Origin of the sequence: Cellvibrio sp. UBA7671, from assembly GCA_002483145.1 — a bacterium.
GTDB lineage: Bacteria > Pseudomonadota > Gammaproteobacteria > Pseudomonadales > Cellvibrionaceae > Cellvibrio > Cellvibrio fibrivorans.
Genome location: DLHJ01000001.1, coordinates 57,672 through 115,342, shown reverse-complemented (window position 1 = coordinate 115,342; position 57,671 = coordinate 57,672). Strand labels below are relative to the sequence as shown.

Genomic DNA, 57,671 nt, shown 5'->3' with positions numbered 1-57,671 from the left:
TCAGCTATGAAATTGATGGCAAAACTGCTTCGGGTGAAATCAGTGTCGCACCCACTGGTGGATGGCAAACCTGGGTGAGCCTAAACAATCCTATCGGTCGGCTTGAAGCAGGTAACTACGCACTCTGCGTACAAATGAAGAGCGGGCCATTCAACCTCAACTGGATGAAAATCACCTCAACCAATGGCGGCGCCATGAGCCTAAGCCAGACACCGAAGGGAGATGCCAGCAGTTGTATCCACCCTGTTGAGCCACCCAAGGTGACGGTGCCAGAGCGGATCAAGCTGAACCAAGTGGGCTTCACCCCCAACGCCGAGAAGCTCGCGGTGGTTCCAGCCGTGGAGGCGACCAGTTTCACTGTGCTTAAGGCCGGAACTACCGAGGAAGTGATGTCCGGAACCCTGAGTGCCGCTGCGGTTTGGCAACCGTCTTTTGAGTCGGTCAAACTGGCTGATTTCTCCAGCCTTACCGCGCCGGGGAGTTACGAATTGAAAGTCGCCGGTGTCACCCAGACGGCTCCTTTTACCGTCTCGGCTGACGCCTACAAAGCCGTCAACGCCGCCGCACTGAAATCTTTCTATTTCAATCGCGCTAGTACCGCACTGCTGGAAACCCACGCGGGCATCTACCAACGCGCGGCAGGTCATGCAGATACTAACGTGTTCATCCACGCCTCCGCCGCCGATGCCAAACGCCCCGAGGGCACTATCGTCAGCGCCCCCAAAGGCTGGTATGACGCGGGCGATTACAACAAATACATCGTCAACTCGGGTATCACCACCTACACACTGCTGGCGGCATTCAAGCGTTTTCCCGCCTATTTCACCGCTCAATCACTGAATATTCCTGAATCGGGTGATGCTGTGCCAGATATCCTGAACGAGGTTATGTGGAACCTGGAATGGATGCTGGCGATGCAGGATCCCAATGACGGTGGCGTTTACCACAAGCTGACCAGCAAGGGATTCAGCGGTTTTGTGATGCCCGATGCCGATACGTCCGAGCGTTACATGGTGCAAAAATCCACCGCCGCCACCCTCGATTTCGCTGCCGTGATGGCCGCTGCCAGCCGGGTCTACGCGGACTATGAAAGCCAGTATCCGGGTCTGTCCGCCAAAATGCTCGCGGCAGCCAAATCCGCTTGGGCGTGGGCAAAAGCCAACCCGGCCGTTTACTACGCGCAGCCGGCGGATATCCAAACCGGCGGCTATGGCGACAATAATGTCAGCGATGAATTCTTCTGGGCGGCAGCGGAGCTTTATATCGTCACCAAAGACGATAACTACTACAGCGTAATGAATGCGGCCGAGACCAGCGCTGATGTACCCGGCTGGGGCGGTGTAAAAAGCCTGGGTTGGATGTCACTCGCTCAGCATCTGGATTCGCTCACTGCTGCAGCCGATAAGGCGCTGATCAAGGACCGCTTAACCCAATTAGCAGTAGGTATTAGCACCAAGAAAAGCCAGTCCGCTTACGGCGTATCAATGGAGACAGGGGATTTTTTCTGGGGTAGCAATTCCGGCGCACTCAATCAGGCGATGATGGCGCTGGAGGCCTACCAGTTGGATACCAGTAAAACCGCCTATCGCCAAGCCGCCCAAGCCTTGTTCGACTACGTGATGGGGCGCAATGCGACTGACTATTCCTTTGTGACCGGTTTTGGCAGTAAATCGCCCATGAACATCCACCATCGCCCCTCCGGCGCTGATAGGATAGCGGCGCCGATTCCCGGATTTATCGCCGGTGGCCCGCACCCGGATCACTACAGCGATTGCAGCAGTTATCCATCGCCCTTGCCTGCCAAGTCATTTGTCGATCTGGAATGCAGCTACTCCACCAATGAGATAGCCATTAACTGGAACGCGCCGCTGGTGTATGTATCGGCGGCTCTGCAAGTGCTTAACCCCTAACCCTTCAATAACCAGGCCGGTTGCCTGCGATAACAGCAACCGGCTACTTTTTTTCGCTGTAGATCGCTTATGATGCGGGTTCGCAATTTCCCAGACCCGTCACAGGAGCATCCGATGGCAAACGTTAAAACCCAACTGGTTGTACTCGGCAGCGGCCCCGGTGGCTACTCCGCCGCCTTCCGCGCCGCCGATCTAGGCTTGGACGTCACTTTGGTCGAGCGCTACTCAAGCCTCGGCGGTGTCTGCCTCAACGTGGGTTGCATTCCCTCCAAAGCCCTTTTGCACGTCGCCGAAGTCATCAACGAATCCCATCATGCGGGCAATCTCGGCCTCAGTTTCGGCCCCGTTCAGCACGACCTCGATAAAGTGCGCAGCTACAAAGATTCCGTCGTCAGCAAGCTGGTCTCCGGCGTTCACGCCATGGCGAAAGCACGCAAGGTGCGAGTAGTTGAGGGTTATGGCAAATTTGTAAGCGATCACCAACTTGCTGTAGTGCAAGGCAGTGACACCACTCTGATCGATTTCGACAACGCCATTATCGCCGCCGGTTCACGCAGTGTGAAACTGCCTTTTATCCCCGAAGACCCGCGTATTTTTGATTCAACCGGCGCGCTCGAATTGCGTTCCGTAACATCGCGCCTGTTAGTGATTGGGGGTGGGATTATCGGCCTGGAAATGGCGACTGTGTACGAAGCGCTCGGCAGCAAAGTCACCGTGGTGGAATTCGCCGACCAACTGGTACCCGCAGCGGACAAAGACCTGGTCGCCATCTACAGCAAGTACAACAAAGACAAGTTTGAAGTGCTGCTCTCCACCAAAGTGGAAGCGGTTACGGCCAAACCCGAGGCCATTGAAGTCGCCTTTAGCGGTGCCAATGCGCCCGCCGAACCACGCCAGTTCGACGCCGTTCTTGTCGCGGTTGGGCGCGTGCCTAACGGCAAGCTGATCGATGCCGAAAAAGCCGGTGTGAATGTGGACGAGCGCGGCTTTATCGCCGTCAACCAATACCTGCAAACCAATGTGCCGCATATTTACGCGATTGGCGACATCATCGGCCAGCCCATGCTCGCCCATAAAGCCAGCCATGAAGGCCATGCCGCCGCCGAAGGTGTCGCAGGCCATCCGCATGCGTTTGACCCAATGGCGATCCCTTCCATCGCCTATACCAACCCGGAAATTGCCTGGGTCGGCCTGACCGAAAAAGAAGCCAAGCAGCAGGGCCTGGATTACAAAACTGCCGTCTTCCCTTGGGCCGCCAGTGGCCGCGCCATTGCCGCGGACCGCAGTGAAGGCAAAACCAAACTCATTTACGATGCAAAAACCGATCGTTTATTGGGTGCGGGATTAGTCGGGGTCCATGCAGGCGAATTGCTCGGGGAATTGACCTTGGCACTGGAGTTTGGTGCGAGCGTGGAAGATATCGCCCTCACTATTCACGCACACCCAACCCTTCATGAATCGGTTGGTCTGGCGGCGGAAGTGGGTGCGGGCACGATTACGGATTTGCCGAATCCCAAGGCGACACTGAAAAAGTAAATCGATTTTCAGAAAAACGAAAAGGCCGATCAGAGCAATCTGATCGGCCTTTTCTATTTTTGATCAATTCAGCATTAATTAACCGCTACAGGCTTATCTGTTTTAATCGGTAAACACTTATTCAAAAACGCATCCATCGCGCGGAAAGTATCGATGCGATTTTTTTCGTTTAATAAAAAGTGATCTTCGCTCGGCAGCTCTACAAAGGTCACATCTTTTTTGGCTTTTTGCAGGGCATCGCGCATTTGATAACTGTGTTTAATTTCCACTTGGCGGTCATCAGTACCGTGCACTAATAACACGGGCGCTTTGATTTTATCAGCGAAGTTGACGGGTGAAATAGCCTTAAGCGTTGCATTGTCATTGCCGATCTGCTCGTCAATCGCGTTGTAGCTCAACCAAAAAGCACGCCGATCTTTAACCAAGTCATATACATTACTCACACCATTTACGCTAATCGCACAACGGTAAAAATCCGGCGTTTTCACCACACCCATCAAGGCAGCATAACCGCCATAACTTCCACCCACTATTCCAATCGCATTAGGATCGGCAATGCCATCGGCAATTAATTTACGTGCGCCATCTTCAACATCATCCTGCATTTCCTTACCCCAGTTTTTCATCCCGGCATTTCTATGATCTATGCCTTGGCCATCAGAACCGCGGAAATTCATTTGCAACACAGCGTAACCCTTGTTAGCGAAAAATTGCGCCCAATAGTCGAAAACGCCACTATCCCGAGCATGGGGGCCGCCGTGTGGGAACATCAACGTTGGGAGATTTTTTGCTGGCTTACCCTTGGGAATTGTCAGGTAGGCCTCTATTTTTAAGCCGTCCCGAGCGGTGTATTCAATTCGCTGGGTTTTACTCATGAACTCAGGCAAAAGTTTTTTATAACTATACGCCACCGCATCCAGCCTCAACGGGTTCATGGTGCCGAGATAAAAAGTGCCAGAGTTTGTGGCATTGGAAGAAAAAACCAAAAACATGTTCAAGTCGTTGGTAATGGAATAAATATAATTGCGATGCTCAGGAATAGCCTTGTCTATTTTTGCCTGCAGGCTCTGCATGCCCTTGTCAAAAAAATGTGTACCCCCTTCTGCTGATGCGCTCACACCAATGACTTCCCCAGTCACTGGCGAATACACCAAACTTCCTTGCACATCGTAGTTAGCATCAGCAACCATAAGCTCACGTTTCAAGGTTGGATCTTTCAGATTCACTTTGAAAATGGCCTGGCGAGATTGATGGTAGGCACGGATATAAAATTCATTAGGGTCTTTACCAAAACCCAAGGGATCTACTTGATCCTCAGAAAATATTTTATACGTCCATAGAGATTGCCATTTTTTCGAATCCAGATCGTATACCAAGATAGAAACTTGATCATCTTCGATCTGAGTGCCCACTCGGACACGATGCTGCTGATCAGTCATCCAATTACCAGCATTCGTTTTACTGGAGTGATAGGTAGTTGCTCGCTGTGTTTTGATATTGATTTTGTAAACCATCAAGCCACTCATAAAGCCAGCATCCGCACCGGGAAATGCCATCAAAATATGCTCGGGGTCATCGTACAAACTATCAACAACCCAGTCGCGTACCGATGGAGTAATTTTGTAACGCTTTAAAAATTTACTCGTGATTGGCTGAGTAATTTTTTCTGACTCAGTATCGATTAACATCAAATCATGATCGCGGGCTTTAAAACGTACCGACCCCATACCAACCCAGGTATCACGCTCGGCAGGAGTAAAAGTGGAGACCATTAATGTCGTATCATCTTTCCAACCAATCCATTTAAAAAAGAATTTGGAATTATCGGTAAAAAGCACCATTTTATTTTTCTTCGTTGCCAAATCCATCACTTGCACTGCAACGCCTTGGGTGTCGCCAACGCTCACACGTACAGTGGATGCTAACTTTTTTCCTGAGGGTGATAACACCAGATTGCTCACATCCGGCAGTTGGGAAAAGCTTTCAGTGCTAAGATCGGATGCTGCAAAAGTTCCAGCAGAGAAGAAGGTAGAAAAATAGATTACAAGCAGTAGTTTTGAAAAAAAAGTCATAGCCAATCCTTTTTACCCTGGCGATTATTATGGTGATTTTCCATCAGTAAAAATCACATTATTGCGCAACAACATACTTAGTGTTAGGCATCACAAAAATAATACAGCGAGGATATTTCAACAAGAGCAGGAGGCTAATTCGTAAAGTTAAATTAAAAAAGCCCGGAAAAACCGGGCTTTTTTTACATGTAAAAACTGTAACACTATTTTTACAGCACCATCACCCCATCCGCCTCAATCAGCGAGGCGCGGGGCAATTGGTTGATGCCCACAGCAGCACGCGCCGGGTAAGGTTGTTGAAAATATTGACCCATCACTTCATTCACAACCGGGAAATTAGCCAAATCAGTAAGGTAGATATTGAGCTTGACGATATCTTTCAGACCGCCGCCAGCAGCTTCACATACAGCTGCGAGATTTTTGAATACTTGATGCGCTTGCGCAGCAAAATCGCCATCGACCATTTGCATGGTTTTAGGGTCGAGCGGGATTTGGCCGGAGAGATAAACCGTGTGGTTAACCTTCACCGCTTGGGAATAGGTGCCTATTGCGGCTGGGGCGTTGTCGCTGTGAATAATAGCTTTATTGGTCATGAGAGAACCTTTATTGGTTTTTTTCAAAAGAGGGAAGAGCAAGAGTATAGAGGATTATGGCTAGTTTTTACTGCGATTCACCCGAATCACAAAACTCAGGTTGCGGATGCGGCGCATGATATTGGCGAGATGGATGCGGTTGTGCACGCCGATACACAGATGGATCACGCTGTTGTGCGCGTCGCGCTCATGAACATTGATGTGCTCGATACTCGCACCCTGCTCAGTAATGCGCGTGGCAAGTGTCGCGATAATGCCACGGTCACTTTCCACTTCGACGCGCACATCCACCAAAAACTCGCCGCTGACGGTGGCAGCCCAGTTCACCTGGCTGATTTTATCGGGATAGTTGCGGATTTCGGCGATGTTGCGGCAGGTGTCCTGATGGATCACCAAGCCTTTACCGGAGCTGACATGGCCGATAATCGGGTCACCCGGAATCGGGCGGCAGCAGCGCGCGAAGCTGATCATCATGCCTTCTGCGGAATCGATGGTAATCGCTGAATTGAGCGAACCCGAGCGACCTTTCATTTCGGCATCGGGCTGCAATAACTTCACCAGCGAGTAAACCACCTTGTTGCCCAAGCCAATCTCTTCGTAGAGTTTGTCCATGGAATCTACCTGCGCACTCATCAGCAGCTTGTGCTGTTGCTCCTCACCCAGATGCTCAAGATCGATATGGTTTTCTGCCAACGCGCGGCTGAGCATGCGTTTACCGAGTGTAACGGACTGGTGATGACGTTGGTGCTTGAGGTAGTGGCGGATCGCCGAACGCGCCTTGGCCGATACCGCAAAATTGAGCCAGTTGGGATTGGGCTGGGCGCCCTGCGCGGTGATGATCGCCACTTTTTGGCCACTCAGCAGCGGCTGCGATAGGGGTGCCATCCGCTCGTTGATGCGGCAGGCGACGCAGGTATTACCCACATCGGTGTGCACAGCATAGGCAAAATCGACCGGCGTCGCACCGGTGGGCAGCTCGACAATCTTGCCCTTGGGGGTAAATACATAGACCTCATCGGGGAAGAGGTCGATTTTGACGTTTTCGATAAATTCGAGCGAGTTTCCAGCATTCTTCTGCATTTCCAGCAGCCCTTGTACCCATTGGCGCGCGCGGCTGTGGCTGGCGTTGATGGGCTCACCGCTGTTGGATTTATAAAGGAAGTGGGCAGCAATTCCGCTGTTGGCCATTTCATCCATTTCTTTGGTGCGAATCTGCACCTCAATCGGTACCCCGTGCATGCCCACCAATACGGTATGCAGTGACTGGTAGCCGTTAGTTTTGGGAATGGCGATGTAATCTTTAAACTCGCTGGTCACCGGCTTGTAAAGGTTGTGCACCACACCGAGTACGCGGTAACAGGTATCGACCGTATCCACCACGATGCGGAATGCATATACATCCATAATCTCTTTGAAGAACTTTTTCTTCTGGCGCATCTTTTCATAGATGCTGAACAAGTGCTTCTCGCGGCCAATCACAATCGAGTTGATATTTTCTTTTGCGAGACGCTTTTCGAAGGAGGTTTGAATCTGCTCGACCAGTTCTTTGCGATTGCCGCGCGCGGTTTTGAGCGCAGCTTGCAAGCGGGTCGCGCGCAGCGGATACATACAGTAAAAGCTGCGGTCTTCCAATTCCAAACGTACTTCATTCATACCAAGGCGATGGGCAATGGGGGCGTAGATTTCCAGAGTCTCTTTGGCGATACGGCGCTTTTTCTCCGGCGGCATGGCGCCGAGGGTTCGCATGTTGTGCAAGCGGTCAGCCAGTTTGACCAGGATTACACGCAGGTCATTGGCCATAGCCAAGGCCATCTTCTGGAAGTTTTCCGCCTGCTTTTCGGCGTGTGATTCAAACTCAATCTGGGTGAGTTTACTCACGCCATCAACGAGGTCGGCGACCGAATCGCCAAACTGACCGGCGATGGCTTTTTTGCTGATGCCGGTATCTTCAATCACATCGTGCAACATGGCCGCCATCAAACTTTGATGGTCCATGTGCATACCAGCGAGGATATCTGCAACGGCGAGGGGATGAGTGATATAAGCTTCGCCGCTGCGACGTTTTTGGCCGTCGTGGGCTTGTTCCGCGTAGAAGTAGGCGCGCTTCACCAAATTGATTTGGGAAGGTTCCAGATAAGACGATAGCCGGTGGCTCAAAGCCTCTATGGTTTGCACGCCCCTCTCCAAACATCATGCCAAACAACACGCCAGACAACACACCCGCCTTGGAGCATAGCGGGTACTGGCATCTTAAAAATCGATTTAGATATCGTTTTCGTACACGCGCTCGGGTTTTGGTTGCGGCAATGTATCCTTTTCCAACAGGATGCTCGCATCGATAAAACCTTCTTCGATCTCGCGCAGGGCGATAACGGTAGGTTTGTCATTTTCTGGCGCAACGTGTGGTTCTTTACCACCAATTGCCAATTGACGCGCGCGTTTGCTGCCAACCATCACCAATTCGAAACGGTTATCAACGTGATCCAAACAATCTTCAACGGTAATACGTGCCATAACTTTTGCTCTACTTTCTATAAGTGATTTACGGACGCTGGGGGAAATGCGGTCGGGCTGCGTTCAGCCGGGCTGCGGTCCGGTCGGCTATTATGCGTCAGCAGCAGCAACTATGCCAACCGCGCATGACTAAATTTAAGCCAATAAGTCTTTTAGTAACTGACTGTGGCGCTCGGCCTGGCGTGCAAGGCGGATGTGCTGACTGGTAATTAGCGCCTGGAATTGCGCGAGGGCCACAGTGAAATCGTCGTTGATAATCAAATAATCCGCCTCGACATAATGTGACATCTCGTTAATTGCCTCACTCATCCGCGCTTCAATCACAGCGACATCATCTTGCCCACGCCCGGTTAACCGCTGGCGCAAACACGCGAGTGAAGGCGGAAGGATAAACAGGCTCACCGTATCCGGCATTAATTTGCGCACTTGCTCGGCGCCCTGCCAATCAATCTCCAAAATCACATCGATACCCTGTTTTAAGGTATCAACCACCCATTGCTGGGAAGTGCCATACAGATTGCTAAACACTCGTGCATGTTCGAGGAATGCACCCTGCTCCAGCATGGATTCAAAGGTCGCATGATCGACAAAATGATAATTCACCCCATCAATTTCACCGGGGCGCATAGGGCGGGTGGTGTGGGAGATAGAAACACAAACTTCCGGGTTGGATTTCACCAGTGCGCTGACCAGACTGGTTTTGCCTGCACCTGAAGGCGCAGAAACGGTATAGAGGGTGCCAAGATTAGCCATGGAAGAACCTTATCAGCAGAAAAATTGGGGTCAGCAGAAATGTTATGAGGGAAATTATGGCACAGCTTGCCGCAACGCACAGCCAAAGCTGCCAGATTGCACGAATAAGTAGGGGCGCCGCTTGCTGCGCCCAGCCCAGTACTAACCTGCGCCCTGTCCGTGATTAAAATGATGGGCGCAGAAAGCAGTGCCCCTAAGGGTGCCCCAAACGGCGTCTAAATATGTCATAGTAAGCCACTTAATCGATCAGTTCGTGAGCACTCCATGTTGCGTCAACTCCTTTCAATCACTCAAACCGCCGAACGTCTGCGTGTGCGCCCTGAATATGTGCGCGAGCTAGTAGCAAAGAAACGTTTGAGCTTCACCCACGGCGAACAATTGGATGCAGCGCAAGTAGAACAGCTGGCGCGCTTAATGGAAAAACTGCGCAAGAATGGGATTGCAACTCTGGTGGAAATTACTGCGCAGGGCGACCTTGAGAGATAATTTCATCTATCGTAAAAATATGCATTTCAGCATACAGCCCCACTGTTTGTTAGCATCCACGTTAACGCCACTCTAAATTGCCCGCCTGACTAAGCATCAGTGACGCAATCGTTTTTCTCTTTTTACATCCTATGGCATTATTCCGTTTTGGTGGTTTTGGAAGTTCTTTATAAGAATGTCGCAGTAACTATTTATTAAAAAATTAAGGCTACGTGGGAAACTATTTTTTGGAGAAAAAGTGACAAATCTACATCGTGATTACCGATTGACACAAACTATAGCAATTGTAAATTCACTTGCCGTAATTTGGCTGGGCATTCAAATAAACAGACCGGCAGAACAATTTCACTATGCAAACTTTGGTACCCAAGCGCAACTTGTTAGTGCCACTCCTGCAGCTACAAGAATTAAACCCGGACAGCCAATAAAGTTCACTGTCAAGTGGTGGCTCTCTGCTCCACTGCCACAAAATCACAACATTTCTTATTATGTTAGAAATCATAAGCATGAGTTGGGGCGTTTAGACACCAACTCCATAAAGTCTACTTCTATAAAATTCACAGACATTCCTGCTGATGGAATTCTATTTACAGATGAGTTGGAAATTCCTACCAGAAGAAATATACCGCCAGGTATTTATGAAGTCGTGGCTTTTATTTTTCCGCCAGACGATTTCAAAATAAATCCTGCAAGAGGTTCTGCTATCTACGAAGTGCAACGGACAATTTTCAATATTGAAGCGCGTCTTTAAGGGAATTTAAGGAACAATTTAATGCCATATGCAGTAATCAAATTAAAGGCCTTTTACTCAGCGTTAGCAATTGTGTTCGTGTTCATACAGTTGCTAATCCAGTCTGGGGCTCAAAATTCAGGCATCTCAATAATTTTCATCAATGTTTTGAATATTTGCTCAAGCGGTCTTGTGCTACTACTGCTCGGAGCACATCTTGGAAAACTTTTTCGAACCTATCAAGTTGCAAAAATATTTTATTCGGCATTACTGATTCATATTCTTCTGCAATATTTTTACTATTCTATAGCTCAGTATTTTCAACCATCCATGGTAACTGAATGGTTTATACCTGTTGGGCCAACACATTTCACCGCCGCTTGTTTAATTGGTTTGATACTTGTTCAGATTGACCGAGTGCTGCATCAGAAAAAAATTGTGATGCTATTGATAATGCTAGGCATTTTAGGGCTTATATATACCTATATTAATTTTCACCTTTCTTTATGTGTTCTATCTGTTGCGTTAGGATACTATCTGGAAAAACGACAGACATCAAAACCAGCCAAAGATACATTCTGTCATTTACTGATATCGCAACAGATAGAGTTGTGGTTTTTATCTGCACTAATACTGTCATTTTTTTCCGCTATTTTATTTGCTGTAATTGGCGCTTCGCCGACGATGACCTATGCAGGGTGCTTTGGATTTGCAGTGGCGACACTGGTGATCGCAGTGCTCCCGATAACGGTCCATTTTTTAAGTTGGTGGATTGACTGGGTTAGCTGGGCTAGCCGGACAAAAATTTCTCCTGCCCAACAAGTGGGGTCGATAGATAAGCGCTTTTCAAGCAGTTATGAACTCCTGGCCTATTTCCAAAAATCTGTTCTTTGGGTGCTAACCCTAATATTTCTTGCAATTGTAATGGTGGAAGTACCGGTTCGAGGTTGGGAGATAAATGAACTAATTCGTTGGGTGGAAAATTCATTTTATTTTTTTTCCATCAGCGCTTTTACTATCTGTTTGATCTATTTTGTCGTACGCTTTTTTTTGGCCAGAATCGCTGCGGCCTTATTTACGATTGCACTTATTTTATTAGTGTCAGTTATCAATTATCTTAAAGTTCAATTTCTTGGAGTCCCTTTAATGCCAACTGATTTTCATATGGTGAATCAGGCATTCGACTCTTTAATTTTTATTGCGGGGAAGCAATTCGCCGTATTAATTTATGGTGCAATTTTTTCATCATTCATTGGTTTCATTTATTTGTTGTGGAAATTTCCATCGTTTTTGGTTAACAGAAAAATATGGGCGGCACTGCGAGGTTTGATTGCTTTTGGGCTAATATTAGGTTTCTTGCATTATCCTAATAAAGTATTTGATGAGTCCCGCATTCCCAATGCTTGGGATATGCCAGGTGCGGCACAGCTATATACCTATTCCGGATTTTTCCCTAGCTTTATATATAAACATATCGCTGGATTTACCCTTGAAAAACCAGAAAACTATAGTAGTAATTCAGTGAATTTATTGGCGCAAGCAAGCAATATAAAAGTAGACGTATCAACCGAAAAATCTGCACAGATACAACCTCACGTCATTGTTATTCAGTCAGAAGCTTTTTGGGATCCAGGACAACTTGCCGACGGATTGTTTCCCGAAGGTTCTCCCGGTGATTTGGATAACTTATGTAGCACTTTGTCCACGCTAGAATCAAATTGTGCATCAGGCTATGTTGAGGTTCCCTCGTTCGGGGGGATGACTGCAAATACTGAGTTTGAATTTTTAACCGGAATAGCCCTAAAGTTATTTCCTGGTGTAAGCGTGCCATTTGTACATTTTATTGAAAAACCAATGCCCAGTATTGTCTGGCGTTTTCACCAAGCTGGATATAAAACTCTCGGCATACACGCCAGTGAGGGTTGGTTCTGGGGTCGGGACAAATCATATCCCCTGCTTGGTTTTTCTGAATTTAAAGATGTTGACTACTTCAAGGAGGCCGAGCGCAATAAACTCTACGTTACTGATCGCGCAATTAACGGACTGATTCTGCAGCAGCTTCAGCAAGCTCAAGAACCGCAGTTTATTTTTACGGTAACTATGGCAAACCATGGGCCATTTGAAGATGATCGTTATCAGGGATTGCCCCCAATTTCTATTAATTGGTCAGCAGCTCCGCAACTTCCAGAATCTGAACATCAGATACTAACCACTTACTCAATAGGTGTTCGTGAGTCACGTGACGCCTTGGCGGAATTAATTAGTGAATTTCAACAACAAAACTCCCCGCCGGTTACCATCTTGTTTTATGGTGATCATCTACCTATTCTGGGTGCAAACTTTAAAATTTATCATGAGACCGGATTTAAGCCTGAAAGTATTGGGATGGCATTTCAGGAGTTCTACTCAACACCCTATCTGGTTTGGAGTAACCAACCGTTTGATAAAAGTTGGCCGAGGCACATGCCCATCACTTTTTTCGGTCAACGATTAACACAAATGGCAGGTTTAGGAGAGTCCGGGCTGGAAAAAACAATTGATAAACTTCGCGAGACTAATTTTTTTAACAAACCAACTCGTGCGGATTTGCTCAATGGGAATCCCGTGCGTCTTCTTTCAGATGAGGAAAAGCAACTGCGGCTACTATATAAGCATGCGTTTTTTGATGCCTTTTTTAATCAGGGAGGGTTAGGTTTCTTTGGTATTACAGATCCTTTCCCAATAGTGAAACCAGAATAATTCACTCTGATGCAGGCTAGTTCCACCCTATCAGTCACAATTTGGTATTGAGTTAATCACGTTGCTGTTCGCGCACTTCGTAATAGGTCTGTTCGGAAATTTTTTGGTAGGCGGCCGAGTCCTTCATAAACGCAGAATAGGAATCGTATACCTTCTTAAATCGCGGATCTTTTGCAGCTTGCTCCGCATATACCTGCTGCGAAATTTCGTAGAAATGCTTCAGTACTTCATCCGGCAAACGGCGAATTTGCACACCTTGATTGTCAACCAGTTCTTTTAACGCGCGACTGTTGTGCGCAGTGTAACTGTCAAACATATCCTGGCTCATCGCGCGCGCAGCGTAGGTCACAATCGCCTGCAAATCCTTGGGCAAATTTTCAAACGCGGTTTTGTTGATGATCAATTCCATCGACGGACCCGGTTCATGCCAACCGGGATAGTAATAATATTTGGCGATCTGCTGGAAACCAAACGCCAAATCATTTTCCGGCCCGACCCATTCCGCCGCATCAATAACACCGGTTTGCAACGCTGTATAAAGTTCACCACCGGGAATATTTACCGATGTACCGCCAGCCAGATTAAATACTTCACCCGCCAAACCGGGAATGCGCATTTTTAAACCGCGCAAATCGTCTACTGTATTAATTTCACGATTAAACCAACCGGCCATTTGCACACCGGTATTGCCCGCTGGAAAGGGAATTAAATTAAAGGGGGCGTAAAGTTCGCGCCACAATTCCAAACCGCCGCCGTGGTTGATCCAGCCATACAATTCCTGCGCATTCATCCCAAAGGGTACTGAGGTAAAAAATTGCGCAGCGGGTACCTTGCCGCGCCAGAAATAACTGCCGGAATGTCCCATTTCCACACTGCCCGATGACACCGCATCAAACACACCCATGGCAGGCACTAATTCATTTGCACCATACACATGAATTTGCAAGCGCCCACCGGACATTTCGTTAATCACACGTGCCAAATTCTCTGCACCTACGCCTAATCCGGGTGTGTTTTTTGGCCAGGAAGTTACCATTTTCCAATGGTATTGCTGGGAAGAAACTGCCGAAGAATTTTGCGCGCTTACAGATGTATTTTGCACTGCATCTGCAGGTTTGGATTTCTCCAACACTAAAGCCGCGAATACCGCGGCCAAGGTGGCGATCAGGATGACAATAACAAGCGGGTACCAGTTAGTGGATTTATTATTCATAGTTCCTTCGCTTCAGGATCTGAAAAAATATTTGCGTTTTATCGTCGTAGCAAATTTTGCTACAGCTGTAGTTTTTTTGGCTGCACTTTATACAGAGGCTTTACAGCGCCTGCAACTTTGCATATTGCATCACCAAGCGTTTGATACCGATAGTTTCAAATTTAACTTGAATTACCGCATTCGGGCCTGAACCTTCAAATTGCAAAATCACACCTTCGCCAAACATAGCGTGGGTGACGCGTTGGCCGAGGCGGAAGCCGGTGTCTTCACCGGTATCGTACATGGGCTGGCGCGTTGAGGGTTTGGTGAGCGGGCGATTAAAACTGACTGGACGGGTGACCGCGGTTTTTAAACGCACTTCTTCGATACAATCTTCAGGAATTTCTTTCACAAAACGGGACACCGCGTTAAAGGTTTCATTGCCGTACAAGCGACGGGTTTCGGCATAACTGATAAATAACTTTTCCATAGCGCGAGTGATGCCCACGTAACACAGGCGCCGCTCTTCTTCCAAACGATCCGGGTCATCCGCCGACATTTTATGCGGGAACAAACCCTCTTCCACACCGGCCAAAAACACCAGCGGAAATTCCAACCCTTTGGCCGAGTGCAGCGTCATTAATTGCACTGCATCTTCAAATTCATCGGCCTGGGTTTCACCGGCATCGAGTGCCGCTGTATCTAAAAATTGTTGTAGCGGCGAGAGTTCTTCATTCTCTTCTTCCGCATCAAATGCGCGGCAGGCAGTAATTAATTCCTGCAAGTTTTCGCCGCGCGCCTGGCCTTTTTCACCTTTTTCATTTTGATGAAATTCCAGCAGGCCGGTGTCTTCGATGACTTGTTTTGCAACCATATCGAGCGATGGCGTATCGCCGTGGATATCAATTGCGTTTGCATCCTGCGCGAGCTTTTCAACCAAATTTAAAAATGATTGCACCGCATTACCGGCGCGTGCAGCGAGTACGCGCTTGGCAACCATTTGTTCGGCTGCTGCCCAGAGCGAGCAGCCCTGTTCGCGTGCAAACAAGCGAATATCGTCAACGGTTTTGCCGCCGATACCGCGCGTCGGGGTATTAATCACGCGTTCAAAACCGGCATCGTCGTGGCGGTTGCTAATCAAGCGCATGTAGGCGATGGCATTTTTAATTTCGAGGCGATCATAAAAGCGCTGACCGCCGTAAATGCGATAGGGAATCGCCTCGCGCAACAAGGCTTCTTCCAATACGCGCGACTGGGCGTTGGAGCGATACAAAATTGCGATGGTTTTCTTCGCATGGCCTTTGCGCGCCCAATCCTGGATGCGCTCGACTATAAAGCGCGCTTCATCCTGTTCGTTGTAGGCGGCGTATAGCGAAATCGGCTCGCCTTTTTCACCTTCCGTCCACAACTCTTTACCAAGGCGGCCGTAGTTGTGTTTGATCACTGCGTTAGCGGCTTTGAGGATATTGCCGGTGGAGCGATAATTTTGCTCGAGGCGATATACTTGGGTATCAGCAAAATCCTGCGAGAACCGCTGGATGTTTTCAATTTTCGCTCCGCGCCAACCGTAAATGGATTGGTCGTCGTCGCCCACTGCGCTCACGCACGCGCTTTTTCCCGCAAGCACACGCAGCCACGCATATTGCACGCTATTGGTATCCTGGAATTCATCGACCAATACAAACGGGAAACGCTGTTGATAGTGTTCAAGGATATGCGGCTTATGCAGCCAGAGTTCGTGGGCGCGCAATAAGATCTCGGCGAAATCCACCATGCCACCGCGCTGGCAGTCTTCTTCATAAGCGCGATAAATTTGCAGCATGGTGCGCACAAAGGGATCGCCAGTATCCTGGATATGCTGCGGGCGCAGGCCTTCATCTTTTTGGCCGTTGATGTACCACTGCGCCTGTTTATGAGGCCATTTGTTTTCGTCGATATTGAGCGTTTGGTAGACGCGTTTGATCAGACGCAACTGATCATCGCTATCCAAAATCTGGAAATTCTGCGGCAGTTTTGCATCCTGCCAATGCGCCTTTAACAGTCGATGTGCGAGGCCGTGGAAAGTGCCGACCCACATAGCGCGGCTGTTGATGGGCTGTCCGTTCTGTTGGAAGAGCTCGTCGAGGCGCGCGCGCATTTCACGTGCGGCTTTGTTGGTAAAAGTCACCGCCATTATCGAATAGGGCGATACTTTTTCCACCTGGATCAGCCAGGCGATACGATGCACCAACACACGCGTTTTACCGCTGCCCGCTCCAGCGAGGATCAATTGGTTGCACGCTGGCGCCGCAACCGCGTCGCGCTGGGCAGTATTGAGCGAATCTAATAGGAGGGAAACATCCATAACCAGAGCCAGTAAAAAAGAATGCGGCGATTTTACTGGCTAGATATACATATAGCCATCTTTGTTTTTGCAGGTTCGCGGGTTTTGCGCAGCTGTTACTGGATATTATAAAAACAACTATTTGGTATTACAGCTTTTGGCGCGAACCAATAGCACCGCAAGCAAGGCACCAATCAACACGACTAGTGGAGCTGATTCAGGTAGGGCACTGGCGGCACGCGTCTGGTTAACCTGAAAACCCGCCAGTACAGCTTTGATGGGTTGCGCGGGAATAGCCTCTTCCAATATGTAGGTTTTGCTTTCATCCACCAGGGGTTCGATGGGGGTGCATGGTGCATCGGCGACCACATCTACATATGGGGATGTGGTGCAGTCGAGTAGCGATGCATGGGTTGCCGCTGTGGCCATCAGAGCAATCAGGAAGAGCGCTGATTTGACGCTTGCCGTGCTGTAGATGTGAATCATATCCTTTCCTCACAGAAGTTTTTTGCCGGGTAACAGTGACTTTAGCAGCAAAAATTCGTGATTCAAGTCGCACTATTTTGATGCCTTAGGTGCCAATTTTCGGGCAATTTGAATATTTAAGCGACAAGCCGTTGATTTGCAAGGGCTGGAGAGATACCCGAAAAAAAGCTAACAGCGGGGAGTTATAAGAGCACAATCAGAAAGGAAAAAATGATCCAGGAATATCCTGTTTACGCAACAATGCGGCTAGATCCATACTCAGCGCCACACCGGCGTGCACCAAAACGCCACCCCAAATCGAGCGCGATTGCAGTGCAAGAATGCCGAGAAACAGGCCAAATAAAATCGCGCCGGTCGCTTCAAGAGCAAGCTTGGGTAAATGGATCATCATATAGGGTACACACATTACCCAAATCGCATTGGCGCCCATGGCCGGACGCAGGGCATTGAGCATAAAACCGCGGAAAAAGAATTCGAGGAACACAAACTGGCTCATGTAGAGCAGTTCCCACAAGAGAAAGTCGAGCCAGCTGCGCCCGGCCTGACGATAAAAGGGGTAGTGGTTGACGAAATCATCGCCGAAACTCACCAGCACAACGAATACCAGGATCGGGCTGAGCAGCAGCAGATAGCCGCGCCAGTGCTCGCTCACCTGGTTCCAGCGCCAGCCAAAATCCAGCATGGATTGCTTGAAGCCGAAGCGGATCACCAGCCAGGGCAGCACGATAAAGGTGAGCAAGTGGCATAACGTCCACCAGATATAGCCGCACAACTCCAACCAACCCTGCGCTTGCAAGGCTTGCACATAATGCTGCTCACCCTTGCCATTCCAGTCGCCCAACCAACCCAGCAGCGCAAGGAGATTAGTGGAAAACTTGGCGTAGTGGAGCACCAGCAAACTCACCGACACACAGGCTAACACCAGCATGACGCGACGCAGGGCGGCAGGGCGATCAAGGGTGTATGAGGGTGATGCCCGGTCGATCTCATCGAGTGCACGTAAAATCTGGCGCGGATGCAGTGCGTTGAGATTCACGATTATTTTTTCTTCTTGGCAGCGGCGCGCGCCGCGGTCTGGGCGCGCTCGTAGCTATCGAGGAATTTAAAAATCACATCGCGCGCAAGGCGGGTTTCGGAATTGGACAGGAATACCATGCCGATCTGTAAATCGCGGTTGAATACCATCTCGGTGCGGAAACCTTTTACGTGGCCGCCGTGGTGGATAAAGTTTTTGTTGCGGCCGTAATCAAATACCCGCCAGCCCATGCCATAGGCGGTATTACCCACCGCTTTGCGCACACCGTAATAGTTTTGCGCCGGGGTATTTTTGGTCACCCGTGACTGGATGGGATTGAGTACGGAGAGTGGCAGTACATCCTGCCGCTTGCCCATCTGCGCGAGCAAAAAGCGCGACATATCGACAATGCTGGCGTTCACACCCGCCGCCGGTGCTACGCGATACCAATTACCCGTGACGGCGGTTGGAATCCAGCGCTTGCCATTATTGACATGCGGTGCGGCCCGATTGGGGGATGCGTTGTAGCTGGCCAGACCATAGGACGCGCTGCGCATGCCGAGCGGATCAAAAATTTTCTCTTCCGTGTACTGCTCGAAACTCATGCCCGCTTTGTTCTTGATCATATCGCCCGACAGGCTGTACATCACATTCTGGTAGGCAAAACATTTGCCCGGTGGGCAGACGAAATTCACATAGCGCAGGCGCGCCACTGAATCGGCGTAGCTCTTATTGGCATCAATAAAGTGACTGTAGGTGTGGCGCGGTAAACCCGAGGATTGCGAGAGCGCATGGCGCAGGGTGAGTTGCTTGCCGTAACGTGCATTGCTAAAGGTGATATTTGGTAGAACTGAAGTGACGGTGGTATCCCAACTGATTTTGCCCTCATTGACCAATACACTGGCGGAGGTTGCGGCAACCGCTTTGGACAGGGACGCAAGGCGGAACACGGTATCGGGAGTGATAGTTTCGCGCGTGCCGGCGCGGCGCACGCCATAACCGTTGAGTGATTTAATCTGCCCTCCCGAGACAATCACCACCGCGACTCCCGGCACAAAGGGCGCAACTTTTTTGGCGATGTAATCTTCAAACTCGGGCACAAATGCCTCTGGGTGGCCAACCGGATAACGTGGCGCCTTGATCGGTGCTGTGGTTACGACGGGAATGTTGACTGCTGCCGGCCTTGCCTCCTTGGCAACCGCCGCTTTTACCGCGGGCGCCGCTGAACTGGTGGCCACCGAACTGACATTCGCGACCTGAACTGCCGATGAAAGCGCCTCTGAAGAAGAATATGCTGCTGACGAATAGAGCGCCGCCACCGCAGGGGCGGGCGCCTGGGTATAGGGCATGGGCTGGATCGCATTGGGGTTCGGCAATGCCGCAGCAGTAGTGGCTGCTACACTGCTCGACGACAAAGATGTCGCTTGCTGAAATGGCAGGGCAATAGGCACAGTGACCCGTTTTTCACCTGATGCCTGCACTAGCGGTGCCATTATCAAGAGGCTCAGGGCGGCAGCTGCCGCAAGACGCCCCCATGTATGTAGATTGCTACTTATTGTTGATCGCATAAACAAACAGCTAACTCGTTAAAGGCCATTTTGTGGATGACCGAGGGGAATAGGGTAATAAAAAAATGCGATCATTCCTTCCTGCCATCGATATTTTTATCATCGACCTTTTTCCCTATCGATAGTTTCTGATGCCGATGGTTTCACCATCCACAGATGCAAGAACGCCACCTTTGCCATATTACCCGTGTGGACAATACAGCAAAAAGTGGCGCTATCGTTCCTTTGATTACACCCTGTGTTAAGGTTTCAGACCTACAGGGTTTTAATATATTCAACCAAATCCCACCGCTCCTCATCGGTCAACGGCTCTGGTTTTTCGCCATTAACTGCAGGCGCATGGATCGTGCCGTATTCGTGGCCGATGTTAAAGTCGCCACGCTTATTCGCCTTGAAGGTAAATCCATCATAGCCTTCAGTGCGCAGGCCGACTTTGCGCGGATCAAATTCGCGGCTGCCCACTTCAAATTCGGTCGGGCGATAGAGCCCATCAGCAGGATCGCCATCGCGCTTCACCGGCAAGAGCAGATCATAAATGCTCGGCACTGAGCCGTTATGCAAGTAGGGCGCGGTCGCCCAGATGCCATTTAATGAGCGCGCTTTGTAGGATAGCAGCGATTGGTAGGGCGATGCGGTGGTATCCGGTTGATAGTTGCCGGATTTTACACTGGCTTTGATTTCATTATCAAAGAAGGAATGCGCCAGCATATACAGCCAGTCGAGCGCGCGACGCGGCCACCATTTATCCGGATCCGGCGCGGTGGTGACTTCGCCCATAGTAGCCGCCGTGAGGATTTGCACTACCGGCGCGCGATCCTTGATTACCAGTCCACCTACGCTTTCGGTTTGATAGGTATTTTTAAAATTGCCGGAGAAACCAGTGTAGTTGACGCTATTTTCAGCCATGGCGCGGTCGGTGCCCGCCACATCAATATTCAACATACTGGCAACGACAATACGATCATGGTCAGTGCGATCAATCACCTCATGGCAGGACTCGCAATACTCGGCGTAGAGCGCACGGCCACGGCGCACTTTTGTACCGTCTATTTGCCACTCAGGTAACTTGTCAAAAATCGCTTTGGCTATCTCCTGCTGCGGGCTATCCGCCTTTTGAGTGGGCCACACGGGCGAGGTCAAACTAGCCAGATGCGATTCCAGCCGCGACAGGTTCACCAGATCAATTGAGGAAGTGAAATCGATTTGGTAGCTCTTGCTCTTTTGGCCAGTCACCAGCGCTGGCAAACTCCAACCGCGTTTGTGCGCGGTCCAATCGAGAATCCCAAAAACGCCGATTACCTCACCCGTATTGCGCCCGAGAGGCCCTACACCGGCATTGGATGCCAGACCGTTCCACTGCACATAGTCGGATTGCACTATGTCCCACAGGAAGGGGTAGCTGACCGGTGCATTGGGCTCGTTGAACAGCAGTGGTTTGATGCGCTCGTTCATCACCGCCAAACTGAGTGCTGGATATCCTTCTTTGGTGGACATCAAACGGTCGATAATTTTGGCAAACTGCAAGTCGCCGATAATAGTTTCACTGATGTCTTCCAACACTTTATCTACCTGCACCGGTGTAAGCAGGTTGGTATCGTCGTCTTCGGATTTGGTCGCCCCCAGCAACACATCGCGCACCTGGTTGCGGTTGATAACATGCTCCAGCACACGGTTGTAGATACGCCCAAACGCATCAAGGCGGGCATAGCCATATTCAACTCTTGATGCATTGATATTGTTGTACAGGCGGATTTTGCGCGCCCAGCGCTGGAGGTCAGCTTGTACGTCATCGGCGTTGGAATAGGTGTTATTGAGCTCCAGTACCTTGGCGACAAAACGCTGGTTTTTCTCGCTGTTAGCCAAGGCAATATCCAGGCTTTTTTGCAGATCGGTAAGGAAGCCCACCATATCGGCCATGGCGGGGCCGCCATCGATACGAATGGCGTTACCTTTGTAATTCACCTGCCCGGTGTGGCAAGCGGCACAGGTAAAGCCGATGTAATCATTACCTTGGTAAGACTCTTTAACAAATCCGACCGGCAGGCCGTCAGGGTTAAAAAAGGTCGGCTTTTGCGGGAGGTAGCGGTATTTATCGATCAGGCTGTTGGCGCGGAACGGCTCGGTCGAATCGCTTTGCTCCAGCGCGATAAAAAAGTCGTAGGGCATTAACGCCGAGCCCTGGGTGGTGTTGTAGTACCAGAGACTGTCGTTAGCATTCCAGCCCTGGTCCAGATAAATCGGTGTGGAATAGTTTTCGCCAAAGGCGCCGTTTTCAATCGCGATGGCGCCGCGCTCCGGATCATCGTCCCAGTTTTGGTAGATCTTGCCGATCAGGAGGCTTATCCCCATGGGGATGGCGAAAATGATCAGCAGCTTGGTCAGCCGCCATAAACTGCGTCGGGAAAATAAATTACTCAGGCCGGTTTTTAATGCGCCCATAGGGTTAACTCCTCTTTAGCGATTTTCCTATCGGTAAATTTCTTATGTTGGTCGTGCGACTAGCAGGGTTGCAGCAAAATCAACTTACCCGGGGTAAGCAGATGCTCGCCAAAGATACTACTCATGGGCGCGATTACCAAAAATAATTATTACCGCACATTACACCGGCGGCACGCCGATCGCCGCGGCTTGCAACTCGACCGCTATGGGATTAGTGTAGCCGCGAGTTTTTTGTCCCCTGATTATTGATTAATCATTTCTGAGGAAAATTATCCATGAAAAAAACCACTCTCCTGTTAGCCGCCATCGTCAGCCTGACCAGCGCCTGTAGCTGGGTAAAAGTGAGCGAGCAAGGTGCCAGCGTAGCTGTTGCCAATGCTGCCAATGTGCGCAACTGCGAAAAAGTGCGCACCGTGAACGTCAAAGTGAAAGATAACTTTGTCGGCTCAATGAAACGCTCACCTGAAAAAGTGGCGACTGAACTGACTAACCTTGCACGCAATGAGGCCACCCAATTTGGCGGCGACACCATAGTGCCCGTCAGCCTGGTACAAGATGGCCGCCAGAGTTTTGATGTGTATAAGTGCAACTAAGTTTTTTAGACCTTGGGTGCTTGCCCAAGGTCTTCCCTTGATCCCCAGACTTCATATTCCCGCTTTTTGCACTAAGCCCACTCTTGCACCCAAAACTTTGCTAGTGTTAGCACCAAGCAACTGCTGTCTTATTTCTGTCACATGATTGACATAATCTGGCGCGAATTATTGGCTTAACACAAATCGGGTAACGAGGTACAAGGTGTCTAACGCCTATTTCAACCGCGAGCTGAGTCTGCTCGAATTTAACAAACGCGTCCTTCATCAAGCCTACAACCGCAGTTTACCGCTGCTGGAACGGCTGCGTTTTCTGTGCATTTTTTCCACCAACCTCGATGAGTTTTTTGAGGTGCGTGTAGGCGGGTTGGTAGAAATACTTGAGCGCAATGCGCCGCCCACCCAGGGGCCGGACGGCTTGACCCAGACCCAGACCCTGAATGAAATTTCCCTGCGCGCCCATGAGTTGGTGGCTGAGCAATACCGCATACTCAACAGCGAATTGTTGCCGTCTATGCGTGAACAGGGCATTCAGGTACTGCGCCGCGAAGATTGGAACCCGGAGCAAATCCAATACCTCAAACATATCTTTTTATCCGATGTACTGCCGGTGCTCAGCCCGATCGGGCTCGACCCTGCGCATCCATTTCCGCGCATCCTCAACAAGAGTTTGAATTTTATTGTCCGCCTCGATGGCAAAGACGCCTTCGGCCGCAATTCCGGCCGCGCGATCGTGCAGGTGCCGCGCTCGCTACCGCACATTATTGAATTGCCCGAAGCGCTGAGTATTAACGGGCGCAACTTTGTATTTATCTCCTCCATCATCCATTTTTTTATGGCCGAAATATTTGTCGGCATGACTGTAATGGAAAGCTATCAATTCCGCCTCACGCGCAACTCTGACATTTTCCTCGACGAAGAAGAGACCGACGATTTGTTGCGCGCCGTTCAAGGTGAGTTGGCGTATCGCCAATACGGCGATGAAGTGCGTTTGGAAATTACCGATACCTGCCCCTCGGAGTTGGAGCAATTTTTATTGCAGCGCTGCGAAATTAAAGAGCGCGATTTGTACCGCATTAATGGGCCGGTGAATTTAAATCGCTACGGCGATTTGTTTGATTTGGTCAAAGACGCTGCGCATTATTTCAAACCCTTTGTGCAAGCCATGCCCAAATTGCCCAAGCGCACCAACTCCTATTTTGAAGTGTTGCAGAAGCAGGATATTTTGCTCCATCACCCGTTCGATTCATTTCAGGGCGTGGTAGATTTTTTGCGCGAAGCCGCCGCCGACCCGAGCGTATTAGCGATTAAACAAACCTTGTATCGCACCGGCTCCAATTCGCCGATTGTGGATGCACTGGTCGCCGCCGCCAAAGCCGGTAAAGAAGTGACTGCAATTGTAGAATTGCGCGCGCGTTTTGATGAAGAGCAAAACGTGGCACTGGCCGAGCGCTTGCAGCGGTTTGGTATCCATGTGATTTACGGTGTGGTGGGTTTTAAAACCCACGCCAAGATGATTTTGGTCGCGCGTCGTGAAACCGGCAAGCTGCGCTATTACGTGCATTTGGGCACCGGCAACTATCACCCGCGCACCAGTAAAATTTATACCGACTACGGATTGCTCACCTCCGACAAAGATATTGGCGAAGATGTGTACCGCATCTTTTTGCAATTATCGAGCATGGGCAAAGCATCCAAAATGGAAGCGCTTTTATACGCGCCTTTCACCTTGCACAAGGGCATGGTGAAGCGCATCCGCACAGAAAGAGAACACGCTGAGCAGGGCAAGCCCGCGCGCATCATCGCCAAAATGAATGCGCTTTACGATGAAGAGTTGGTGAACGAACTCTACGCCGCATCGCAAGCCGGTGTGCAGATCGATTTGATCGTGCGCGGCGTCTGCCAATTGCGCCCCGGTGTTGCGGGCTTGTCAGAAAATATCCGCGTGCGCTCGATTATCGGCCGCTTCCTCGAACACCATCGCGTGTTTTATTTTGAAAATAACGGCAACCCGGAATTATTTTGTTCGAGCGCCGACTGGATGCTGCGCAATATGTTCCACAGGGTGGAAACTTGCTTTCCGATCAAACACAAAAAAATCCGCGACCGCATTCTGGAGGATATGCAGCTCTACCTCGCTGACAATACCCACGCCTGGTTATTGCAAGAAGATGGCAGCTACGTGCCCTGCCAAGTCCAGGAAGGTGCGGAGCTGGTCGATGCCCAGGCGATTTTGCTGGAGCGCTGGTCGGCGCACGCCGTCGTTTAAACGCGCATCAACCGATCATCTGCGCGTTCCAACATGCAGGCCTCCTACTGAGGAGGCCTGCAATAATCCCGCAGCATTCTATTCATTGATGAAATCCTTACTTTGTATGAGAAAAAACCTTGTAACCGGTTTCTCATTTTGTGCAACCAAGCACCATCCAAGTCGCATTTGTCGCTAATTAAGCCTTCCATATAAATCCGATTTATATACTCTAGCGAAACCCGCTTCCGGCGCCCAAACCGGATCTCTCCAGCGGAGCCCGATCCCATAATTTTAATAAAACATGCTGTACCTGACGCTCGGCAAAGTGTCGTAATACCCGAAAACCTGACGCAGGGACTTACTACCGCAGCACCACAGCTACACGCCTTGGCGCCGTAGGTGCAAGCCTCATGTTTATCACTACGAATAACAAGCGAGAACCATCATGATCAAACGTCATCCGCAGCCTTGGCTGCGCAAAACCTTATTGGCATGTTTGTGCGCCGGGCTGTCCGGCATTATGGCGTTACCCAGCTTTGCCGCCCGGCAAGCGGAATATCTGGACCGCGGGGTAGTCGCACTCCCCTCCGGCAGTGGCGTGTTAATTAGTTGGCGGATGCTGGGTAATGACCCGGCCAGCATCAGTTTTAACGTCTATCGAAATGGCAGCAAGATCACCGCAGCGCCTATTACCAATAGCACTAACTACTTGGATACCAGCGGTACCACCAGCGCGGCTTACACCGTACGCGCGGTCATTAATGGTACCGAACTGGCGGCCAATCCGGCTAAAGCCACATGGGCAAACCCCTATTTGGCAGTCAACCTCAACCGTCCGAATGGCGGCACTACGCCGAGTGGCGAGGCCTATACCTACGCTCCCAATGACCTGAGTGTGGGCGATCTGGATGGCGACGGTGAATATGAAATCGTAGTGAAGTGGGATCCTTCCAATGCCAAGGACAACTCGCAAAGTGGCTATACCGGCAACGTCATTGTTGATGCCTATGAAATGAATGGCACGCGTTTGTGGCGCATCGATCTGGGCAAAAACATCCGCGCGGGCGCCCACTACACCCAGTTTATGGTTTACGACCTGGACGGTGACGGCAAAGCCGAAGTAGCGATGAAAACCGCACCGGGCACGCGCGATGCCGCAGGTACTGTGCAAGGCGGCAGCAACGCCAATACTGACTACCGCAATGCCAGCGGTTATATCCTCTCGGGCCCCGAATATCTGACCGTGTTTAACGGCCAGACTGGTGTAGCCATGGCATCAACCGACTACCTGCCCGCGCGCGGCACCGTCAGCAGTTGGGGCGATGGTTACGGCAACCGGGTTGACCGCTTCCTTGCGGGCATTGCCTACCTCGACGGCACTCGCCCTAGTCTGGTCTTCACACGCGGTTATTACACCCGCGCAGTGCTGGTCGCCTGGGACTGGCGCAATGGCCAGCTCACCCGTCGCTGGACCTTTGACAGCACTGCCAGCGGCAATGGTGCCGCCGCCGGTCAGGGCGCGCACAGTTTGACCGTGGGCGATGTGGACCAGGACGGCAAAGATGAAATCGTCTACGGTGCGGCTACCATCAACGACAACGGCACCCTCATGTACTCCACCGGCTTCGGTCACGGCGATGCGCTGCACCTCTCTGATTTCATCCCCAGCCGTCCGGGTTTGGAAGTGTTTATGGTGCATGAGTCCAACGCCACTGGCGTCGATATGCATGACGCCAAGACCGGCCAGGTTATCTGGAGCCTTCCCAGCGGCGGCGCAGATGTCGGCCGTGGAGTAATTATGGATATAGACCCGCGCACCGCGGGCGCCGAAAGCTGGGCGAGCGTGGGCGGGCTGAACAATCCCACCGGCGGTCAGATAGGCACTACCAAACCAGCATCAACCAACTTTGCGGCCTGGTGGGATGGCGATCTACTGCGCGAACAGCTCAACAACACCATGATCGACAAGTGGAACTACAGCAGTAATAACAGCAGCCGTTTGCTCACCGCCTACAACTACGGCGCCGCATCTAATAACGGCACCAAATCCACCCCCGGTTTATCGGCAGACCTGCTGGGTGACTGGCGTGAAGAGGTGATCTGGCGCCATGAAAACAACAGCCAATTGTTGATTTTCAGCACCCCGACCCTGACCACCCACAAGCTGCGCACGCTGATGCACGACACCCAGTACCGCACTGCCATCGCCTGGCAAAATGTGGGTTATAACCAACCGCCACACACCGGCTTTTTCCTCGGCGATGGCATGGCAACACCGGCGGCACCGGACCTGTACTTTGTGGGCACCAACCCCAACGCTACCACTCCGGCCAGTAGCTCCAGCGTTGCTTCAAGTAAGCCTGCCTCATCGCTGCCGATGGTTTCATCCAGTCGTTCCAGTAGTTCAGTGGCGTTAAGCAGTTCATCGCGTAGCAGCACACCCGCCAGCTCTATTCCCGCGAGTAGCAGACCGGCATCGAGCGTGGCGAGCAGCATTGCCAGCAGCCGGGCAGCCGCGGGTAGCAACTGCAGCTACACAGTGAGCAATAACTGGGGGGCCGGCTTCACTGGTGCGATCCGGATTACCAATAGAGGCACCAGCGCGATCAATGGCTGGAGTGTGAGTTGGACTTATGCGGGCAGCACTCGTTTAAGCGGGACCTGGAACGCCACTGTCACTGGCACCAATCCCTACTCAGCAACTAACCTGAGCTGGAACAGCACAATCCAACCGGGGCAGTCTGTTGAGTTCGGTTTCCAGGGTACTCACTCAGGCACGGCTGAAATTCCGGTGATCACGGGGTCTGCCTGCCAATAATCCACATGGGTTAGAAGGCGACAAACAAACAGGCCGATGGCAAATACCATCGGCCTGTTTGTTTTTGGTTTGCGCAGTCATCGTCTGGATTGATGAGGTTTTGTTTTATCTTCCCTTTACTTTGGATAAAACCAGTATTAAATTGATATCTAAATGATATCAATCATGCGATTCGAAAAACCCTAAAGGAGAAAGTCATGGTTCATGAAGTTGAAGCGCGCAGCGGGTCAGGTTATTTGCTGTTGGTCGTCTTGTTGGCATTGCAAATACTCAGTGTCGCCGGTGCTGTGTTTATGCCGGGCGCCATCAAGGCGATTGCGATACTGGCCGCCATTGTTATTTTTATCTGCTGGTTCGGTTTTTATATGGTGCAGCCCAATCAGGGCAAGGTGTTGCAATTGTTTGGGCAATACGCAGGCACCGATCGTAACAACGGTCTGCGCTGGGCCAACCCGCTTTACAGTAAGAAATCGGTCAGCTTGCGTGTGCGCAATTTTGAATCCGGGCGTTTGAAAGTGAACGATTCCAACGGCAATCCGATTGAAATTGCAGCGGTAATTGTGTGGCGTGTGGTCGATACCGCCGAAGCGGTATTTGAAGTAGATGACTACGAAAATTATGTCACCATCCAAAGCGAGGCAGCGCTGCGCAATCTGGCGACCAGCTACCCCTACGAGCACGACACTGACGATGAGCGACTATCCCTGCGCAGTGATTCCAATGCCATCGCCCTGAAACTAAAAAGTGAAGTGCAGGATCGCTTGCAAAAAGCGGGTGTGGATGTACTTGAAGCCCGCCTAAGCCACTTGGCCTACGCGCCGGAAATTGCACAAGCCATGTTGCAGCGGCAACAGGCGAGCGCGGTACTGGCGGCGCGCAAAATTATTGTGCAGGGTGCTGTGGGTATGGTGGCCGATGCGCTGGATCAATTAAAAGTGCAGGGTGTGGTGGAATTGGATGGCGAACGCAAAGCGGCGATGGTGAGTAATTTGTTGATCGTACTCTGCGGTGATCAGCAAGCAAAACCGGTGATCAATACAGGCACACTTTACTCGTAATTAAAGGTGATAGCGCGTGACAAAAAAATCCTTTCCGCTGCGCATCAACGAACAAGTCATCGCCGCCATGCAGCGCTGGGCTGACGATGACTTGCGCAGCCTGAATGCGCAAATTGAATTTGTTTTGCGCGATGCACTGGTCAAAAGCGGGCGTGTGAAATTGATCCAAAAAGTCGTCACTGATCTTGAGTCAATCGAGACTGAGCAACTTGATAGCGACAATCTTAATGAAGAAGGGGATAAATAATGCGTTGGGAATACAAAACACTTTCATATAAAAAGCGCAGCTTTTTTTCGGGCGCAATTGATGCCGAAGCACTCAATCAACAATTAGATGCACTTGGGCGTGAGGGTTGGGAATTAGTGAGTATTTCCCCAAATGGTTTGGGTACGGTCAGTGGAGTGATTGCGATATTCAAGCGGCAAAAATAATGGTCTGAATCGAGAGCAGGTTAATCAAGCCTGCTCTTCTCTTAACGCTATGTATTTTAATTCTCCTCCCTCAAGAAAACCCACTCCTTCGGCGACGAACTGCGCTTGTCGTAGTAATAACCTGCGGTATCAAAGCCTTTAAGCTGTTCTACTTTTTTTATTTTATTTTTAATAATGTAAGCGCTCATCATGCCGCGCGCTTTTTTAGCGAAAAAGCTGATGATTTTGTACTGGCCGTTTTTGCAATCTTTAAACACGGGCGTAATTACTTCGGCGTGTAATTTTTTGGTATTCACCGCACTCCAGTATTCGTTAGAGGCAAGGTTCACCAACACCCGCTCTTTCTGCGTATCCAATTCCTGATTGAGTTGGTCGGTGATGATATCGCCCCAGAAGTGATACAGGTTTTTGCCGCGTGCGTTGGCGAAGCTGGTACCCATTTCCAGGCGATAGGGTTGGATCAAGTCAAGCGGGCGCAGCAATCCATATAAACCCGAAAGGATGCGTAAATGTTGTTGCGCAAACGTGAAATGGGTTTTGGAGAATTGCTCCGCCTCCATCCCGGTATACACATCGCCCTTAAACGCCAACACGGCCTGTTTGGCGTTAGTCGGTGTAAAGGGTAATTGCCATTCCAGGAAACGCTGCGCATTTAATTCGCCCAGCTTTTCGCTGACAGTCATCAGCTTTGAAACTTGCGGCGCGGTCAGCTGGCGCAACTCCGCAATCAACTCCTGCGAGTGCTCAAGGAATTGTGGCTGGGTGAATTCGGCAATCTTGGGTGGTGTTTCAAAATCCAGGGTTTTTGCGGGCGAAATAAGGTGCAGCATAAATTGGGTTCGATATCGACGAGTGAAGTAAAACGCTATTCAGGTTTGAGCAGATCCAGCCACCAATTGAGCGGTGTTTCGCCGTCGGCGGGATCGTAGACATTGCCGTACATCCAAGCGCTTTGGCCGTCGCGCCCTACGTATTCGTTGAGGATGCTTTCAATCGCACTGAAACCACAGCTCACATGGATGGAGTAGACCAACATACGCGGGGTTTCGCGGTCCAGTTCACCGCCCAGTTTTTCCAGCTCTGCTGTGAGCACATCGCCCAGCGCCTGGATATCGCTGCGGCTAAACACGCGCACACTCAGGTTGCCGCTGCGCTGCACCAAATCAAACTCGCGTGTGTCGGGGAGCATTTTGACTACGTCGCCGCTGGCCAAACCCTTGGCAAACGCGGGCGATTGCACCAGTTGGAAATTGCCGTCCTCCAGTTCGCTCACATGGAGTTGCTCGACAATCGGTTTGCCGTCGGCGCCGATACCGGCAAAAAGCTCAATTACTTGCAGGGATTTCATCGAAAAACGTTCACCTTGTATTAAAAGTCGTGTGGTAAAAAAGATGTGGCATTATAGCCGCCTCTGTCTCAAGGAGTCCTGTTATGAAATTACTTTCCCCAATTCTCGCTATCAGTGCCCTCGCATGGTCTTTGACCGGCTGTGTGGTCAACCCGGTGACCGGTAAAAGTCAGGTCTCGCTGATGTCGCCCGAGCAGGAGATTGCATCCGGCGCCCAAAACTATGTGCCCGCGCAACAATCCCAGGGGGGCCAGTATGTGGTTGATCCCGGTTTGACAGCTTATGTGCAGCAAGTGGGTAAAAAACTCGCCGCGGTGAGCGACCGCCCCAACCTGCCCTACGAATTCGTCGTGCTCAATAACGATGTACCCAACGCCTGGGCGATGCCTGGCGGAAAGCTCGCGATCAACCGCGGCCTGTTGGTCTATCTGGAAGATGAAGCCCAACTTGCGGCCGTAATGGGCCATGAAATTGTGCACGCCGCTGCGCGCCACGGTGCCCAACAGCAAACCCAGAATGTATTGATGGGGGCGGGTGTGTTGATCGCCGGTGTCGCGATTGCGGAGAAAAAGCCCGAGTACGGTGCTCTGGGGGTGGGGGCATTGGCTGTTGGCTCACAGGCATGGAAAGCGAAATATGGTCGCTCCCATGAATTGGAGTCCGACGAAGTGGGCATGAAGTACATGGCCAAAGCGGGCTACGATGCGCAAGCGGCAGTCGAGCTGCAGGAAATTTTTGTGAAATTATCAGAAGGGAAAAACGCCGGATTTATCGAAGGCTTGTTTGCCAGCCATCCACCCTCACAAGAGCGTGTAAGCAAAAATCGCCAACATGCAGCTAAATACCCCGGTGGTGTGCGCAATAAAGAAGCCTTCCAACGTGCCATGGCGCAAGTGACCAAAGATAAAAAAGCCTACGCCAATTATCAAAAAGCGCAGAAGTTGGCGGGCGAGAAAAAATATATCGATGCACTCGCCTACGTTGACCAATCCATCGCCCAGCAACCGAAAGAAAATTTATTCTGGGAGATGAAAGGCCAACTGCTGTTGCAGCAAGATAAAACCAGCGAAGCTGTTGCGGCGTTGGATCGTGCGGTGCAAGCCAATCCCAAATATTTCAAGCCCTATGTATTTCGCGGAATTGCCTATAGCCAATTGGGCAAAAACGATATGGCGGAGAAAGATTTACTTACCGGTCAGCGCTATTTACCCACGCAAATTGCTGCCTACTATTTAGGTGAAGTCTCACTTGCTAAAGGCAATCGCGCGCAAGCGCAGCAATATTATCAACAGGCAGCGCAAGGTGGTGGTGAAATTGGCCAAGCTGCCAATGCCAAGCTAGGCAAATTGCAGTAATTAATTTTTCTGCGGCACAACCTGTATCACAACAATAAAAACACGGCGGCGATTAAGCCTTTGCGTATAATCGCCGCCACACAAATCCGATAAAATCCAATCCATGAATAATACGTCTATATCCTCATCGCCCAATCCCATTGTTCGCTGGCTCGATACCATCGCTGAGTTTACCGGCACCACCACGGCTTGGCTCACTGGCATTATGGTCATCATTGCCTGCATCGTCGTCGGCTTGCGCCATTTATTCGGTATAGGTTCAATCGCCCTGCAAGAATCGGTTACCTACATGCACGCAGCCGTATTTATGCTCGGCGCTGCCTACACATTAAAAAATGATGGCCATGTGCGCGTGGATATAGTGCATAAAAAAATGTCGCTACGGGCGGGCGCCTGGGTGGAGGTGTTGGGCAGTTTATTGTTCACGCTGCCGCTGATGATTTTTATCGGTTGGGGCAGTCTGGAGTTTGTGCAAGAGAGCTGGCGAGTTAACGAGGGTTCAACCGACTCGGGTGGTATTGGCGGAGTGTATCTATTAAAAACCCTGTTGCCGATTATGGCAGTTAGCGTCAGTTTGCAAGCCATCGCAGAACTGTTGCGCGGGTTACTGGTGTTAATGAACATTGCACCGGCAGCGGAGGGTGCATCATGCTAATTGAATTAATTCCGCTGTTTATGTTTGCCGCCATCTGCATTTTTTTAATGCTCGGCTACCCGGTTGCCTTTACGCTCGGCGGTGTTGCTTTGGCGTTTGCCGCTTTCGGTATTGTTGGTGGCATTTTCGATCCGAATTTATTAAAAAGTTTTCCATCGCGCCTCTACGGCATCATGAATAATTACACGCTGGTTGCAGTGCCGCTGTTTGTGTTTATGGGCGGCATTTTGGAAAAATCGCGGCTGGCAGAAGATTTGTTAGAGAATATGTCCAAAGCTTGCGGGCGCTTGCCTGGTGGATTGGGTATTTCGGTAGTTCTGGTGGGCGCCATGCTCGCCGCCAGCACCGGTATTGTTGGCGCAACTGTGGTCACTATGGGGTTAATGTCGTTGCCACTGATGTTAAAACGCGGTTACGCCCCAAGTTTTGCCTGCGGCACTATTTGCGCAACGGGCACGCTCGGGCAAATTATTCCACCGTCGATTGTACTGGTACTGCTTGGCGATGTACTCTCCAGCGCCTATCAACAAGCGCAATTAAAGCTCGGGGTTTTCAGCCCCAAAACCATTTCGGTAGGCGATTTATTTATTGCCGCCATAGTGCCTGGTTTGGCATTGGTTGCACTTTATATGCTCTACGTTTTCTTCACCGCTTGGTTGCGCCCTAATATTGTGCCGCGCATTCAAATCGATGAAGCAGAAGAGCAGGTTTCATTTTTACGTGTGTTGCTGAGCTTGTTGCCAGTGATGCTGCTTATCGGTCTGGTGCTGGGCTCGATTTTAATTGGCGCCGCCACACCAACAGAAGCAGCTGGCGTTGGCGCATTGGGTGCCTGCTTGTTGGCGCTGTGGAAAAAACAATTCAATGTCGCGCGCCTGCGCGAAGTGAGCCGTTCTACCATTCAAATCAGCGCCATGATTTTTATGATTTTAATCGGCGCATCACTGTTCTCTTTGGTATTTCGCGGTTTTGGTGGCGAAGAGCTAGTGCATAGTTTTTTCAGTCAGCTACCCGGTGGTGTTTTCACGGCCGTCTTCCTGGTGATGTTGGTGATGTTCCTATTGGGTTTTATTCTCGACTTTATCGAAATTATTTTTGTCGTAGTACCGATCGTTGGCCCAGTATTGCTCGCCATGGGTGTAGACCCAATTTGGCTAGGTATTATGATTGCGGTGAATTTACAAACCTCATTCCTCACCCCACCCTTTGGTTTCGCCTTGTTTTACTTGCGCGGCGTTGCGCCGGCGAGCATCAAGACCAGCGAAATATATCGCGGCGTTATTCCGTTTATTATTTTGCAATTGCTCTTGCTGTGTGCAATGTCGGTCTGGCCAGGTTTGGTGACGTGGTTGCCGGAGCAGATGTAACACATTTTTTAACAACTTCGCGCAAACCAATATGCGACGATTTACGCCGTATATCGGTTAACCGCAATGCCGAATTTACTCTGTGTCGTTAATGTGATGTGAATCTCATTAACGTCATAGCTTGCCGTGTTTTCAGTTTCGATTCAGTTAATCCAACACAAACTTGCCGCTTTCTGGTTTAGTCGCAGTCATTGCGCTAAGCAGGGAATTTTTATTTATCACAGGGAGAATTTTATGTTACCTCTATTACGTTTCAGTGCAGTCATAACTGCACTCACCCTCGCTGCATGTGGTGGCGGTGGTGATGACAAACCCGCAAACCGTTCCAGCGCTGCATCTAGTAGTTCAATGGCTGCCAGCTCAATCGCGATAAGCTCTGCAGTAACCAGTTCGTTGACGACTAGTGCTGTACCTTCTTCGATGGCGCCATCATCAACAGCACTTTCATCGATAGCACCATCGTCAACTGCAGTGTCATCGAGCTCAGCTTCCACCGCAACGGTGTTGGTAAAAATTAATGGCACTATTAATGGTTTCACCACCGATGGCGATGCCAGTACGCTGGATGAAAACCAGGTGCAAGTCACGGTGCATCTTCTGGATAAAAATGAGCAGGTGTTGGCAAGCACCACGCCTATCGCGAGTGACTACAGCAGCAGCGATGAGTTGCGCTTCAGTGCAGACCTGAGTGGTGCTGGCGCTACCAGCATTGCAGTGAATGTCAGCGCACCGGGCTACACCTCTTTTGCGCGTAAACTCGACGCAGAAAATCAAATTAATCTGGATGCAAAACTGCAAGCAATTCCAGTGCAAACCGTAGTGGCTGGCACCGCGACTACAGCATCCGGTCTGGAGTTATCCGGTTTTAATATTCAGGTCAGCGCTGATGACGATCAGCAGAGCAATAGCCTGCTGATTAACATCCCACAATCCCTATTACCCGACGACACCAGTTCACTGGATGTTGCGGTGCGCACGTTTGATCCCAATAGCCCGGAAGATGCTGAATTTTTCCCGGGTGCCTACGCGGACTCTGATGGCAATCAATTAGCCTCGGTTGGTTTTAATTTTGCCGAAATCAAAACCAATAACAATGAAACGCTGGTGACGGCGATGCGCAAAGCGCGCCAGCAAAAAATAGCTAAAGCCGGTGGCAACCAGAAAGCTATTGCGGAAGAACCCGTTCTGATTAATTATCAAATCCCGCCGCAAAGTTGTGCGCTCCTGGAAAGTTTGGGCGATAGCGCGCCTAACCAGTCTGGTTTTCAAATCCCGGTGTATACCTACAATCCTGCCAGTGGTCTGTGGGATTTGATTGGCCAAGGCACGCTGTATAATGAAGCAGCTCAGCAGGTTCCCGCAACGCAAACGGTATTTAATTGCGCCACTGAAATATTTACCTTGGAAATTTTAGTTACCAATGAAATTTTTCAACGCGAATGGTGGAACCTTGATTATCCGCTGGCGTTTAACCAACCTACGGATTATTGCGCAAACATCCAACTAAAAAATCCTGATGGCCAGGCACTCACCGGTATCAATGGTTTTGTGATGGATAACGATGACAATTTTAATTTTGCTTCAAGTTTTTTCACTACTGATAGCAACGGAAATGCCAGCATTCGTATCGCCCAATCCAACATGGCCCCTGATTTGGAAGCTGAGGTTATTTTCTTTGATGAAAGTGAATTTGGTTATGTGACCCACAAGGTCACACTCTCAACCAATTGTGTTAATAGCCCTGTGCAGCAATTAGTTCTAACACGTCCCCAGCTGTGTGAAGTGAGCGGCAACTTTATTTATGAAAGTGGTGCACCGGTCAATCGCAATTTTGTCTACGGATTTACTGGCCAAAATTCGTCGATATTTGGTTTTGATTTTACGACCAGCAACACTCAAGGAAATTATCGCCTAAACCTGCCGTGCGGCGGCGAATACACTATTTTGAATTTTGCTGCATTGATCGCGCAGCCTGATGAAGAACCCATGCAGGTTACTCGGATTGATGGCAATCTCGATTCTGATGAGTTGAGTGATAACGGCGCTCAGGTAGTGATGAAAACCGAAGTGATTAAACACAGCCAACCGGTAGTTACCGGTATGTATGATCCGGCAACTAAGGCTCTGACCCTGATGGCTTATAGCAACTTCGATACCTTCCCTATGAGTGCACAGATCAAAGTAAAAAGTCTGGACGGTACAACCACAATACAAAGTTTTAGCGGCAACTTCACGGTAGATACCAGCGGTGATGACGAGGAAATGCCGTTTTATTTCATGGGCAATTTAATTCGCACCATCGAATTACCCGCGACTGATAGCGGTTATTCACTTGAAATTACCTTTGTCGATGCGCTCGGCAAAACTTGGACAGGAGTGCCAGGTGTAGTGGGTGTTCTGTAGTTTCAGTCATAGAGTCAATATAGTTAAGTAACTCTAAAACGACTGTGCCGATGGTGCAGTCGTTTTTTATTTTAAAACCCTCATCCCTCTCCCAAGATCTTTACTCCCGTAGGCAATTTAAATGCCAATCAATATTGTTGTGAGCATTCTTTATCACCTATTCGAGTTACCAAACATAAAGCAGAACCACAAAACATAATCTCGTAAAGATAATTTGCTAGCATAGGCTCTTTCAAAAAATGGAGAGGTTTATGAAGGTTATAAAAATGTTTTTGAAGTGTTTAAGTTGTGTGATTTTTTTAATAGCACCGATCTCTACACTTGCCGATGAAGTTGTTACCAATCCCAGTGCAAGCTATGTATTGACAGGAGGGGAACAACAAATATTTTCTTCTCTCGGTGAGATGATCAGCAATATCAATAATGCGAATGAAGCACGCTATGCAAAATGTAGAGCTACACCTAGTACCCTTACAGGTGGTTATAGTTGTACGAAAATGATTATCACAGGCTCATCGCCCTCACCTGTGAACCCGAATACCATAAACGGGATTCCTGTTAATTATTTTTTACCTCGAATAGCTGAATCTGCGAGCAAGATTACTTCTGCATCGCCCGAAACAATACATCAGACCAGTGCTGGCGATCTTGGCGCTAGCTTAAGATTAAGTTGTCCGGATACTTTGAGCGGTAGGACAACTGGGCAAGCTCCAAATCAAACTTTTGAATGCCTGACAATAGAGCCAGAATCCTGCCCTGCTGATGGTAACCCTATCAACATAGGTACAGGTGATAAATTTGAGGAGGAAACGGACTTTTCAACACCTGATGGCCTTTTAAAAATTCAACGTTTTTATATGAGCCAGCACAGGGGCTGGAACTTCCGCCCCGGATATAAACTGATATTTAAAAATGACTTCTCTGACTACGTGGTTATTAGCAAGCGTAAACGCTATAGCTTGGAACCCGAGTCTCCTATGAGTTTGGTTGAGTACACCCATGTAGACCCGGTTTCGATTATTTCTTCATCGCCGGAAATTATGTATCTCTCAGATGGCCGCCATCGCTATCGCATAACCTCCACAAATGGCGTTTTAAAAGCTGATGGACTAATGGGTAAAAAGACAAGTATTGCACTAGCGTCTAATACAAACCCTAACGCTGAGGGATGGATTTTTTCCGATGTGGCCGGTAACAAATCCTATTTTTCTTCATCGGGTAATCTGTTGCGCACTGAATACACAGATGGCCGTTGGCTCTCATATTCATACTCTGGTCAGCAATTATTATCACAAACAGATTCTTTTGGCAGGAGTTTACACTATCACTATGATGATGAGTTCCGGCTAGCGGCAGTGACACTGCCCGATGGGCATCAGATCACTTACGAGTATGCGACACTGCCCTTCATCGCAAATGGCCAGCATTCCTTTTTTCAACTACTGAGCAAAATTACTTGGCCTAATGGCGAGAGCATTAGTTATAGCTACAACGATATTCAGAATATTTCTGGAAACAATAGCTATAGAATGCTCACTGGGAAAATTGACTCCTACGGGAATGTAGTAGGCAGTTACAAATATATCAATGGAAAGGCTGTCTCCACCCAAGGTGCGCTAGGTTCTTTCAAACGCACCATGACACACAATTCAAATCATACCCAAGTCACCGACGGATTGAACTCAACGCGTACTTACTATTTCAATACCGTGCTGAGCAATGGCACAAAGCTGGTTACAAGCACCAATCAACCCGCCGGTAGTGGTTGTGCCGCTGCAACGCAATCAGCAACCTATTACGCTGATGGTTTGAAAAAATCGGAAACCAATTTCAACGGCCACAAAACCCAGTTTGCTTATGATTCTGCACGTGCACTGGAAACAGTGCGTGTGGAGGGGATTCCAAGTGGGAATGGTACTGACTATCTTCCCGCCAATACCGCATTGCCAGTCGGCATTCGCAAAATTACTACGCAATGGCACAGCCAACATCGCAAGCCGGTAAAAAAATCCGAGCCTAAAGTAATTACCACGTTTATCTATAATGGTGATGAAGATCCCTTTAACAATAATGCGGTCGCTAACTGCAGCTCTTTATCCTTGCCATTGCTCTGCCACAAAGTACAGCAAGCAACAACCGATGCGAATGGCGCCGCTGGTATCAGCGCGACGCTCGACAACACCCTGGCTGCACGTCACGAGTTTTATACCTACAATGACCGTGGCCAACAACTCACTTATTCACGCACCGCAGCAGATTCACCCGACGAAACGCGAGAATATTATGCGGCCACCGACATCGATTGGACGCTGGGCGATTTAAAGAAAATCACCAACGCATTGGGTCATGTAACTGAATTTACTCGCTATGACCGCAATGGGCGACTCTTGGAAATGACCGATGCAAACGGTATAAAAACCGAATTCACCTACGACGCGCGTGGCCGCATCCTCACCCAGTCGATTGATAACAAAGTAACAACCTATAGCTATGATTTGAATGGAAATCGAACGGGCAGCGTCTTACCCAATGGCGTAGCGATTACCTATCACTACGATTTAGCTAAACGCCTGACTGAAATTGAAAGTTCACTCGGCGATAAAATGACGTATGAGTATGATGTAGAAAGCAATGTGCGTTTCGAACGCATAAAAAACGCTACTGGCGATATAACCTACGTAAAAGAAAATGTGTATGACGCATTATCGCGCCTGAAAAATACCTTGAACACCAGCAACCAGGGAAGCACGTATTTATATGATGCGCGTGGCAATCTTACTGGCGAGGTAGATGCTAACACCTACTCAACTGCGTTTAGTTTTGATGCATTAAATCGCCTTAAAATTATTACCAATCCGCTCAATGGAAAAACCGAACACGGTTACGATGCGCAAGGGAATTTAACCAGCGTTAAAGATCCAAAAGGCAATTCGACCATCTATAGCTACAACGCTTTCGGTGATCTCATCGGGCAAATCAGCCCTGACACAGGCACAACCACACACAGTTATGACGCTCTTGGTAATCGCACACAAAGTATCGATGCTCGCGGTATAACGGTTGATTACGGATACGATGATCTAAACCGTCTGACCTCTGTCGAATATGCTGCAATGCCAAGCGAAAATATCACTTATGTCTATGACAATACGGCGAATGACAATTACGGCATTGGAAGGCTCACTGGCATTGTTAGAGACGATATCCATCTTGATTATGTTTATAACGCCCAAGGGTTAATCTTTAAAAAATATACCCAAGTCAGCAATACTTTCTCATCAACGGAATACCATTATGATGATGCAGGCAACCTGACCAGCGTTATCTACCCCTCAGGCAGGGTAATCAATTACCATCTGGATGATTTGGCGCGCATCACCAGCATTACTACACAAGTCAATGCAACCGCTAATGAACAAATTATTATAGAGAATGCCAATTATCTGCCCTTTGGTCCGGCCAATACCTATACCTATGGCAACGGTTTAAATCACAGTCAGCTCTACGATCAAAATTATCGCCTCACAGATATACAGGTAGGCGGTTTGTTGAATCGCACTTATGGATATGATCCAGTCAATAACATCACCAGCATTAATGATGGATTAAATAGCGCAAAGAATCAGACGATTGGTTACGACCAACTTAATCGGCTAATTAGCTCCTCAGGTGGTTATGGCAACCTTGGTTATACTTACGATTCGGTTGGCAATCGCTTAACCGAAACCCGCAATGGTGTGACTGATACCTATATCTACCCCACCAACAGCAACCGTCTGAACAAGATTGAACGCTCCAGCGGCAACCGTGACTTTACTTATGATTCCGCTGGAAATCCAATCAACCGGACAGCCGCTGATAACACTACACAAACATTTAATTTCAATAATGCCAATCGCCTTGCCGATGTGAGTGTGAACAATGCTTTAGCTGCAAGTTACAGCTACAACCCTTTGGGGCAACGCACGGTAAAAACACTGGCAAATGGCACAAAAGAAATCTATCACTACGACGAAGCGGGTCATTTAATTTCCGTGACTGATGGCACAGGCGCAACGCTGCGTGAATATATTTACTGGGGCGATCAACAAATTGCATTGGTCAATAATGGCGTTGTGTATTACATCCACAGCGACCATTTAAATACTCCACAAGTAGTAACTGATGCAAACCAGCAAGTTGTATGGATGGGTGACTACGAACCCTTCGGCAAACTCGCCGCAAATCAAACCAACACCATCGAATTATTCAGCCGCTTCCCAGGGCAATATCTGGATACCGAGACAGGGCTGTATTACAACTACTTTCGGGATTATGATCCGAGTGTTGGGCGGTATATTGAATCTGATCCGATTGGGTTAAGTGGTGGAATTAATACTTATGCTTATGTGAACGGCAACCCCATTAAATATGTAGATCCAACAGGAGAAGCTGCTCAAGCTGCTGGCGGAATGGTGGGTGGACTAGGTATTCTGATACCTGTCGGAGTCGGTCTTGGAGCTGTATATTGTAGTTTCAATCCTAGTCATCCTTCATGCCAAGCGGCTCAAGATATTATTGAGCGTTGTTTAGATGATAAAAAAACATGCCCTCCTTGTAATCCACCTGTAGGTACCATTCGCTATAGAGTGGACATGGTTCCGCCAAGTGAACCGCATTATCCACATACTGGATCGCATGTACATCTATATAAAATGAATCAAAATCCAAATAATTGCCAATGCTTCTGGCAACCGATAGGTACCACGGAATTACCACCACCAGATGGTGCCTCTCCCATGTAGGATTTCTAAAAATGAATTACTCAGATGGTCAAGAGTTAAAAATAGGTGACATTGTCGAACTTAAAAACTCTAGGGGAGTTGTTGTTTGTTCGATTGATGATGAACAGTATTCGAAGGATTACTCGAAAATAGATTGGAGTTATTTAAATCGAGGTGTGCTTATCGAATTTGAAAAATATGGAGTAATTCATTACGAAAATATTGAAGAAGATGTATTACTTATTAAAAGAGGAAAAACTTAAAATTTAGTTGTGAATTAATGTCATAAGGTTATAAATACCGTTACTTGTCTGCCAAGCCTGGATTTATTCCAGGCTTTTTTTATGCGTGTTAGAAAAGCTGGTCAATATAGTCAGCAGCCTGGTAACACCTTTCCTAGTTTCACCGGTCAGTCAAGAGCAGCACGCTGGCCATTTAAGTCCAGCCCACGCACAGATATAAATCCCGTGCGAATCAGGGCTATACTCTCGTTCTGCCACTCCGAGATCAACCCATCATGCAAACATTTAATGTGACCCCCACTGGCACTATCGCCTTGCAAACCATCACTATGCCCGCCGATACCAATCCCTTCGGCGATATTTTTGGTGGTTGGGTGATGGCGCAGATGGATATCGCGGGGGCGATTCATGCCAATGAAGTCTCGCAAGGCAGGGTGACTACAGTGGCGGTCAGCGGTATGGTGTTTATGCGGCCGGTGCCGGTAGGTGCCATTATCAGTTGCTACACCAGCACCCTGCGTATTGGCAACACGTCAATCCGTGTGAAAGTGGAAGTCTGGATTAAAGATTTTCTCACCCATCAAATCAGCCAGGTCACCCAGGGTGAATATGTCTATGTCGCTATCGATGAGCAGGGGCGCAAGCGGCCAGTGTTGAAAAATGCACCAAACCCTGCGTAAAAAGCGGGCGTGAAATGACTGAAATACTGATCATAAGCAACGAAAAATTCGATTGGTTTTCTGTCCCTCCTTGCGCACCAGCGCAAAATGATTTTATAAGCCACTGAAAAACAATAACTTATCCAGTTAAACCTTTCTTTACTTGAACGCATCTATAATTTCGTCAGCAGCGCGCTAGACTCTAGCGGTACTGTAATTTATACGCATTACTGTTATCTTCTGTTCACATTATTTTCGCTACATTGTTTGATGCATTTCGATCAATAAGAACCAGAGGCAAGGCATGTTAAAGGATTCCCGCAACGGTTACGGTTTGCTTTCTATTGCGATCCATTGGGTCAGCGCTGTGTTGATACTTTTTTTATTCGGCCTCGGTATCTATATGGTGGATTTAAGCTATTACGATGACTGGTATCACAAAGGCCCGGAATTACATATCAGTTTGGGCTTGGTAGTGTTGCTGTTGATGTTGGTGCGCGTTGTCTGGCGCATTATTAATCCAACACCGGAAGAGCTTTCTGCCAAGCGCGCGCAAAATCTCGCCGCAAAACTCGTCAAGCTCGGCCTCTACGCATTTGTATTTATTGTGTTAGCCAGCGGTTATTTAATTACCACCGCTGAGGGCCAGCCCGCGAGTATGTTTAATCTCATTAAATTTCCTGTATTCACTGAATTAAGTTCACAAAACGTCGATCTTGCTGGTGCGATACACGAATATTTGGCGTGGGGTATTGTCCTATTGGTTGCGTTTCATGTTGCCGGTGCATTGTTGCATCACTTTGTTATTCGCGACCGCACTTTAGTGCGCATGCTGAAACCGGTAAAAAAATCTGATTTACAGTAATAAATGTTTCAACAACGGTTTTAATTTTTAGTCACACTGATTATTCCCAAAGGAGTTTATTTATGTTTAAACAAATCGCTTTAAAAAAATCGTTTCTGGCGTTAGCTGTGAGTAGTATTGGTGTAATGAGTTTGCCAGCGCTGGCTGATACCTATGTGATCGATACCAAAGGCGCACATGCCTCGATCAATTTTGCAATCAAACACTTGGGCTACAGCGTACTGACCGGCCGTTTTGATACATTCTCGGGCGAATTCACTTACGACCCTGCGAAACCCGAAGCGAGCACCGTGAATGTCTCTATCGATACTGGCAGCGTTAACTCCAATCACGCTGAACGCGACAAGCATTTGCGCAGCGCGGATTTTTTGAACGTAGAAAAATTCCCGAAAGCCACTTTCGTCAGCAAAAAAATTGTGTTGGATGATAAAGATGAATTTGACATCGTTGGTGATCTGACTCTCAACGGCGTGACCAAAAGTATCACCATCGAAGTAGAAAAAGTCGGCGAAGGTAAAGACCCATGGGGCGGCTACCGTGCTGGCTTCTCGGGTGAAACCACTATCACCCTGAAAGATTTCAACGTGAAAATGGATTTGGGCCCAGCATCGCAAACCGTACAATTGGAATTGGAAGTAGAAGGTATCAAGAAGTAATACTCCTTAGTTGCAAAAAAAGCCCGGCACTTTCGCCGGGCTTTTTCGTTTTAGAGCGTAACCGCAATTTCCTACCTCGTCCTCTCTTGAATCCTGCAGAGTTTTAAGCTGGCAACACAAAAATAAAGTGCATAACCGCATCATCTGTAAATTCCAATTAGGTATGTGCGCTATGCAGCCAAGAATGACATTTTTTCTGTACCAACAAAAATTCCCCACATACAGGTGAATATTTCCTTTAAATTTGTTGTTCAACGCGACAGAGTGTTTGCGACCTACTAAGCTATTGGATTATCTACTTGTTCACAAAATTGCCCAGTTAAAAAATAATTTACAGTTTTTAAATAGAGACGAAATTTAATTTTTTCTGCTTAGTTCATTTAGTTACAAGACAACAAAAGCCAGAAAAACTTCAAAAAGACAGTAAACATTTAAGTAAAAAGGAATTGTCATGAGCATGCCTCTGGCTATTGTGTTTAACCACATAGGTGATTCACAGGGTGGAGGGTTGCAGATAAATCTCTCAACCCTAGCAGTAGTTCGCTCACTAGGACGAAGAGGCATAAAAATAATTCTTGTTACAACTAATAAGCGCGATGGCATTATCGGCTCGCGCTATGTTGCGGGTGTGGAGTTTTGCCCTTACATCCATGAACCTGTGGAGCTTATGCATGGGTTTTTTAATGCTCTGGCGGAGCGTTATCCAGGCAATAATGTATTAATTCCCTGTGTTGATGAGTGCGCTTGGTATGTAGGTAAGTATTATCGCCAATTAGCAAAATATTTTCTGATTCCCGCACCAGATACTTATGCTATCGGCAAAATTAATAACAAACGTTTTCAGTATGAAACCGCACAGTCACTGGGAATTCCCATTCCAGAAACCTATTTCCCTCAGGATTTAACCGAAGTAGAAACCTTGGCGCACTCCATTGGCAATTATCCCTACGTGATAAAACCCAATGTGTCCTTTGAATGGAAATTACAGTCGGCAAAATCGGGCGCGCGTGGAAAAAAAGGTATCAGGGTGGATTCCGCACAGGAATTATTAAACGTTGCGCGCGCTATATTTTTACCGGGCACCGAATTTATGATTCAGGAAATTATTGGTGGGCGCGATCATAGGCTGGTGACTTTTTTAGGATTTTTTTCTGCCGACCATCAACTTGTTTCCTGGTTTATCCGCAAAAAAATTCGCCAGTGTCCGATCGATTTTGGCTACTGCACAATGACCGAATCCTGTCACAACCCCATCGTATTGGATCAATCTAGGCGCCTGTTGTCGGCGATTAACTATTACGGCGTTGCCGGCGTTGAATGGAAACTTGATCCTGCTACTGAAACTTATAAGTTAATTGAAATTAATGGCCGGCCGGTCAACACCACGGGCTGCGCCATAGCCGCCGGAGTCGATTTACCAGCGATGGCGTATTTTTACGCGATTGGGCAACCGCTACCCCCAGTGACCGATTGGCAAGATGGCGAGCGCTGGGCATGGTTGTCTATGGATTTTTGGGCCGCGCGCGAACTGGCCGGTATCGGTCAAAGCTCGCTGCTAACCTGGCTTAAAGAGGCGCTATCCATTAAGGCCGATGCGGTTTTTGCGCGCGATGATTTTTTATTGTCGCTGCGTTATTACGCTCACTTTATCGCCACGCTCATTACAGCGAAATTTAAAAAACTGATGAAATAAAAAATTACACAATTGCGGAGTAGCAATGGCTAACGGGTGGTTATATGCAATGGAAAGAGCAGGCACAAAACCGTTTTTCAGATAGCAAAGATGCGCATAAATGGTCGGCAATTTATACCGGCACACAACCTGATGTGGAAGCGCTCAGCTTTCGTGCGCGCCGCGATTTTTCAGTGGGTTATATTCAGGCGCAAACGCCAGCGGGTGCCTGTGTGCTTGATCTCGGCTGCGGCGCAGGACCTGTATTGGTTAAGTTGGATGCACAACAATATCGCCTGATTGGGATGGATTATTCCACCGATATGTTACAGCTGGCGCGCGCTAACCTCGGTGCCCGGGCGCAGCAAGTGTCATTGATTCAGGGCGAGTGCGAGCAAATTCCACTACCGAATGAATCAGTTGATATGGTGGTTTGTTTGGGTGTTATCAGTTATGCCGAGTCGATTGAAAAAGCATTGCACGAAATCAATCGCATTTTAAAACCCAATGGCAAAGCCATAGTTACCTATCGCAATTTTTACAACGATGTGTTCATGGATCCGGTAATGCTGGCAAAAACCCTTGCCGGTTCCATGTTCGGCAGCCGCCCCGCATCGCCCAAGACCATTGGCCGCTCCATTCCGCGTGCGGAAGTTATCGCCCAGATTGCCAAGACCCCCTTGCACATTATTGATGAAACCCAAATTGGATTTGGTACTTTGCGGTTCAATAAAAAAATCATTTCCGATGGAAAATTGGCCGCGCGCTGCAATCGATTAATTCACTGGTTCTTAAGTACATTGAAGTTAAAAAAACTTTATAGAGCCATGGCGGATATTCACATCATCGTACTCAAGAAAACGCCACAAGGAGAATTGGTATGACTTACTATCATCCTGTTTCATGTGCAGTTGTCCGCGGCGGAACAACGAAAGGTTTATTCATCAACACTCAGGAATTGCCCAGTGATAAAACACAGCGCGACGCTATTATCCTCACGTTGATGGGCAGCCCCGATCTGCGCCAGATCAATGGATTGGGGGGCGGCGATCCACTCACCAGTAAAGTAGCGCTGATAAAACAGAGTGATAATCCCGATGTGGACGTTGAATATTTATCGGGCGAAGTAGGTATCGATGAAGGTGTAATTAATTACTCGACCATGTGCGGTAATCTCGCTTCAGGTGTAGGTATATTTGCATTGGCTACCGGTTTGATTGCCGCCCAATACCCGCACACAAAAATTCGTATTCGCAATATGAATACGGGAAAAAAATTGGAGGCGCTGATTCCAATGTGCCCCGATTTGACGCCATTGATAAAAGATTGCAGGGAAATTGATGGCGTCCAGGGCGCGGGCAGTGAAATACAATTAACCTTTATCGAACCCGGCGGTTCAATTACTGGAGAAATTCTGCCGAGCGGTAAAACGGTGGATACACTCACGATCAACAATAAAGATTATCGCTGCTCTATTGTAGATTGCGGTACGCTCTATGCTTTTTTCCCCGCCGATCAATTTAATTTAACGGGTGACGAGCAACCGGAACTGTTGGATTTAAATGAACCCTTTAAAGATCTTATTGAGCAATTGCGCGAATCAGTAGCTGGATTAATATCGCAACATTTGGATCGCCCTATTCTCGCCAAGCAAATCAAGATAGCTATTTACGCCGACTTTACTCGCATGGTGGATGACCACAAAGAACTGACCGCGCGGGTGATCAATCGCTATAAAACCCACAAAGCTTTTCCAGTGACCGGTGCTATATGTATCAGTACCGCTTGCGTTATTCCGGGCACGCTGCTGAATACTTGCAATATCAGTAAAGGAGTTGAATATAACGTATTAATCAAACATTCCGAGGGTGTTATTTCTACTAACAGTTTAAGTGAAGTTATTGATGGCAAGGTCAATATTAAATACACATCGGTAAATCGCTCCGCGCGAATCATTATGGCCGGAGTTGCTTATGCGTAGCATTGAATTTTATTTTACAAATAAGAACATTGTAGGCATCAGAAAATGAACGATTATTTCCCACAACATCACCGCCCTGGATTATTCCGCACCTCCGCTTGGTTGAGTGCCTGGCTCACGGCTTGGGGAACTCACCCGCGTCTGAAATGTCTGGGTGATATTAATACCCAGACATTGGTGTCAGGCCTATGCAGTTTCACCGATTATAAATTCCGCTTCCTGCCGTTGAGGACTCTCATTCCCGTCGGGGTTGCAACGGGGGTTGTCCCCAGCATTCGCGGAGAATATTTTTGTTTTGAAGATCCGCAACAATTAAAATCGTTGTTGGCGGAGTCACTGAGCCATTATTGGCATCAATTTTATATTCCCGATTTAATGTTTGATTCAGCCGAGTTTGAAATCATTAAGGATTTTTGTTCACAGCAACATTTTGCGCTGCTGATTAGGGATAAAACCACTTCGTATGGGGTGGATGTGCGTAATGATACTTTTACAAATTATTTGAAAAGCCTTGGCCGCAGTACTCGGCTTAAGTTATTCAACCGACGCACCAAACTAATGGAGTTGGGTGATCTGCACATTACCAATATTTGGCCCGATACCGAAAAATTTATTGGTTTAATAAATCAGTTTCACTGGGAGCGATGGAATGAGCCCTGTTTTCTTCCGCGAAATACCACATTGATTATCAATGCTTTAAACAATCTTGCGGCAGCAGGGCATGGCGTGGATTTGTCGGTGCTGTGGCTCGATGACAAACCACTGTCGGTGATGCTCGATATCAATGTGAATGGCAGGGTTTATAATTTGCAATCTGGTTATATTGAAAATTTTATGCACGGAGTTTCGCTCGGCACCTTGCATTTTGGGTTTCAAATCGAGGCTGCCTTTAATTCCCCTGCGGTAGACTATTACGATTTTATGGCGGGTAAAGGTAAGCACTGTAATTACAAAGAGGCCATCGCTAATGCGCAATTGGATTTTGTCAGTGTATATATCGTAAAACCGGCACTGCTTCAATTTGCCTATCACGTCAATGATTATTTGAAGGGTTACCGACAACCCAATTAATAACCTGGGCTTTTCTTTTTTTTCGCGAGTAAGCAGCGCAGCTATTTAGCTGCGCTGCTCTATAGTTCATGCGCTCGCAGGCATGATGAATAAATTAGCGCTTGTAAGAGCACTTGTTAGGCGCTCCGCCTGGATCAGAACCGAAAGCAGCAACGGTACAGGCAATCGAGCCTGGTACAGACACGCGTTTGGTTACCCACTTACCTTTGCGACCAAAGGCAACCCAGCCATCACCCGATGACACTGTGCAAGTCTCACCCGAATCAGCGCACTTGGAGAAGCCACTTGGATAGTCGCCGGTGCCCCCCAGAACTGGCGCGCCAGTGGATGAGCTGGAACGGCTGGACGCCACTGAGCTGGATGCAGCGCTGCTGGTACCGCCAATTTTTGCAGAGGCGGCATTGGAGTTGGTGACAACACCGGAAGTGGTGTTTTTGATCCAGTAGTAATACTGCTGGCCAGATGCAGCGGTTGCATCTGTGTACATGCGCGCAGAGGATGACAATGACGCAATGCGCACACGGCCAGCCGGCTCTGCATCGATATCGCGATAAACTTCTTGTGTGCCCAGGGTCAGGTTATTTGAAGTCCAGCTCAGCACAATGCTGTTGCCAGTTGCGGTCGCGCCTAATGAAATTGAACCGGTAGCGGCAACCGAACTTGACGATCTGCTGGACGACACCACGGCAACTGAGCTTGAGGATCTGCTCGATGAGGCCACTGACGGTGCTGAACTCGATTTGGGAACCGATGAACGCGCTGAACTTGCGGCTGGAACGGACGAAGGTGCTACCGATGAGCTGGTAATGCCGCAGGCCGATGCAGTCAATTGCGCATTGTTTTTACCGACGCCCGCATAGTTAGCAAGTTTGTCTTTCACACACTGGGGTGTAACGGGCGAGTAGCTGTAGGGAATGCTAATCGGGAAAGGTGCGGTGGTAGTCCAGTTGGTCGCGTCGATGGTGCCGCCGCTGCTCCAGGTGATGTTGTAAGTCGCAAAATCTGCTGGGGACTTGATGTTGTTGTTGCGCAAATCCCAGAAGCCGCAGTTGCTGCTGTCGTAGCGGCAAGTCACCGGATTTTTTGCATTCTGGAACCAGTTGCTTTCAATCAACGCATAGCCTGCCTGACGCACGTTGATTCCGGAATCGGTAATGCCGTCATACAAGTTGTTGTACATATGCGTCCAGCCACCGCGTTGCAATGGCAAACGCGCGCTGACGTTGCGATAGATATTGTGGTGGAACGTAATCTCGCGGCCACCGGCGATATCGCTGCTGCTGGAACCATCAAGGCCGACTTTTTTGCTGTCGCGAATCACGTTGTAAGACACGGTTACGTTGTGCGAATCCTTCTTGATGTCGATCGCACTTTCAAACGTCAGGTCACCGTCGGGTGAGCCTTTACATTCATTGTTCACGGCAAACAGTTCGTTGTGGTCAACCCAGACGTTACTGCCGCTGTCGATGCGGATCATATCGGCATCGTTGCTGGCACCGGCGAGCGCGCCAATTTTCATATTACGCACAATCACGTTGCTGGATTTGTTCACCACAATGCCGAAATTCGCGGAGGAACCATTGGCACCGATGATGGTGACACCTTTGGTCATTTCCTTGATTTCCACATAGCGGTAAGCCTCACTCCAGCGCGGGTTAGGGCAGTTGCCTGAGGAATCGACGGTGTGGTCTTTGATCATTTGGTTGATCAACGAATCTTCATTGCCGGTGTAGGTAATGATCACCGGGTAACCACCGCTTTTGGCGTTGGCGACAATGGTTTTGAGCTGGTCAAGGCTAGTCGCAGTGAACGACTGCGAACCGCTGGCGCTACCGCCATCGGTGGTAGAAAAACCGCCGGTAGCCGCGGCAAACGCAGTGCTGCCGGTCAACAGGGCAATCGCTGCCGCCATGCATTTAATGCTGGAACCTGCGCTCATAGGCGACAGGCGTGTTTTAGTAGTGGTGTTCATAATGACACTTCTCGTCTTGTGAATTCGAATAGGAGGGGTTGCGGTACCGCGAGACCAAGCCGAAAAAGTTCTAATGACGCTCTTATTATTAATCCTTAAAAACCTGCACCAACAGCCCACCAAAGGGGTAGAAAAACCCGGCGAAGAACTGTTTGAGGGAGGTCAATACAACTGAGGAAATTGGCATATTTATCTGATCATGCCTATAAAAAGGATATATGTGCAAAAGTCTCACTTCTGCCAATGAACACAGCAGAGAATGTCAGGAGTGTGATTTTTTCGACACTTTTTGCGCCATGCGCTTAGCGGGAATTACGATATCGCTCGGCCATCAACTCCACCACCCGCTGTGCGCCCAATCCCAGTGGCCGCTCGCGCGACCAGACCAGATCAATCCACAATTCTTCGCCGTTAGTGAAGTTTTCAATCGGCAATTCCACCAGCATCCGGCCGTTGATATAAGGCTGGACGCAGGCGCGCGGCAACCAGGCCCAACCCAGTTCGGCGAGCACCAACTGCAGGGCAACCTCGGGCTGATCCACCCGCCAGTAATGTTCCGAGGCGATACAAAAGTTGTCGGTAGTAGATGTGCGGTCGGCGGGGCTGCGGCTGCCCACCATTACCTGCCGCACAGGGCGCAATTGGCTGTCGTTGATAGTGCCAGTGGACGGGATTTCTGTCAGTAGCGGATGCGTGCGGGCGATAACGGCGACCAGCGCCTCGCGCCCTACTTCCTGAAAATTCTCGCGGCCATCGGCGGCGGGGCGCTCGAACACCAGCGCGAGCTGCGCGTTGCCGGTGTGGAGCAGTTGCAAGGCGTCGGTTTGCGGGGCGGTGATAATCTGGATCTCCAGCAGCGGATACTCCTGCGCCAGAATCCGCAGGGGTTCCACCCAGGGCGCGGTTTGCAGTTCAGGCGCAATCACCAGCGTCAGCCGGGTTTCCAACCCCTGGCTCAACTCCAGCGCCTGGGTATTTAGCTGCTGCAACTGCCCAAGCAACAGCCGCGCTTGCGGTTCCAACGCCCGCGCATGGGCAGTCGGTTTGGGTTCACGGCCGCTGCGATCAAACAATTCCAGCGCCAGCTCCGCCTCCAAATTCGCTATCGCCATACTCACCGCCGAAGGCACACGCCCCAGTTGGCGTGCCGCAGCCGAGAAAGAGCCGCTATCCAATACCGCCAAAAACACACCGATCGTCTCGGAATTAAATGCCCCATTCATCGCGATTTCCACTCTCATCTATCAGTTGATCTGATACTAGCTAACTTTTTCTATCATCACAAAGCATAGAAACTGCTGATATCAGATTTAGCAGAGGTGGATATGCAAGGGGTAAAACGTCGTGTCGTCTATGTCGGTTTGTACGAACTGGTTGCGATTGTGTTGTCGGCGATCTTATTAAAACTGATCAGTAACGCCGACGCCGTCAACTCATTTGGTATTGCTGTCGTCGCCTCCGCAATTGCCATATTGTGGAATTTGGCCTTTAACTATGGCTTTGAACTCTGGGAAAAACACCGCAAATATCAGGGTCGCAGCTTGGGTATCCGCGTATTACACGCGGTGGGTTTTGAAGGTGGACTGCTGATCTTTCTGGTGCCAATAATCGCCTGGTGGCTGGAGGTCGGTCTGTTTCAGGCACTCCTGATGGACCTTGGCTTGCTGGTGTTTTTCCTGTTTTACACGTTTACCTTCAACTGGGTGTTTGACGCGGTGTTTGGATTGCCAGCAGCAGTATCACCTGATCCTATGGCGTGTAGTTAATTCATCTGCACCGGTTTTTTATCGATTATCTGAATCTGTTTTTAGTACAGATGACCATCCATAGTGAGCAGCATCACTGTGGATGAGATACAACCATGAGCAACACCGGCAGCCCCCTGTTAATTCCCACCAAAAACCTGCCCACACCCAAGGCAACCAACATCGACGGCCAGATTGTTACACGCAGCTTTAGCGGTCGCTTCCGCACCTTGCGGATCCTTGGCGCTGGCGTGCTGGCGCTGCTATTTTTTGGGACTTCGTGGATTAATTGGAACGGTCATCAGGCAATATTGTGGGATTTGGACACGCGTCAGTTTCACGTGTTTGGTACGACTTTTTGGCCGCAGGATTTTATGCTGCTCTCGCTGGTGATGATTATCGGCGCATTTCTATTATTTGCGGTGACAATGATTGCGGGGCGCGTCTGGTGTGGTTACACCTGCCCGCAAAGTGTGTGGACCTGGGCGTTTATGTGGGTCGAAAATATCACCGAGGGTGATCGCAACCAGCGCATAAAACTCAATAGTGCGCCCGCGTCATTTTCCAAAATCGCCAAGCGCGGTGCCAAACACAGTGTGTGGTTGGCGATGAGTATTGCTACCGGTATCGCATTTGTCGGCTACTTTATTCCGGTGCGCGAGTTGACCTTGAATTTGCTGCAATTTGAATGGTTTTCTACCAGCGCGATTTGGGTGTTTATCGTGGCCGCGCTCACCTACCTCAACGCGGGTTGGGTGCGTGAAAAAGTTTGCCTGCATATGTGCCCCTACGCGCGCTTTCAGAGTGTGATGTTTGATCGCGATACATTAGTGATTTCTTACGATGCCGCACGTGGCGATACACGCGGGTCGCGCAAAAAAGATGAAAACCCCGCTGAACTCGGTTTGGGCGATTGCATCGATTGCTATATGTGCGTGCAAGTTTGCCCGACTGGAATTGATATTCGCGATGGTTTGCAAATGGATTGTATCGGCTGCGCTGCCTGCATCGACGCCTGCGATGAGGTGATGGATAAAATGGGCTACGCGCGCGGCTTGGTCAGTTATACTTCCGAAGCAGCGCTCGCCGGTGAACCCACGCGAATTTTGCGCCCGCGTTTAATCGCTTATGCAACAGCCATCGTCATAATGCTGGCTGCGTTATGGTTTGCGTTGGATGCGCGCGAACTGGTGGATATGAGCGTGGTAAAAGATCGCACGGTTCTGTATCGCAAAAATAGTGATGGCGATATCGTCAATGTATATCGGTTAAAAATTACCAACAAAACCCAAATGCCTGCGCATTATGAGTTGCACATTGCCAATGATGCACGTTTATCACTTACACGTACTTTTACACTCGATTTAAAACCCGGCGAAATTGTGGATATGCCGATGAGTGTTGTCATGAAAGGTGCCAGCGCAGAATCCGGTATGACCCACTTTGATTTTGTGTTGGTTGATAGCAACCGCATAACCACACGCGAAGCAGCGAATTTTATTTATCCGGCATTTTAATTATTTCGGATGAGACGAAAATAAATCGATTAATCAGCAATGAAACTCTATGCCACCCTATGAAACTTTACGAAAGCCTAGCTGATGAAATTGCGCAATTAATTCGCACCGGTGTGCTCGCCGAAAATGAGAAAGTGCCTTCCGTGCGTACCGCCAGCCGCACGCACGGCGTGAGTCAGGCCACGGTTTTTCAAGCCTATTATTTATTGGAAAGCCGCGGCTTGATTCAAGCGCGGGCACGCTCTGGTTATTTTGTGCGTGCGCAAGCCAAACGTGCTTTAACCGAACCGGAAATGAGTGTAGCCAATGCCGATAGCACCGACGTTGATGTAAGTGAATTGGTATTTTCCATTTTGGGATCGATTAAAGACCCGGATACTATTCCCTTCGGCTCTGCATTTCCCAGCCCGGATTTATTTCCCCTTGCGCGTTTGGCGCGCTCCATGAGCAAAAGCATCCAGCAATTACCAGCGCGCGCCATTCTCGCTGATATGACATCGGGCAACCCCAACCTGCGCCGCCAAATTGCATTGCGCTATATGATGAATGGCATGATGAACGGTGAAATAAATTCACCCGATGAATTGGTGATCACCAACGGCGCATTGGAAGCATTGAATTTATGTTTGCAGGTCGTCACTCAACCCGGTGATCTGGTCGCGATTGAATCGCCCACGTTTTATGCCGCGCTGCAAATTCTCGAACGTTTGCAATTGAAAGCGGTTGAAATTCCGGTGCACCCGCGCGATGGAATTCACCTGCCGACATTAACTGACAGCTTGCAGCGGCTACCGATTAAAGCATGCTGGTTTATGAGCAGTTTTCACAATCCACTCGGCGCTTCTATGAGCGATGAAAAAAAACAATCGCTGTATGATTTGCTGCACCAATATCAAGTACCGCTGATAGAGGACGATGTTTATGCCGAATTATATTTCGGCAACGCACCACCTAAACCTATCAAATTTTTTGATCGCGCTGGATTAGTTATGCACTGCGGTTCTTTTTCCAAAAATCTGGCACCGGGGTATCGTGTCGGTTGGGTTTCAGCAGGACGTTACACCGAACAGATTCATCGCTTGAAATTGATGACCACACTATCGCCGTCTGTTCCAGCGCAAGTTGCCATCGCCGATTATTTGCAACATGGCGGTTATGATCGCCATTTACGAAAATTGCGCGAGGCCTTGGAAACACAGCAGCAGTTGATGCTCGCTGCCATCGCACGCTATTTTCCCGCGCAGACAAAAGTAACGCATCCCGGTGGCGGTTATTTTTTGTGGGTGGAATTTCCAGAGCATATAGACACGCTGAAATTATTTTCACTCGCGCTGGCACAGGGAATCAGCATTGCCCCCGGGCCAATATTTTCTGCCACGCAGCGCTTTCGCAACTGCGCGCGCATCAATTACGGCCAACCGTGGAATAAAGAGACTGAAGCGGCTATTGCGGTGTTGGGAAAATTAATTGCCTCCCTGTAACTAAGGTTTACAAAATGCTATACCACTGCTGAAATCCAGCGCCGTAAACGGCTGCGGACATATTGATGTAATGGTTTGCCGCGCCATGATCCCCAACACAAGTGAGCACCAATAGTCTGTGCGGTTTTTTTCGCAGTGAGCTTCGCCATCGCAAATTCAGGATAAATTACGTGCCCAGGCATGATGGTAATATCGTCGTTATATTGTGGATTGTCTTGTAAAAATAAGGTAAGGGCGTGGGGGCCGCTGAGAAAAACAATGTTGGTCTCACCGGCGCGATGTTTGGCAAAAATGCGCTCGATAAATTTTAACCACATATCAAAGCCCGGCGCAGATGCCATAAAGGCATTACCCAGCTTATAACTGCCGCCAATACTTTTGCACTCCTTCTCCTCAATCGCCAATACACACTTGTTCGCTAAAAACTTCTCATCCAGAGGTTTGTAAAAAACATAGTCGGTATCAAAATAAATCCCGCCGTACACATACAGGTACAGACAGCGCGCAATGTCCACGCGAATCACCCCTACCGGAATACTTAGATAATCATCGAGAAATTGCGGTGCCTTGTCTTTTACGAGCTGCAGATTGGACTCATCGGTCCAGGCGTGATATTCAAAATCAGGCATTAACTCACGCGCGCGTTTGGTCAGTTGGCGCTCTTCCCAGACGTAAGATTTGGAGCATTGATGGAGGATTTTGGGAATCATAGGTTTTTCCTTTTTCCAGCGGGCGGTTAAATCAACAGATGGATTACCCGAGAATCCACGCAATTGCTATGCCATCCAGCAAAACAACTCTTTTTTGTCGATAGGGGTGCCAAGAAAGCAATAGTTGCGGGCATTTATGCGCATAATGCACCAGATTCATCCATGTTTTGCGTTAACCAAAAATATCCAACTGCCTATCGGTTTTTTTCGGCGCCGGAATACTCAGCGGTTTGCGGAATAAACTGCAATCCAATTGTACAAAACGCCCACTTTTCCCCAAACCATAGCGTTTTAATCCTTTGGCAAAACGCTGGCGGATCATATCGGCCCAGAGGCCTTCACCGCGCATACGCGTGGCAAAATTTGCATCGTAATCCTTGCCGCCGCGCATATCGCGGATCCGGTTCATCACTCGCTCGGCGCGTTCGGGGAAGTGGGTTTGCAGCCACTGCTGAAAGAGCGGATTTACTTCCCAAGGCAAACGCAACACGGTGTAACCCGCAGCAGTGGCGCCGGCATCGGCAGCAGCGCGCATCACATTTTCCAATTCCTGCTCAGTCACAAAGGGAATCACCGGCGCCACACTCACCAGCACCGGTATGCCCGCTTGCGCGAGTTTTTCAATTGTCTGCAAACGGCGCGTGGGTGATGCAGCGCGCGGTTCTAATGTTCGTGCGATTGAATGGTCGAGCGTGGTAATGGTGATGGCGACAGTGACCAGATTTTTTGCGGTCATGTCCTGCAGTAAATCGATATCCCGTTCGATCAGCGCCGATTTGGTAATCATGCCGAGCGGGTGATCGCACTCATGCAGCACCTCCAAACAGCGGCGGGTGATTTTTAATTCGCGCTCGCACGGCTGGTAAGCATCGGTGTTCATCCCAAAGGCGATTGGGCTGGGCTCGTAATTTTTATGCGCAAGCTCGCGCCGCAACAATTCCGGCGCATTGGTTTTGGCGTAGAGCCGGGTTTCAAAATCCAGCCCCGGTGATAATCCTAAATAAGCGTGGGTGGGGCGCGCAAAGCAGTAGATACAACCGTGCTCGCAGCCGCGATAGGGGTTGAGCGTGACGCTAAAGGGCAAATCCGGTGATTGGTTGCGGCTGAGAATGGTCTTGGCTAGCTCGGGGGTAATGTGAGTTTTTAATGCCGGGTTGATGTCGGTATCGTCAACAAAATGTGTCCAACCATCATCGACTGTTTCAATGAGTTGCGTCTCATAGCGACCGGCGATATTGCTGATGGCACCGCGCCCTTTGTGGGCTTGGGGGATTGCATTGATCCAGGGGGCGGGATCAATAAAATCCTCGTCATTTGTACTCATAACATCGCCACCCTCACAAAATGATACTGTATGTACAGACAGTTATTTTGTGCCTAAATCTTTCCCTGTGCAAGACGGGTTTTATTTTATCTCGCATGGCTCCTGCAACCTTTTTGCAGGTCGCCCGTAAGTTCCTCCGACAAATCAATCTAAGGAGGAACCACCATGAACCCGTTTATTAACAAATCCTGTCGTACTTTAATCTTTACCTTTGCCTGTGCCGGCCTGCTCACTGCTTGCGGTGGCGGAGGAGGTGGCGGCAAAGGCTACTCACCTACTCCGAGCAGCACCGGCTATTCCAGCGTGGCGCCCAGCTCCATGGCTGCCAGCTCTATAGCACCGAGCAGTACACCCGCCAGTTCAGTTGCGCCGAGTAGCAC

44 protein-coding genes and 1 pseudogene (2 of these 45 cut by a window edge) are annotated in these 57,671 nt (G+C 49.1%); 28 read left to right on the top strand and 17 right to left on the bottom strand.

Annotated elements, in window-relative coordinates; genetic code table 11:
• Together B4E62_RS00445 and lpdA are read left to right on the top strand one after the other, a co-directional pair.
• Positions 1-1,910: the 3' portion of a glycoside hydrolase family 9 protein gene (locus B4E62_RS00445; RefSeq protein ID WP_331350652.1), read on the top strand. 448 nt of this gene lie to the left of the window's left edge; the window shows 1,910 of its 2,358 coding nt (coding positions 449-2,358); its start codon lies off the left edge, out of view; it ends in the stop codon at positions 1,908-1,910.
• Between the two features lie 114 nt (positions 1,911-2,024).
• Positions 2,025-3,446, top strand: coding sequence for a dihydrolipoyl dehydrogenase (lpdA, locus tag B4E62_RS00440; RefSeq protein ID WP_331350651.1), 1,422 nt, complete (start codon positions 2,025-2,027; stop codon positions 3,444-3,446).
• Positions 3,447-3,520: 74 nt separating this feature from the next.
• On the opposite strand, the gene B4E62_RS00435 is transcribed toward lpdA, so the two are convergent.
• The 5 genes from B4E62_RS00435 to gmk all read right to left on the bottom strand — a co-directional run bounded on the left by B4E62_RS00435 (position 3,521) and on the right by gmk (position 9,378).
• A complete protein-coding gene (locus tag B4E62_RS00435) occupies positions 3,521-5,518 on the bottom strand; it encodes a S9 family peptidase (protein ID WP_331350650.1) in 1,998 nt (665 codons plus the stop codon).
• 209 nt (positions 5,519-5,727) lie between these two features.
• Entirely contained in the window at positions 5,728-6,111 is a 384-nt protein-coding gene (locus tag B4E62_RS00430) for a RidA family protein (RefSeq protein WP_331350649.1), read from the bottom strand.
• A 60-nt stretch (positions 6,112-6,171) separates the two neighbouring features.
• On the bottom strand, positions 6,172-8,286 hold the full coding sequence (locus B4E62_RS00425; protein ID WP_331350648.1) for a RelA/SpoT family protein: 2,115 nt from the start codon (positions 8,284-8,286) through the stop codon (positions 6,172-6,174).
• 87 nt (positions 8,287-8,373) lie between these two features.
• On the bottom strand, positions 8,374-8,625 hold the full coding sequence (gene rpoZ, locus B4E62_RS00420; RefSeq protein ID WP_007638626.1) for a DNA-directed RNA polymerase subunit omega: 252 nt from the start codon (positions 8,623-8,625) through the stop codon (positions 8,374-8,376).
• Positions 8,626-8,760: 135 nt separating this feature from the next.
• Positions 8,761-9,378, bottom strand: a complete 618-nt coding sequence (gene gmk / locus B4E62_RS00415) for a guanylate kinase (protein WP_331350647.1) — start codon at positions 9,376-9,378, stop codon at positions 8,761-8,763.
• A 264-nt stretch (positions 9,379-9,642) separates the two neighbouring features.
• Between gmk and B4E62_RS00410 the strand changes: the two genes are divergently transcribed.
• From B4E62_RS00410 to B4E62_RS00400, 3 genes are all read left to right on the top strand, one after another.
• Positions 9,643-9,864, top strand: coding sequence for a hypothetical protein (locus tag B4E62_RS00410; RefSeq protein ID WP_331350646.1), 222 nt, complete (start codon positions 9,643-9,645; stop codon positions 9,862-9,864).
• Between the two features lie 238 nt (positions 9,865-10,102).
• Complete coding sequence (locus tag B4E62_RS00405) at positions 10,103-10,615, top strand: hypothetical protein (protein ID WP_331350645.1); 513 nt, start codon at positions 10,103-10,105, stop codon at positions 10,613-10,615.
• 21 nt (positions 10,616-10,636) lie between these two features.
• On the top strand, positions 10,637-13,333 hold the full coding sequence (locus tag B4E62_RS00400) for an LTA synthase family protein (protein WP_331350644.1): 2,697 nt from the start codon (positions 10,637-10,639) through the stop codon (positions 13,331-13,333).
• Between the two features lie 52 nt (positions 13,334-13,385).
• Here the strand turns inward: B4E62_RS00400 and B4E62_RS00395 are convergent, their stop codons facing one another.
• From B4E62_RS00395 to B4E62_RS00370, 6 genes are all read right to left on the bottom strand, one after another.
• A complete protein-coding gene (locus tag B4E62_RS00395) occupies positions 13,386-14,546 on the bottom strand; it encodes a TRAP transporter substrate-binding protein (protein WP_331350643.1) in 1,161 nt (386 codons plus the stop codon).
• Between the two features lie 100 nt (positions 14,547-14,646).
• Positions 14,647-16,869 carry a DNA helicase II gene (uvrD, locus tag B4E62_RS00390; RefSeq protein ID WP_331350642.1) on the bottom strand — a complete coding sequence of 741 codons (2,223 nt, stop codon included), beginning with the start codon at positions 16,867-16,869 and terminating at the stop codon, positions 14,647-14,649.
• 117 nt (positions 16,870-16,986) lie between these two features.
• Complete coding sequence (locus B4E62_RS00385) at positions 16,987-17,334, bottom strand: hypothetical protein (RefSeq protein WP_310074738.1); 348 nt, start codon at positions 17,332-17,334, stop codon at positions 16,987-16,989.
• A gap of 196 nt (positions 17,335-17,530) precedes the next feature.
• Positions 17,531-18,370, bottom strand: coding sequence for a CPBP family intramembrane glutamic endopeptidase (locus tag B4E62_RS00380; protein ID WP_331350641.1), 840 nt, complete (start codon positions 18,368-18,370; stop codon positions 17,531-17,533).
• Positions 18,371-18,372: 2 nt separating this feature from the next.
• Positions 18,373-19,917 carry a serine hydrolase domain-containing protein gene (locus B4E62_RS00375; protein WP_331350640.1) on the bottom strand — a complete coding sequence of 515 codons (1,545 nt, stop codon included), beginning with the start codon at positions 19,915-19,917 and terminating at the stop codon, positions 18,373-18,375.
• Positions 19,918-20,172: 255 nt separating this feature from the next.
• On the bottom strand, positions 20,173-22,356 hold the full coding sequence (locus B4E62_RS00370; protein ID WP_331350639.1) for a di-heme-cytochrome C peroxidase: 2,184 nt from the start codon (positions 22,354-22,356) through the stop codon (positions 20,173-20,175).
• A 275-nt stretch (positions 22,357-22,631) separates the two neighbouring features.
• Here B4E62_RS00370 and B4E62_RS00365 point away from each other — a divergent pair, with 275 nt between their 5' ends.
• The 6 genes and pseudogenes from B4E62_RS00365 to B4E62_RS00340 all read left to right on the top strand — a co-directional run bounded on the left by B4E62_RS00365 (position 22,632) and on the right by B4E62_RS00340 (position 29,505).
• The gene (locus tag B4E62_RS00365) at positions 22,632-22,949 is read left to right on the top strand and encodes a DUF4156 domain-containing protein (protein ID WP_310074731.1); all 318 of its coding nucleotides are present in this window, start codon (positions 22,632-22,634) and stop codon (positions 22,947-22,949) included.
• 199 nt (positions 22,950-23,148) lie between these two features.
• Positions 23,149-25,215 (top strand): annotated as a pseudogene (ppk1, locus tag B4E62_RS00360) (polyphosphate kinase 1); the annotation flags it as partial.
• A gap of 427 nt (positions 25,216-25,642) precedes the next feature.
• Positions 25,643-28,015 carry a cellulose binding domain-containing protein gene (locus B4E62_RS00355; protein ID WP_331350638.1) on the top strand — a complete coding sequence of 791 codons (2,373 nt, stop codon included), beginning with the start codon at positions 25,643-25,645 and terminating at the stop codon, positions 28,013-28,015.
• A gap of 197 nt (positions 28,016-28,212) precedes the next feature.
• On the top strand, positions 28,213-29,073 hold the full coding sequence (locus B4E62_RS00350) for an SPFH domain-containing protein (protein WP_310074728.1): 861 nt from the start codon (positions 28,213-28,215) through the stop codon (positions 29,071-29,073).
• Between the two features lie 16 nt (positions 29,074-29,089).
• Positions 29,090-29,320: a hypothetical protein gene (locus B4E62_RS00345; RefSeq protein WP_331350637.1), complete on the top strand. Its 231-nt coding sequence runs from the start codon at positions 29,090-29,092 to the stop codon at positions 29,318-29,320.
• Positions 29,320-29,505 (top strand): DUF4177 domain-containing protein, encoded by a 186-nt coding sequence (locus B4E62_RS00340; protein ID WP_310074725.1) that lies wholly within the window; start codon positions 29,320-29,322, stop codon positions 29,503-29,505. The genes B4E62_RS00345 and B4E62_RS00340 overlap by 1 nt, the downstream gene beginning before the upstream one ends.
• 56 nt (positions 29,506-29,561) lie before the next feature.
• On the opposite strand, the gene yaaA is transcribed toward B4E62_RS00340, so the two are convergent.
• Positions 29,562-30,335, bottom strand: a complete 774-nt coding sequence (gene yaaA, locus B4E62_RS00335; protein WP_331350636.1) for a peroxide stress protein YaaA — start codon at positions 30,333-30,335, stop codon at positions 29,562-29,564.
• A 35-nt stretch (positions 30,336-30,370) separates the two neighbouring features.
• Complete coding sequence (locus B4E62_RS00330) at positions 30,371-30,853, bottom strand: DUF4265 domain-containing protein (RefSeq protein WP_331350635.1); 483 nt, start codon at positions 30,851-30,853, stop codon at positions 30,371-30,373.
• An 83-nt stretch (positions 30,854-30,936) separates the two neighbouring features.
• Between B4E62_RS00330 and B4E62_RS00325 the strand changes: the two genes are divergently transcribed.
• From B4E62_RS00325 to B4E62_RS00265, 13 genes are all read left to right on the top strand, one after another.
• A complete protein-coding gene (locus tag B4E62_RS00325) occupies positions 30,937-32,208 on the top strand; it encodes a M48 family metalloprotease (RefSeq protein WP_331350634.1) in 1,272 nt (423 codons plus the stop codon).
• Between the two features lie 103 nt (positions 32,209-32,311).
• The gene (locus B4E62_RS00320) at positions 32,312-32,863 is read left to right on the top strand and encodes a TRAP transporter small permease subunit (protein ID WP_331350633.1); all 552 of its coding nucleotides are present in this window, start codon (positions 32,312-32,314) and stop codon (positions 32,861-32,863) included.
• A complete protein-coding gene (locus B4E62_RS00315) occupies positions 32,857-34,230 on the top strand; it encodes a TRAP transporter large permease subunit (protein ID WP_331350632.1) in 1,374 nt (457 codons plus the stop codon). Before B4E62_RS00320 ends, B4E62_RS00315 begins: the two co-directional genes overlap by 7 nt.
• Before the next feature lie 234 nt (positions 34,231-34,464).
• A complete protein-coding gene (locus B4E62_RS00310; protein ID WP_331350631.1) occupies positions 34,465-36,633 on the top strand; it encodes a hypothetical protein in 2,169 nt (722 codons plus the stop codon).
• A gap of 239 nt (positions 36,634-36,872) precedes the next feature.
• Complete coding sequence (locus tag B4E62_RS00305) at positions 36,873-41,417, top strand: RHS repeat-associated core domain-containing protein (protein ID WP_331350630.1); 4,545 nt, start codon at positions 36,873-36,875, stop codon at positions 41,415-41,417.
• Positions 41,418-41,428: 11 nt separating this feature from the next.
• A complete protein-coding gene (locus tag B4E62_RS00300; RefSeq protein WP_331350629.1) occupies positions 41,429-41,659 on the top strand; it encodes a hypothetical protein in 231 nt (76 codons plus the stop codon).
• A gap of 254 nt (positions 41,660-41,913) precedes the next feature.
• Entirely contained in the window at positions 41,914-42,318 is a 405-nt protein-coding gene (locus B4E62_RS00295) for an acyl-CoA thioesterase (protein ID WP_331350628.1), read from the top strand.
• A gap of 283 nt (positions 42,319-42,601) precedes the next feature.
• On the top strand, positions 42,602-43,162 hold the full coding sequence (locus tag B4E62_RS00290; RefSeq protein ID WP_331350627.1) for a cytochrome b: 561 nt from the start codon (positions 42,602-42,604) through the stop codon (positions 43,160-43,162).
• A gap of 62 nt (positions 43,163-43,224) precedes the next feature.
• On the top strand, positions 43,225-43,818 hold the full coding sequence (locus tag B4E62_RS00285) for a YceI family protein (RefSeq protein WP_331350626.1): 594 nt from the start codon (positions 43,225-43,227) through the stop codon (positions 43,816-43,818).
• A 451-nt stretch (positions 43,819-44,269) separates the two neighbouring features.
• Complete coding sequence (locus B4E62_RS00280; protein ID WP_310074705.1) at positions 44,270-45,511, top strand: hypothetical protein; 1,242 nt, start codon at positions 44,270-44,272, stop codon at positions 45,509-45,511.
• A 44-nt stretch (positions 45,512-45,555) separates the two neighbouring features.
• Complete coding sequence (locus B4E62_RS00275; protein WP_310074703.1) at positions 45,556-46,374, top strand: class I SAM-dependent methyltransferase; 819 nt, start codon at positions 45,556-45,558, stop codon at positions 46,372-46,374.
• On the top strand, positions 46,371-47,471 hold the full coding sequence (locus B4E62_RS00270) for a PrpF domain-containing protein (protein ID WP_331350625.1): 1,101 nt from the start codon (positions 46,371-46,373) through the stop codon (positions 47,469-47,471). The genes B4E62_RS00275 and B4E62_RS00270 overlap by 4 nt, the downstream gene beginning before the upstream one ends.
• 45 nt (positions 47,472-47,516) lie before the next feature.
• Complete coding sequence (locus B4E62_RS00265) at positions 47,517-48,542, top strand: GNAT family N-acetyltransferase (RefSeq protein ID WP_310074701.1); 1,026 nt, start codon at positions 47,517-47,519, stop codon at positions 48,540-48,542.
• Positions 48,543-48,636: 94 nt separating this feature from the next.
• On the opposite strand, the gene B4E62_RS00260 is transcribed toward B4E62_RS00265, so the two are convergent.
• A complete protein-coding gene (locus tag B4E62_RS00260) occupies positions 48,637-50,514 on the bottom strand; it encodes a right-handed parallel beta-helix repeat-containing protein (RefSeq protein ID WP_331350624.1) in 1,878 nt (625 codons plus the stop codon).
• A 302-nt stretch (positions 50,515-50,816) separates the two neighbouring features.
• Entirely contained in the window at positions 50,817-51,737 is a 921-nt protein-coding gene (locus B4E62_RS00255) for a LysR family transcriptional regulator (RefSeq protein WP_331350623.1), read from the bottom strand.
• A gap of 102 nt (positions 51,738-51,839) precedes the next feature.
• On the opposite strand from B4E62_RS00255, the gene B4E62_RS00250 reads away from it, so the two are divergent.
• The 3 genes from B4E62_RS00250 to mapR all read left to right on the top strand — a co-directional run bounded on the left by B4E62_RS00250 (position 51,840) and on the right by mapR (position 55,257).
• Positions 51,840-52,280 (top strand): PACE efflux transporter, encoded by a 441-nt coding sequence (locus tag B4E62_RS00250; protein WP_331350622.1) that lies wholly within the window; start codon positions 51,840-51,842, stop codon positions 52,278-52,280.
• A gap of 95 nt (positions 52,281-52,375) precedes the next feature.
• A complete protein-coding gene (gene ccoG / locus B4E62_RS00245; protein ID WP_331350621.1) occupies positions 52,376-53,776 on the top strand; it encodes a cytochrome c oxidase accessory protein CcoG in 1,401 nt (466 codons plus the stop codon).
• A 59-nt stretch (positions 53,777-53,835) separates the two neighbouring features.
• A complete protein-coding gene (gene mapR, locus B4E62_RS00240) occupies positions 53,836-55,257 on the top strand; it encodes a GntR family transcriptional regulator MpaR (protein WP_331350620.1) in 1,422 nt (473 codons plus the stop codon).
• A gap of 17 nt (positions 55,258-55,274) precedes the next feature.
• Here mapR and B4E62_RS00235 read toward each other — a convergent pair whose 3' ends face one another.
• Positions 55,275-55,967, bottom strand: a complete 693-nt coding sequence (locus B4E62_RS00235; RefSeq protein ID WP_331350619.1) for a glycosyltransferase family 32 protein — start codon at positions 55,965-55,967, stop codon at positions 55,275-55,277.
• 172 nt (positions 55,968-56,139) lie between these two features.
• The gene (locus B4E62_RS00230) at positions 56,140-57,291 is read right to left on the bottom strand and encodes a PA0069 family radical SAM protein (RefSeq protein WP_331350618.1); all 1,152 of its coding nucleotides are present in this window, start codon (positions 57,289-57,291) and stop codon (positions 56,140-56,142) included.
• A 165-nt stretch (positions 57,292-57,456) separates the two neighbouring features.
• Here B4E62_RS00230 and B4E62_RS00225 point away from each other — a divergent pair, with 165 nt between their 5' ends.
• Positions 57,457-57,671 carry the 5' portion of a hypothetical protein gene (locus tag B4E62_RS00225; RefSeq protein ID WP_331350617.1) on the top strand. 1,186 nt of this gene lie beyond the right edge of the window, so 215 of the gene's 1,401 nt are visible here — the first part of the coding sequence; its start codon is at positions 57,457-57,459; the stop codon falls past the right edge of the window.

Excerpts from the sequence above, each read along its gene's own strand:
- lpdA (WP_331350651.1), top strand. The coding sequence starts at position 2,025 with ATGGCAAACGTTAAAACCCAACTGGTTGTACTCGGCAGCGGCCCCGGT.
- B4E62_RS00435 (WP_331350650.1), bottom strand. The coding sequence starts at position 5,518 with ATGACTTTTTTTTCAAAACTACTGCTTGTAATCTATTTTTCTACCTTC.
- B4E62_RS00430 (WP_331350649.1), bottom strand. The coding sequence starts at position 6,111 with ATGACCAATAAAGCTATTATTCACAGCGACAACGCCCCAGCCGCAATA.
- rpoZ (WP_007638626.1), bottom strand. The coding sequence starts at position 8,625 with ATGGCACGTATTACCGTTGAAGATTGTTTGGATCACGTTGATAACCGT.
- gmk (WP_331350647.1), bottom strand. The coding sequence starts at position 9,378 with ATGGCTAATCTTGGCACCCTCTATACCGTTTCTGCGCCTTCAGGTGCA.
- B4E62_RS00410 (WP_331350646.1), top strand. The coding sequence starts at position 9,643 with ATGTTGCGTCAACTCCTTTCAATCACTCAAACCGCCGAACGTCTGCGT.
- B4E62_RS00400 (WP_331350644.1), top strand. The coding sequence starts at position 10,637 with ATGCCATATGCAGTAATCAAATTAAAGGCCTTTTACTCAGCGTTAGCA.
- B4E62_RS00395 (WP_331350643.1), bottom strand. The coding sequence starts at position 14,546 with ATGAATAATAAATCCACTAACTGGTACCCGCTTGTTATTGTCATCCTG.
- uvrD (WP_331350642.1), bottom strand. The coding sequence starts at position 16,869 with ATGGATGTTTCCCTCCTATTAGATTCGCTCAATACTGCCCAGCGCGAC.
- B4E62_RS00385 (WP_310074738.1), bottom strand. The coding sequence starts at position 17,334 with ATGATTCACATCTACAGCACGGCAAGCGTCAAATCAGCGCTCTTCCTG.
- B4E62_RS00375 (WP_331350640.1), bottom strand. The coding sequence starts at position 19,917 with ATGCGATCAACAATAAGTAGCAATCTACATACATGGGGGCGTCTTGCG.
- B4E62_RS00370 (WP_331350639.1), bottom strand. The coding sequence starts at position 22,356 with ATGGGCGCATTAAAAACCGGCCTGAGTAATTTATTTTCCCGACGCAGT.
- B4E62_RS00365 (WP_310074731.1), top strand. The coding sequence starts at position 22,632 with ATGAAAAAAACCACTCTCCTGTTAGCCGCCATCGTCAGCCTGACCAGC.
- B4E62_RS00355 (WP_331350638.1), top strand. The coding sequence starts at position 25,643 with ATGATCAAACGTCATCCGCAGCCTTGGCTGCGCAAAACCTTATTGGCA.
- B4E62_RS00350 (WP_310074728.1), top strand. The coding sequence starts at position 28,213 with ATGGTTCATGAAGTTGAAGCGCGCAGCGGGTCAGGTTATTTGCTGTTG.
- B4E62_RS00340 (WP_310074725.1), top strand. The coding sequence starts at position 29,320 with ATGCGTTGGGAATACAAAACACTTTCATATAAAAAGCGCAGCTTTTTT.
- yaaA (WP_331350636.1), bottom strand. The coding sequence starts at position 30,335 with ATGCTGCACCTTATTTCGCCCGCAAAAACCCTGGATTTTGAAACACCA.
- B4E62_RS00330 (WP_331350635.1), bottom strand. The coding sequence starts at position 30,853 with ATGAAATCCCTGCAAGTAATTGAGCTTTTTGCCGGTATCGGCGCCGAC.
- B4E62_RS00325 (WP_331350634.1), top strand. The coding sequence starts at position 30,937 with ATGAAATTACTTTCCCCAATTCTCGCTATCAGTGCCCTCGCATGGTCT.
- B4E62_RS00320 (WP_331350633.1), top strand. The coding sequence starts at position 32,312 with ATGAATAATACGTCTATATCCTCATCGCCCAATCCCATTGTTCGCTGG.
- B4E62_RS00315 (WP_331350632.1), top strand. The coding sequence starts at position 32,857 with ATGCTAATTGAATTAATTCCGCTGTTTATGTTTGCCGCCATCTGCATT.
- B4E62_RS00310 (WP_331350631.1), top strand. The coding sequence starts at position 34,465 with ATGTTACCTCTATTACGTTTCAGTGCAGTCATAACTGCACTCACCCTC.
- B4E62_RS00305 (WP_331350630.1), top strand. The coding sequence starts at position 36,873 with ATGGAGAGGTTTATGAAGGTTATAAAAATGTTTTTGAAGTGTTTAAGT.
- B4E62_RS00300 (WP_331350629.1), top strand. The coding sequence starts at position 41,429 with ATGAATTACTCAGATGGTCAAGAGTTAAAAATAGGTGACATTGTCGAA.
- B4E62_RS00295 (WP_331350628.1), top strand. The coding sequence starts at position 41,914 with ATGCAAACATTTAATGTGACCCCCACTGGCACTATCGCCTTGCAAACC.
- B4E62_RS00290 (WP_331350627.1), top strand. The coding sequence starts at position 42,602 with ATGTTAAAGGATTCCCGCAACGGTTACGGTTTGCTTTCTATTGCGATC.
- B4E62_RS00285 (WP_331350626.1), top strand. The coding sequence starts at position 43,225 with ATGTTTAAACAAATCGCTTTAAAAAAATCGTTTCTGGCGTTAGCTGTG.
- B4E62_RS00280 (WP_310074705.1), top strand. The coding sequence starts at position 44,270 with ATGAGCATGCCTCTGGCTATTGTGTTTAACCACATAGGTGATTCACAG.
- B4E62_RS00275 (WP_310074703.1), top strand. The coding sequence starts at position 45,556 with ATGCAATGGAAAGAGCAGGCACAAAACCGTTTTTCAGATAGCAAAGAT.
- B4E62_RS00270 (WP_331350625.1), top strand. The coding sequence starts at position 46,371 with ATGACTTACTATCATCCTGTTTCATGTGCAGTTGTCCGCGGCGGAACA.
- B4E62_RS00265 (WP_310074701.1), top strand. The coding sequence starts at position 47,517 with ATGAACGATTATTTCCCACAACATCACCGCCCTGGATTATTCCGCACC.
- B4E62_RS00260 (WP_331350624.1), bottom strand. The coding sequence starts at position 50,514 with ATGAACACCACTACTAAAACACGCCTGTCGCCTATGAGCGCAGGTTCC.
- B4E62_RS00255 (WP_331350623.1), bottom strand. The coding sequence starts at position 51,737 with ATGAATGGGGCATTTAATTCCGAGACGATCGGTGTGTTTTTGGCGGTA.
- B4E62_RS00250 (WP_331350622.1), top strand. The coding sequence starts at position 51,840 with ATGCAAGGGGTAAAACGTCGTGTCGTCTATGTCGGTTTGTACGAACTG.
- ccoG (WP_331350621.1), top strand. The coding sequence starts at position 52,376 with ATGAGCAACACCGGCAGCCCCCTGTTAATTCCCACCAAAAACCTGCCC.
- mapR (WP_331350620.1), top strand. The coding sequence starts at position 53,836 with ATGAAACTTTACGAAAGCCTAGCTGATGAAATTGCGCAATTAATTCGC.
- B4E62_RS00235 (WP_331350619.1), bottom strand. The coding sequence starts at position 55,967 with ATGATTCCCAAAATCCTCCATCAATGCTCCAAATCTTACGTCTGGGAA.
- B4E62_RS00230 (WP_331350618.1), bottom strand. The coding sequence starts at position 57,291 with ATGAGTACAAATGACGAGGATTTTATTGATCCCGCCCCCTGGATCAAT.